The organism is Rhodococcus sp. C3V (assembly GCF_029269915.1).
In the GTDB taxonomy this organism is placed as follows: domain Bacteria; phylum Actinomycetota; class Actinomycetes; order Mycobacteriales; family Mycobacteriaceae; genus Rhodococcus_F; species Rhodococcus_F qingshengii.
Map to the genome: position 1 here is coordinate 57,120 of NZ_JARJBE010000002.1, position 57,671 is coordinate 114,790.

Sequence of the window (57,671 nt, forward strand, 5' to 3'; positions counted from 1 at the left end):
GCGTCCTGCGCCTCATTCTCGAAATCGAGGGTGAGACAGTCGTGGAAGCTCGGTGTGGAATCGGCTACCTGCACACCGGAATCGAAAAGAATCTCGAATACCGGAACTGGACGCAGGGCGTCACTTTCGTTACTCGAATGGACTACCTCTCACCGTTCTTCAACGAAACCGCGTACTGCCTCGGAGTCGAAAAACTTCTCGACATCACCGACGACATTCCCGAGCGAGCCACCGTCATTCGCGTGATGATGATGGAGCTGAATCGAATCTCGTCGCACCTTGTCGCCCTGGCAACCGGTGGAATGGAACTGGGCGCCGTGACGGCGATGCTGTTCGGATTCCGCGAACGCGAATTGATTCTGGACGTGTTCGAGACGATCACCGGACTGCGGATGAATCACGCCTACATCAGGCCTGGTGGTCTCGCTCAGGATCTACCCGACGGGTCGGTCGCGAAGGTACGAGAACTGTTGAAGGTCCTACCGAAACGGTTGCGTGACGTCGAACTGATGCTCAGCGACAACTCCATCTGGAAAGCCCGCACCCAGGGAATCGGATATCTCGATCTCACCGGCTGCATGGCGCTCGGCGTGACGGGGCCGGTCCTACGCGCCACGGGTCTCCCCCACGATCAGCGTCGAGCGCAGCCCTACTGCGGCTACGAGAACTACGAGTTCGACGTCGTGACGCACGACGGATCCGATTGCTACGGAAGGTACGTCATCCGTGTCGAGGAGATGAAGGAGTCCCTCAAGATCGTCGAGCAGTGCCTCGACAAACTGCAACCAGGGCCGGTCATGGTGGACGACAAGAAGATCGCCTGGCCTGCCGATCTCGCTGTCGGACCGGATGGCCTCGGCAATTCGCAGAAGCACATCGCCAAAATCATGGAGTCGTCCATGGAGGGTCTGATTCACCATTTCAAACTGGTCACCGAAGGAATCCGCGTGCCGCCCGGCCAGGTGTACGTCGCAGTCGAGTCCCCGCGTGGCGAGTTGGGTGTGCACATGGTCAGCGACGGGGGAACCCGGCCGTACCGCGTCCATTTCCGGGATCCGTCATTCACCAACCTTCAAGCGGTAGCGGCGATGTGCGAGGGAGGCATGGTGTCCGACGTGATCGCCTCGGTTGCCAGTATCGATCCCGTCATGGGCGGAGTGGACCGATGACCGGCCCGAACGGCTCGTCACGGGTGTTCATCGAACTCGGGCCGCGCCCGGACGAGCCCACGCAACTGGTACGCCCTGGCGCACGATCGAGTTATCCGCCTGATGTAGTCGCCCGACTCGACGCCGATGCCGAAACCGTCATCGCTCGTTACCGTGAGCCTGACGCCGCGGCGACCACCAGTCGATCAGCCCTCCTGCCGCTCCTTCATCTCGTGCAGTCCGAGGACGGGTACATCACCCCGGCCGGGATCGATTTCTGCAGTGCCAAGCTGGGTTTGACCGGCGCCGAGGTTGCCGCCGTTTCCACCTTCTACTCGATGTATCGCCGTGGTCCGACGGGTGAGTATCTGGTCGGAGTCTGCACCAACACGCTGTGCGCGATCATGGGCGGAGACGACATCCTCGCAGCACTCGAAGAGCATCTCGGGTCAGCAGGCTCCAGAGACGAAGGCGGACACTCCATCTCGACGTCCGACGGCAAGATCACCCTCGAACACATCGAGTGCAATGCGGCGTGCGACTACGCCCCCGTCATGATGATCAACTGGGAGTTCTTCGACAACCAGACTCCGGAATCGGCGCGCTCACTCGTCGATGCGCTCCGCGCCGGAGAGCGCGTGACACCCAGTCGCGGTGCCACACTGTGTTCGTTCCGACAGACCGCACGCATCTTGGCCGGGTTCCCGGATACGCGAATCGAAGCAGCCGAAGCACAAACAATCGGCGGGGCAACTCTTGCCGGACTGCGTATCAGCCGATCTCACGACGACAACCCACCCGGCTCGGCCTCAGCAGCCGACGCTCCCGGCGAAGGGAAGTGACATGACACTCGCCCCCGTCCTGAGTCGCTACTGGGATCAACCGAACTCGTGGACTCTCGACAGCTACCTTCGTCACGACGGCTACCAAGCCCTACGCAAAGCGCTAGCCATGTCCCCCGACGCCGTGATCGAAACGGTCAAGGACGCGGGCCTTCGTGGGCGCGGTGGCGCGGGTTTCCCGACGGGCCTCAAGTGGAGTTTCATCCCACAGAGCACCGAAGACAAGCCAGGAGACGGCAAGCCTCACTATCTCGTCGTCAATGCCGACGAGTCCGAACCGGGCACATGCAAGGACATGCCGTTGATGATGGCGACCCCACACACGTTGGTCGAGGGAGTCATCATCGCGGCGTATGCAATTCGAGCGGCCAAGGCGTTCATCTACGTCCGGGGCGAGGTGGTCCCGGTCCTGCGACGTCTGCAGACCGCCGTGGCCGAGGCCTACGCGGCCGGATACCTGGGCCGCAACATCCTCGGTTCGGGATTCGACTTGGATCTCGTCGTGCACGCCGGAGCAGGCGCGTACATCTGTGGTGAGGAGACAGCCCTCCTCGATTCGTTGGAGGGACGACGCGGTCAGCCTCGACTGCGGCCGCCATTCCCCGCCGTCGCCGGCCTCTACGCCTGCCCGACCGTCGTCAACAACGTCGAGTCCATCGCGAGTGTGCCGTCGATCGTCCTGGGCGGCCCGGAGTGGTTCCGGTCGATGGGAAGCGAGAAGTCGCCGGGGTTCACGTTGTACTCGCTCTCTGGTCATGTCACCACTCCCGGCCAGTACGAGGCGCCGCTCGGCATCACGTTGCGAGAACTTCTCGATTACGCGGGCGGCGTTCGCACCGGGCACACCCTCAAGTTCTGGACTCCCGGCGGATCCTCGACTCCGATCTTCACCGACGAACATCTCGATGTCCCACTCGACTACGAGGGTGTCGGCGCGGCGGGATCGATGCTCGGCACCAAGGCACTGCAGATATTCGACGACACAACCTGCATCGTGCGCGCGGTGCTGCGGTGGACCGAGTTCTACGCCCACGAATCTTGCGGTAAATGCACGCCGTGCCGCGAAGGCACGTACTGGCTGGTGCAGATCCTGCGGCGACTCGAAGGCGGAACAGGTACTGAAGCTGATCTCACCAAACTTCTCGACATCTCGGACACCATCCTCGGAAAATCCTTCTGCGCGTTGGGCGACGGAGCGACCAGCCCGATCATGTCCTCCCTGAAGTACTTCCGCGAGGAATACGTAGCGCATTTCGACGGCAACGGATGCCCGTTCGATCCTCGCCGGTCCGTTCTCGCGACAGGAGCGTTCGTCTCATGACTGCAGCCGACGCCACCACTGGAACCGATGCGGCACCGCCGATTGATCTCGTCACCCTCACCATCGACGGCCGGGAACTCCAGGTACCCAAGGGCACGTTGATCATTCGCGCTGCAGAGATGATCGGCACACAGATTCCGCGGTTCTGCGATCATCCTCTTCTGGACCCGGTCGGGGCGTGCCGACAGTGCATCGTGGAGGTCGAAGGCCAACGCAAGCCGGTGGCGTCCTGCACGACACCGGTTGCGGACGGAATGGTCGTCACCACACAGCTCACGTCACCGGTGGCGGAGAAGGCGCAGCGCGGGGTGATGGAACTCCTGCTCATCAACCACCCTCTGGACTGCCCCGTGTGTGACAAGGGCGGCGAGTGTCCGCTTCAAAACCAGGCGATGTCGACCGGTCGCACCGAATCCCGGTTCGGTGAGGAGAAAAGGACCTACCCCAAGCCCATCCCACTCTCGTCCGAAATCCTGCTCGACCGCGAGCGTTGCGTCCTCTGCGCCAGATGCACACGGTTTTCGGGCCAGATCGCCGGCGACCCGTTCATCGATCTCCTCGAGCGCGGCGCGCTTCAACAGGTCGGGATCTACGCCAACGAGCCCTTCGAGTCCTACTTCTCGGGCAACACCATCCAGGTGTGCCCGGTCGGCGCGCTTACCAGTACGGCATACCGATTCCGGGCGCGACCGTTCGATCTGGTGTCCAGCCCCAGCGTGTGTGAACACTGCGCCGACGGATGTGCTCAGCGCACGGACCACCGTCGCGGAAAGGTTCTCCGCCGTCTCGCCGGGGACGACCCCGAAGTCAACGAGGAATGGAACTGCGACAAGGGCCGTTTCGCATTCACGTACACGACCCAAGGTGATCGGATCACCACTCCCCTGATCCGCAACGCTGACGGCGAATTGATTCCGGCGTCGTGGCCCATGGCACTCGACCTCGTTGCGCGATCCTTCGCGCAGGCCCGCGGTGACGCAGGCGTACTCGTCGGCGGACGCTCTACCTTGGAGGACGCCTACGCCTACGGCAAGTTCGCGCGAGTTGCTCTCGCTACCAACAACATCGACTTCCGAATCCGTGCTCATTCTGCCGAAGAGGCAGGTTTCCTCTCAGCACACGTCGCCGGCCGCACACTCGAAGAGTCGGTGACGTACCAGGACCTCGAGTCGGCCCCGGCCGCATTGCTGGTAGCTCTCGAGCCCGAGGAGGAGTCACCGATCATCTTCCTGCGGCTGCGCAAGGCCGCACGTTTCGGCAAGACGACGGTGCTCTCCAGCGCGCCATTCGCTACGCGCGGCCTGCAGAAGATGGGCGGCTCTTTGCTTCGGACCGTACCCGGAAGTGAAGCAGCTCTGATGGATTCGTTGTCTCACCCCAGCAGTGAGGAGGGCCAGCTCCTCCGGCAGCCCGGTGCAGTGATCCTGTTGGGCGAACGACTCAGTGAGGTGGCGGGCGGCTTCGCCGCGGCGGTACGTCTCGCCGAAGCGACAGGAGCTTGTTTGGCTTGGGTCCCACGCCGCGCTGGTGATCGCGGCGCCGTCGAGGCCGGCGCACTACCGGGATTGCTTCCCGGCGGACGCCCCGTTGCGGACCCGGCAGCACGTCAGGAGGTGGAATCAGTGTGGGGGGTCTCCATCCCGGCATCCGACGGGCGCGACGCCGCGAGTCTGCTGGATCCGGGGCAGACGACTGCTGCCCTTCTTGTCGGCGGCGTCGAATTGAGTGATCTCCCGAACCCGGCGAAGGCAAGGGCCGCGATCGAAGCAGCAGGGTTCGTGGTGAGTTTGGAGATCCGTCACAGCGGAGTCACCGAACTCGCCGACGTCGTCTTCCCGGTGGCACCGGTCGCCGAGAAGCCCGGAACCTTCCTCGACTGGGAAGGCCGCGAGCGCGTGTTCGACACCGCGTTGAGAACGACAGGAGTGATGCCGGATCAGCGCGTTCTCCACGCGATCGCAGCCGAGATGGGCATCGATCTGGGCCTACCCGACGCAGATTCCGCACGCTCGGAGATACACCGCCTCGGCGCTTGGTCCGGATCGCGCCCCACCTCGCCTCAGGTCCCGTCAGGCACCATGCCCACACCGGCACTGGGCGAGGCAGTGTTGTCGAGTTGGCGAATGCTGCTCGACAACGGCCGACTGCAAGACGGCGAGCCCAACCTGGCGGGTACGGCACGGCTCCCACTCGTACGTTTGTCTGCCGAGACCGCTGCCGAGATCGGCGCCGACAACGGCGATCACGTTGCGGTGTCGACTGAATCCGGTTCCATCACATTACCGTTGGAGATCACCGAACTCCCGCCTCGAACAGTCTGGCTCCCACTCAATTCACCGGGTAGCACGATCTACGAAACGCTCTGCGTTACCGCGGGTTCCGTGGTGAAGATTGCGAAGGCGGGAGCGCAATGACCACCCACGAGTACGGGACCGTGGCAGCTCCGGTCGACCTGTCGGCGTTCGGGCACGACCCGTGGTGGTTGGTGATCGGCAAGGCTCTCGCCATTTTCGTGTTCCTCGTACTCACACCGCTGGTGGCAATTTACGCGGAACGAAAGGTCATGGCACGCATGCAGATGCGTGTCGGACCGAACCGCGTCGGCCCCCGTGGAATGCTCCAGAGTCTCGCTGACGGAATCAAGCTCGCCCTCAAGGAGGGCATCACACCGACCGGCGCCGACAAACCGATTTATCTCCTCGCGCCCGTCATCGCAGTCGTGCCCGCGTTCATGGCCTTTGCCGTCATCCCGTTCGGTCCGCAGGTGTCGATCTTCGGAACCCTTTCACCCCTGCAACTGACCGATCTGCCGGTCGGAGTTCTCTACATCCTCGCCGTGACTTCAATCGGTGTGTACGGGATCGTGCTTGCCGGCTGGTCGTCCGGATCGACGTATCCACTACTGGGCGCACTTCGATCGACCGCGCAGGTCATCTCGTACGAGGTAGCAATGGGGCTGTCCTTCGCCGCAGTCTTCCTCTACGCCGGCACGATGTCCACGTCCGGCATCGTCAGCGCCCAACAAGGTGCCTGGTACGTCTTTCTCCTCCTGCCGTCCTTCCTGATCTACGTGACAGCCATGGTCGGCGAAACCAACAGGGCTCCCTTCGACCTTCCCGAGGCCGAGGGTGAACTGGTGGGTGGGTTCCACACCGAGTACTCCTCACTCAAGTTCGCGATGTTCATGCTGGCCGAGTACGTGAACATGGTGACGGTGTCCGCTCTGGCCACGACACTGTTCCTGGGCGGGTGGCACGCACCGTTCCCATTCAACCTGTGGGACGGCGCCAATTCCGGTTGGTGGCCCGTGCTGTGGTTTGTTGCCAAGGTGTGGGGCTTCCTCTTCGTCTTCATCTGGTTGCGCAGTACCCTTCCGCGGTTGCGCTACGACCAGTTCATGAATCTCGGATGGAAGATTCTCATCCCCGCTGCCTTGGTGTGGGTGATGGTGATCGCGACTGTTCGTGCCTTCCGCAACGAGGGTTACAACACCTGGGTCGTACTTCTTTGCGTCGCACTGGTTCTCGGAGCTGCGCTCCTGATCGTGTTGGCCGGGACTTACCGCAGCCGACGCCGAACCGCCGCGTCGGTCACCGCTGCGGGGAACATGCCTTTCGATGCGATGTCGGGCGGCTTCCCGGTTCCACCCCTACCTGGTCAAACGCTGCCGACCCGAAAACTACCGGGTCAGAAGGTGCCACCGCCGCGGCGGACAGATGTTTCCGACACATCGGAGGACTCCCATGCCTGATTTCCTAGGACCTATCGCGGGTTTCGGAGTGACGCTCTCGACAATGTTCAAGAAGCCCGAGACCGAGTTCTATCCGGAGGAGAAGCGCCCCACCGCGCCCGGATACCACGGTCGCCATCAACTCAACCGGTATGCGGACGGACTCGAGAAGTGCATCGGTTGCGAACTGTGTGCCTGGGCCTGCCCCGCCGACGCGATCTATGTCGAGGGTGCTGACAACACCGAAGAAGAACGGTTCTCCCCCGGCGAGCGTTACGGGCGGGTGTATCAGATCAACTACCTGCGGTGCATCGGCTGTGGCCTCTGCGTCGAGGCTTGCCCCACTCGGGCTCTCACCATGACCAACGAGTACGAGATGACCGACGACAACCGAGCGGGATTGATCTACGAGAAGGACCGCCTTCTCGCGCCCCTGAAACCCGACATGGCAGCGCCACCACACGCGCTGCGTCCCGGCACAACTCAGGACGACTACTACCGCGGCGACATCACAGCAGCTCCCGAACAGCCAGCACCCGAGCAAGAGCCGAACCCGGAGACCGAGAAATGATCGCGTCGGTCACGACCACGATCCTGGCGGAGGGAACGATGACATCGACCTCCACCGGCGAGGCGGTGCAGTTCTGGATCCTCGGAACCCTTGCGGTGATCAGCGCTTTGGGCGTGGTCGCCGCCCCCAAGGCCGTCTACTCTGCGCTCTTCCTTGCAATGACGATGATCATCCTGGCCGTCTTCTACATCGTGCAGGGCGCACTGTTCCTGGGTGTCGTCCAGGTCGTCGTCTATACCGGCGCAGTGATGATGTTGTTCCTGTTCGTCCTGATGCTGGTCGGCGTGGATTCTTCGGACTCCTTGGTCGAAACGCTACGGGGACAACGCGTCAGTGCGATCGTGATCGGCGTCGGATTCGGGCTACTCCTTATCGGCGGCCTCGGAAATGCGTCGATCTCGGGGTTCACCGGATTCACCGGACTCGACCAGGGCAACATCGACGCTCTCGCCGATCTCATCTTCATCCGCTACGTCTGGGCCTTCGAACTGACCGGCGCACTGCTGATCACGGCGACACTTGGCGCAATGATGCTCGCGCATCGGGAGAAGATCGGAGCCACACTCAGCCAACGCGAACTCTCGCAGCAACGATTCGCGTACCTGGGCAGCGATGAGAGCAATCCCGACAAGGGCTCGGCCACTCCCCTCCCCAGTCCCGGCGTGTACGCACGTCACAACGCAGTAGACATGCCGGCGTTGTTGCCCGACGGAACGTTCTCGACCCTCTCCGTCAGCAGCGCCCTCACTCCGCGATCCCCGGATCCCGATACCGGCGAGGAAACGCAGCGATGAATCCCGAGAACTATCTGTATCTGTCGGTCCTGTTGTTCACCATCGGGGCTGCGGGAGTCCTCCTGCGACGCAACGCCATCGTGGTGTTCATGTGTATCGAATTGATGCTCAACGCCGCGAACCTGGCATTCGTGACCTTCGCGCGCATGCACGGCAATCTGGACGGCCAGATCTTCGCCTTCTTCACGATGGTGGTAGCTGCTGCCGAAGTAGTCGTCGGCTTGGCAATCATCATGATCATCTTCCGATCTCGGCGTTCTGTATCCGTCGACGACGCAGACCTGCTGAAGTACTGACATGTCAGGAGGAATCACGTCCGCCATCTGGTTGCTCCCCGCCCTGCCCCTGTGCGGCGCCGCTGTCCTGTTGCTGGCGGGTCGTCGCACGAACGCGTGGGGCCACCTATTCGCCTGCGTCATGACACTCGCGTCGTTTGTCGTCGCAGTGGTGTTTTTCATCGCCATGCTCGGCCGCGACACCGCCGACCGCACCGTCACCGAGCACCTGTTCAGTTGGGTCCCGGTCGACAGTCTTCAGGTCGAGTTCGGACTGCAGCTTGATCAACTGTCGATGTGTTTCGTCCTGCTCATCACCGGTGTAGGTTCGCTGATCCACATCTACTCGGTCGGCTACATGGCGCACGACCCCGAGCGTCGTAAGTTCTTCGCCTACCTCAATCTCTTCCTCGCTGCGATGCTGCTCCTCGTGCTCGCCGACAACTTCCTCGGGCTCTACGTCGGCTGGGAAGGCGTCGGTTTGGCGTCGTACCTGCTGATCGGTTTCTGGCAGCACAAGCCGTCGGCGGCGACCGCTGCCAAGAAGGCTTTTGTCGTCAATCGGGTGGGCGACATCGGATTGATGATCGCGATGATGTTGATGTTCACCACGTTCGGCTCGCTCTCGTTCAGCAGCGTCTTCGCAGACGCGTCTGGTGCAAGCGAAGGTGTCCTGACGGCGATCGGCCTGATGCTCCTCCTCGCTGCATGCGCGAAGTCCGCGCAGGTGCCACTGCAGTCGTGGCTCGGCGACGCGATGGAGGGCCCCACCCCCGTCTCGGCTCTGATTCACGCGGCCACGATGGTCACGGCCGGCGTCTACCTGATCGTGCGCTCCAATCCGATCTTCGATCTCGCACCCGACGCTCAACTCGTGGTTGTCATCGTCGGTGCCGTGACGCTCCTGTTCGGTGCGATCATCGGCTGCGCGAAAGACGACATCAAGAAAGCGCTCGCCGCGTCGACCATGAGTCAGATCGGATACATGGTCCTGGCAGCGGGTCTCGGACCAGCTGGATACGCCTTCGCAATCCTTCATCTGATCACCCACGGATTCTTCAAGGCAGGCCTGTTCCTCGGCGCGGGTTCGGTGATGCACGCGATGAACGACGAAACCGACATGCGGCGCTACGGCGGGCTCCGAGCGTTCATGCCACTGACTTTTGTCACGTTCGGGCTCGGATACCTTGCCATCATCGGTGTTCCGCCGTTTGCCGGGTTCTTCTCCAAGGACAAGATCATCGAGGTTGCGATCGGCGAGGGCGGCATCAAGGGTGTTGTGCTGGGCATCGTCACGCTGTTGGGTGCGGCGCTCACTGCCTTCTACATGAGCCGCGTGATGCTGATGACCTTCTTCGGGAAGGCCCGCTGGGAGAACCAGAAACCTCACGAATCTCCGGCGGTGATGACGTCTCCGATGATCATCCTGGCGGTGGGGTCCGTCGGCGCCGGGATGCTCCTGACCATCGGGTCCAGCTTGCAGAACTGGCTCGAACCGGTTGTCGGCTCACATCACGTCGAACCGCCGATACCCGCATGGTCGATCACCGCGCTGGCGCTGCTCGCAGTTGCCGCCGGCGTCGCGATTGCGTATCGCGAGTACGCCACCCGGGAGATTCCACTTGTGGCACCGACTCCGGTTTCACCGTTGACCGGTGCGGCTCGCCGCGATCTGTACGGTGACGCCTTCAACGAGACGGTGTTCATGAAGCCCGGACAACAACTCACCAAGTCGTTGGAAGTGTTCGACACCAAGGGAATAGGCGGCGTCGTGGGCAGCTTTGCGGTGGTCGTCACCGGGCTGTCCGCGCTCACGCGGAAGCTACAGACCGGGTTTGTTCGCTCGTACGCGCTGGTGATGTTTGTCGGAGCAACACTCGTGGTCGCGACAATGATGGCGGTGACACTGTGGTGATCGAAGCGGCGGTGAGCAACTCTGTGACCAATACCGGCTTCCCCGCGCTGACGGTGCTCTGGTTGCTTCCGCTCATCGGAGCGGGTGTAGTCCTCGCTCTGCCGGCGCGGTCGTACCAATTTGCGAAGTCTCTCGCATTGGCTGTGTCCGTGGCAGTCCTGGTGGTCGCCGCCGTTCTCGGAGTTGCGTTCGACCGCGGCGGCGAACAATTTCAATTTGTCGAAAGCCACAGCTGGATACCGGCTTTCGGTACCAGCTACACACTCGGACTCGACGGGATCGCACTCGTTCTGGTTCTTCTCACCGCAGTGCTGGTGCCATTACTACTGATCGCGGGCTGGAACGACGTCCCAGCAGACCCGGCATCACCCAAGAGAATGCCGCACACCTATTTCGCGCTGATCCTTGTTGTCGAGTCCATGGTGATGATTTCGTTCAGCGCCTTGGACATTCTCTTGTTCTACATTTTCTTCGAGGCAATGCTGATACCGATGTATTTCCTCATCGGCGGGTTCGGCGGAGTGGGCAGATCTCGCGCAGCCGTGAAGTTTCTGCTCTACAACCTCCTCGGCGGTCTGGTCATGCTCGCTGCAGTCATCGGCCTGTATGTGGTCACCACGCGCGACGAGAGTCCCTTCGCCAGCGGCACTTTCGACTTCCGGGCGATCGCCTCAGCGGCAAACAGCGGTGAACTCGGTGTGGGGCCCGGGGTGCTCAACGCCTTGTTCCTCGGATTCATGTTCGCGTTCGCGGTGAAAGCACCGCTCTGGCCGCTGCACAGTTGGTTGCCGGACTCCGCGGTGGAATCGACTCCGTCGACAGCAGTGTTGATGATGGCGGTCGTGGACAAGGTGGGCACGTTCGCGATGATTCGCTACTGCCTGCAACTGTTCCCGGAGTCGTCGTCGACCTTTGCACCGTGGATCATCACGCTCGCCGTTATCGGGATCGTCTACGGCGCAATACTGGCGATCGCGCAAGCAGACGTCATGAGACTGATCGCCTACACGTCGATTTCGCACTTCGGCTTCATCATTCTCGGAATCTTCGCGATGACCAGCCAGAGCCAAGCGGGTTCCGCGCTGTACATGGTCAATCACGGAGTCTCCACTGCGGCTCTGTTCTTGATTGCGGGATTCCTCGTCTCGCAGCGAGGTACTCGATCGATCGCGGCGTACGGCGGCGTCCAGAAAGTTGCACCCGTACTTGCCGGCACATTCCTCGTTGCGGGGTTGGCAACGCTGTCGCTGCCGGGTCTCGCGCCGTTCATCAGTGAGTTCCTGGTGCTGATCGGGACGTACTCGCGATACCACGTGGCCGCTATCGCGGCGACTGCCGCGCTTGTCCTGTCCGCGATCTACATACTCTGGCTCTACCAGCGCATGATGGGCGGACCTGTGAAGGAAGAGCAGGGAACGATCCGCGACCTCGCTCGACGCGAACTCGTGGTGGTCGCCCCTCTGATCGCACTCCTGTTGCTTCTCGGCATCTACCCCAAGCCTGCCTTGGACGTCATCACTCCTGCAGTGAGCCATACGGTCGTCGACGAGGCTCCGACCCCGCTCGTCGCCGACCACGAAGGAGGTGCCCACAAATGAGTTCCTTCAACGACGTGACCGTCCTCGGCTCAGCCGGCACGGCGTCACCCAGTGTCGAATACAGCTTGCTCTCGCCAATGTTGATCGTGTTCGGTGTTGCGGTTGTGGGCGTACTCATCGAGGCATTTGCACCCCGGCGTTTTCGATACCCCGTGCAACTCGTCCTCGGTGTCGCAGGCTTGGCGGCCGCATTCGTGGCAGTGCTTCTGCTCGCCGGCACGCGGTCGACGGCGATGATGGGTTCTGTAGCGGTCGACGGTCCGACCCTTTTCCTGCAGGCCACGATCCTTCTCGTGTCGATCCCCGCAGTACTGCTGATCGCCGAGCGAGGCTCGGGCAACACCGCCGAGGTGATCGCGCAACACGACGCGCTCGGCGGTTTCACCCCTCAAGCGTCGAGCGTCCCCGGAAGTGTTGCGGAACACGAAGCGGTCAAGGTCGGTATCGCCCAGACCGAGGTCTTTCCGCTCACCCTCTTCGCTGTCGGCGGCATGCTCCTCTTTCCCGCGTCCAACGATCTGCTGACGATGTTCGTTGCGCTCGAAGTGTTCTCACTGCCTCTGTATCTCCTGTGTGGTCTGGCACGCCGACGTCGCCTGCTCTCCCAGGAAGCTGCGCTCAAGTACTTTCTGCTCGGGGCATTTTCGTCGGCGTTCTTCGTTTTCGGAATCGCATTGCTGTACGGCTATGCCGGGACGGTCACGCTCTCCGGTATCGCCGACGCAGCACGCAGCGGGTCGGGTACCGATGCCTTCCTGTGGCTCGGGACAGCACTCGTGGCCGTGGGATTACTGTTCAAAGTCGGTGCCGTGCCGTTCCATTCGTGGATTCCCGATGTCTATCAAGGGGCGCCGACGCCGATCACCAGTTTCATGGCTACTGCAACCAAGATCGCCGCATTCGGTGCCATCCTTCGTGTCTTCTATGTGGCTCTGCCCAACGAGTACGTGAACTGGCGTCCACTGATGTGGGCGGTCGCGATTCTCACGATGGTTGTCGGATCGATCGTCGCTGTGACGCAAACCGATATGAAGCGGATGCTCGCGTATTCGGCCATCGCGCACACCGGATTCATTCTGACCGCTGTGGTTGCGGATTCGGACGCCGGCCTGGCCTCGGCGATGTTCTACCTTCTGGCCTACGGATTCAGCACCGTGGGCGCGTTCGCCGTCGTGAGTCTGGTTCGGGACGCAGACGGTGAGGTCGCGACGCTCTCGCGCTGGGCCGGGTTGGGCCGGCGCTCACCATTGGTCGGAGTTGTCTTTGCACTGTTCCTGCTGGCTTTCGCCGGGATCCCGTTGACCAGTGGGTTCATCGGAAAGTTCGCGGTGTTCAGCGCGGCAGCCGAGGGCGGGGCCGCACCTCTCGTGATCGTCGGCGTCCTGTGCAGCGCGATCGCCGCGTACTTCTACGTGCGAGTGATCGTGTTGATGTTCTTCACCGAATCGGCCGCAGACGCTCCGACCGTCGTGGTGCCGAGTGCACTGACCAGCAGTGTGATCGGCCTCGGCGCCGGTGTCACGCTCATCCTCGGCATACTCCCCCAGCCGGTGCTCGACCTCGCCGAGCGTGCAGCGGACTTCCTGCACTGAGCCGATGGGTGAATCTGATTGCGACGCCGGACTGCCGAGCACCATCCGGTCGCCATGGTTTGTCGGGTTTTCAGCGGTAGCGATTGTCCATCTGATCCTCAATGCCGCTGATGCTGCGCCCTGGGACGGGATCACCAAGGTCATGCTCGCGCCGATTCTGGCTGCCTGGGTTGTCGCCCGACGCGGACCTCGACTTGTGGCTGCGGCACTGATTGCCTGTGCTTTCGGAGACCTGTTCCTGATCTGGGACTCCACGTTTGTCATCGGCATGGCAGCCTTCGCGATCGGTCACCTCTGCTTCATCCGATTCTTTCTCTCACACGGCGCTCTTCGGGAGATGCGAAGGCGGCCATGGTTTCTGTGCGCTTACACCATCGCTGGAATCGCTCTTGTGTCGTACACCTGGACCGGTCTCGAACCTGAACTTCGAATTGCCGTCCCCGTGTACGCCGCAATACTGGTGGGAACCGCATCAACCGCACTGACGTACAACTCGATCACCGGTATCGGCGGCGCGCTGTTCCTCACCTCTGACGCCCTCATCCTGCTCGGCCAGGCGAACAAGTGGCAGCCCGCCGCTGCGGGCATCTGGATCATGACGCTGTACATCCTCGCTCTGTTGCTTCTGACAGTGGGAGTTCTCGGCCGGAGTAAGACGCCAAACCGTCCATCAGCTCAGAGGCTGTAAGGATCAGCAACCAGCCGGACATCTCTTCATATGACCCCGAAATCCGAGGAACAACCGCCGCCGAGCGGCGAAGAGCGGTTCACCGCCCTGTGGGACGCCTACGCCGGTCGGGTGTTCGCGTATACCTGTCGCCACGTTGATCATCACAGCGCGCAGGAGGTTGTCTCCGAGACGTTCCTCGTTGCCTGGCGACGCTTGGACGAAGTGCCCGAGCAGGCACTTCCATGGCTGTTGGTGGTGGCTCGAAACACCGTGAACAACAACCGTCGCAGCGTTCGGCGCCTTGACGCGCTCACCGAGAAGATGGGACGCATCGAGCAGATTGCGGCATCGACGCCGGGCGCCGACGTCACTGTCACCGAACGCACGGAACTGCTCGAAGCACTGGCAACACTCACCGTCACCGAACGTGAAGCCCTGCTCCTGACTGCCTGGGACGGGTTGACCGCCACCGAAGCCGCGCGGGTCGCTGGGTGTTCGGTTCCGGCCATGCATGTTCGTCTCTTTCGCGCTCGGCGTCGATTGCGCGCCGGGTTGACTTCAGAATCCGACACCGTAATCCCGATGAACACCGCCCGACCTTGCGCTGCCGCCGAACACGGGAGTACCCCATGACCAAAGATCCGCTCACCACGCTCGAGAAGCTGCGGCCGAGCGATACGGTTTCCGCCGAACTCTGGCCCGAGAACGTCCAAGATGCCGCACGCACCCGAATCATGGCTACCGAAAACAACATTGGGGCAACCAAAGCTCCACGCCGTCGCGTCGGTGCCATCGTTCTCGTCGCGGCGATCTGCGCAGCAGTGGTGGTGGGCTGCGCCGCTGCCACGGGGATGATGCCGAAAGCGTTCACCGACATGTACTCGGGTTGGCAGACGATGCCGGGAACCAACGGCGGAATAGATCCGTCCACCGCCGAGCGGGTCGGGTCCATTCCCGGACCTGACGGAACCTTGTTCAGCGTCTTTGTCGCCCACGGCGCCAATGGCTGGAGGTGCGTCGCCCCGGTTTTCGAGGCGTCAGCCGACATCGACAAGGTTGGTCCGTCGAAATTCATCGGCCTCGGACACGGCTGCAGATCAATTGACTTGTACGGCGCGGATTCATTCGGGGGCGGCGCCGGGTACGAGGCCGGTCCGCACGAGGCGACCTACGACGCAGGGGCGGGAGGTGCTGTCCGAGCCGAACTTCACACCGCAGACGGCCATATCTATCCGACAATTCTTGCCGAAGACCGCTTCTACGGATGGATTCCCCTGTCGCTCACGTCCCCTCGTCCAACCCTCGTCGGATATGCCGCAGACGGGACGGTCGTCGGCACCCGGTGAGCTGTCGGTACCCTCGAAAGATGACTGCACACGCCCCGAACGAGCGCATCCCCAGCCAGTGGGAAGAGATCACTGCAGCCGACTCGACGCATTCCACACGATATGTCGAGCGTTTCCGTTCCATGAGAGCGGACGGCAAGGACATTGTCGGGGAAGCACGTTTGATCGACGCGATGCTCGGACGCGGTGGCCGGGTTCTCGATGCAGGGTGCGGGCCTGGCCGACTCGGCGGTTATCTGCACGACGTCGGGCATGTGGTTGTCGGAGTCGATGTCGACCCGGTTCTCATCGCTGCCGCAGAAGAAGACCACCCCGGACCGACGTGGCTTGTCGGCGATCTCGCCGAACTCGATCTGCCGGCCCGCGGTGTCGAGGCAGATTTCGACGTCATCGTGTCGGCAGGCAACGTGGTGGCGTTTCTCGCTCCGTCCACCAGGCAAGCAGTATTTTCAGGATTTGCTCGTCATCTCGCTCCGAGCGGCCGAGTGGTCATCGGATTCGGTGCCGGCCGTGGCTACGAGTTCCCCGAGTTTCTCGCCGACGCGACCGTGAGTGGCCTCGAGGCTGATCTGCTGCTCTCCACGTGGGATCTTCGCCCGTTCAAGGAGGATTCCGAATTCCTGGTCGCGGTGTTCTCCCGCGCCTGACCCGGCACTTCCCCCGCACTCCCTGCGATCCGTCACACGGCGATCAACTCACCCTGATCACAATGGTGGCGACTGTTGTTCACTACGAACATAATTGGATCAATGCGGGTGTGGCCGAGCGGCAAGGCAGCGGTCTGCAAAACCGTCCACGCAGGTTCGACTCCTGCCATCCGCTCCCCTTGCGAACCAGCGACTCATGTCGCAACCCCCACCTAGGAATGACATTCGGTGCACGCAGCCTGCATCGCTCCGCTCCGTCTCCGCGCACATGGCTCCGGACAGTTACCCTCGATCGATGCACCCTCTCCCCGAGACAGGACAGTTACCTCCCGGACCGATGGCTTTGCAAGTGGAACACCTCTGCATGGCGTTCGGCGCGAAAGTTGCTGTGAACGACCTTTCTCTTGCGGTGCCCTCAGGTTCGTTGTTCGGACTGGTTGGCCCGAATGGTGCGGGAAAAACGACCACATTGTCGATGGCTGTCGGATTGCTTCGCCCGCACTACGGTCGCAGCCTGGTGTACGGCTACGACGTGTGGAACGACCCTGTGGCAGCGAAGAGTCTGCTCGGCGTCCTACCCGACGGTTTGGCGCTACCCGCCCAGTTCACCGGTCATGAACTACTCACCTATTTCGGGCGACTGCGCGGTATGCCAGAGGACGTCATCGCGTCACGACGCGACGAACTGTTGGCCGCGCTCGATCTCGCCGATGCAGGTGGAACGGTCATCGCCGATTATTCAGCGGGCATGACGAAGAAAATCGGGTTGGCCTCGGCCTTGTTGCACGGCCCTCGCTTACTGGTACTGGATGAGCCGTTCGAAGCTGTCGACCCCATTTCTTCGGCCGGAATTCGGAGCATTCTGCTCTCGTTCGTCCACTCAGGTGGCTCGGTCATTCTTTCCAGTCACGTGATGGCCCTTGTCGAACAACTGTGTACTCACATCGGCGTCATCGCAGACGGTCGCGTCGTGGCTTCAGGAACGGTCGACGAGGTGCGCGCAGGCAACACTCTCGACGAGGCATTCGTTCGCCTTGTCGGTAGCCGCAGTCCCAGTCCCGACGGACTGTCATGGATGCGCGCATGACCACCACCAGCTTTTCACCGACACACTGGAACCCGTCGGTCTCTGTGTGGCGCACTGTTCTCCGCATGCGCATGACCCTCTACAAACGTCAGTTCACCGGTGGAAGAGCTGTAATCAAGGTCATTGCAGCGTTGTTCGGGGTTCTGGGGGCAGCGCTACTGTGCCTACGAGCTTCGGGAAAGAACGGTGTTTCCCCCGATCTCGTCAGCGGCACAACCAGTCTCGCACTTTCGGCTATCGGCCTGATGTGGATCTTGATGCCGATCATGTCTGGTCTGTCAGATGACAATCTTCACCCCAGACATTTCCAACTACTCCCCCTGGAACCCGTCCGACTCGCCAGAGCACTGTTCTCGACGTCGCTGGTCGGTATGACCGTGCCGATTACCGCGTTGGCTGCAGCAGCGATTCCAATTTATGCCGCTACACACCACCCTGCCGCACTGCCATTGGCCATTATCGCTTGGCCCGCAACGGTCCTGCTCATTGTCGGCACCTCACGGGTCGCGATGCTGGCGATGTCGCAGCTCCTGCGGAGTCGTCGCAGCCGCGAACTGGGACTGTTGGCATTCGGCACGTTCTTCGGCGGACTGTATCTGCTGCAATTTCCGCTGCAGAGTCGCCTCGGCACGGTCGTGGACGGCGACGTCACGTGGCCGCTCACGGTCGCGCATTCGATCCCGTTCGCGTGGGGAATCACCAGTGTCGACGCAGCAGCAGGAGGCGCCTGGCTCCTCGCCGCCGGAGCAGTCCTCGCCCTGGTGCTGGTCGATCTCGCACTGCTGTGGTCATGGCAACGCCTGGTCGTTCGCTACTTCAACGGGAAGGTCGCAGAATCAGCGGGCGCCACTTCCGTGCAATTGAAGAACCAGGGCCGCGACATTCGAACCGGTTGGCGCGCATCCCGACTGGGCACCGTCATCTCTCGCGAGCTTTCGCTCTGGCACGGAGACATGCGCCGACGAACACAACTGCTCTCCGTTGCCATCATGACCTTGGTCTCCGGCTTCGGACCGCTGATCTCGTCATCGATCCCCTTCTCCGCCGCATGGGGTGCCTGGTTCCTGATCTACCTGGCAATGGCAGCCGGATCGAATCTGTACGGATTCGACGGCGCATCGATCTGGCATCTGGTGATGATCCCCGAAGCCGCTGCCGCTGACGTCCGGGGCCGACAAATCGCGTGGGCGATCGTGATGACACCCTTCGTGGTCGTCGCAACAGCTGCTGTACGGATCTTCGGGGACCTCGGGACCGACCGACTGGCCGTGCCGCTCGCCGTCGGCATTTCGATGATGGGAGTCGGTGCAGGACTGGCAGTAGCGATATCCGCCAAAGCCCCCTACCCGGTCCCGGAGATGAAGAAGACGTTCTCCCTCAACACCCGCGGATCCTTCAATGGCTCGTCCTTCGGACTGATCATCCTCGCCATCGTCATCTTCGCCGCGACAACGGCGCCCGGCGTTCTACTCGGGGCGCTGCTACCGAACCCGGTGAATTATTTCGCCATCCCTGTCGCTGTTGCGATTGGTGCACTTGGTGCTTGGATCGGGGGCCGCGTCGCGATCACCCGTATGCAACGCGAGCCGGATCGGATTCTGTTCGCGGTTACCACCGCATGATCGTTGCCCAGATAGTCCGAGAATTTCTGGGCGTCAGCGCAGTAGCCGCAACTTGCACCAAAAAACTCAGTCTGGGCAATCGGATTATCAGGGATCCAGGTGGCGCAGCTCAACGGGTTCGGTCCTCGCATATCGCCGCCGGGCTTTCGTGACATAGCTTCCGCTCGAGCCGAACCATTGCCCTGGAAACATCGCACCACCAAGATGTTTGGCATGTCCCCGGAGCACTACGGTTCCGTACGTGTCGCCGAACGTCCCGGCCGATGCGGGAACTGCGCGCACCCCGCCCCTTCGCTGGAGCGTGGGTGGATCGAGCGCTGCCTCAGGTTCGCTCCGCAGCCCGCTCGGTGTGCAGAAATCCTGGTGATGGACCACTACACCGGAGCGATGGAATTCTGCCGGTGCCGACATCCGTTCCACGGGTCCTGATCGCGCCGGATCCTCGAGATCCGCTGTCGAGCCGAGTCCCTCGGCGCCCCGGCTCGACAGTGAAATCACACCTGAATCAGCTCAGCGAGCTCAGCAGCGGCTCGAGAAGCTTGTAGAGCTCGAAGATTCCGATGATCGTTGAAATAGAACCCATGATGATCCTCCGTGATTCGTGAACTTTCCGTGACGTCGCGTCACAGGCAGAAAGCTAACAAACCCGGCATTCAAACGGGGACCTTGGATGTGTCCGGCAGATGAACTCCCTGCTCGGAGAAGCATTTTGGTGACCAGCGTCATGCTCATCGAGAAATGAGCCCCATCGTCACATCACCTGACACCGACTGACGGTGGCAGCAAAAGTCTGCCCGTTGCGATCTGGCGATACATGACACCATTTCCACCCCATCCGACTCTTGCTTTGTGCGCTGAATCCGATTACATTTCTCCACAATAACGGTACGCGTAACGAAATAAAGAGACGGTCTACTTCACAGCCCGATATATCCAGTGCCACAACCCTTCCGGGCTCTTGGAGGGGCGGCGTTTCGTCGCGTCCATAAGCTCCTCACTCCCCGATCGAAAGAGAGCACGATGACCACAGAGAGCGTCTCCGGCAATCAGCCGCGACCGGTAGCAACTATCGCAAGCCTGACCCTGCTGATCGCTGCCGTGGCCGCGCTCGAAAGCATCATCGTCCCCGCACTCCCCCTGATACAGAGAGACTTCGGAGTGACGGCCGACGTCGGAGCGCTCGCATCCGTCGCTCTGACGTTGAGCACTGTCCTCGTCACGCCGATGGCCGGGCGAATAGCCGACGTGTACGGCGCCCGCCCCACCTTGCTCGCGATCACGACAATCGTTGTCCTGGGCGGCAGCGTGTCCGCTCTCGCAACGATCTTCCCGCTGTTCGTCCTCGGCCAATTTCTCCAGGGATTCGGGCTCGGGTTGCTTCCCGTGAGCTTCGTGGTCCTACGACGCACTTTGTCCTCGGACCGACTGAAGACGGCCACGGGTTTACTCGGGGCTGTCGTAGTGGCCGGCGGCGCTCTGGGAGTCGTATTGGCCGGGCCCGTCGCGGAAAACGTCTCACGCACCGCGATGTATGCAGTTCCGACCGCGTTCGTTTTGCTCGGCGCAATTGCTTTTGCCGTGAGCACACCACGAGATCACATGTCGAACGTCGGCGGCCGACTCGATTGGCCGGGAGCGGGCGGATTGGCTCTGGGATTGTTGACGCTGACGGCGTGGCTGGCGAGCGCATCGAGCAACGGGTGGGGCGCACCGACGTCGATGCTGCTGCTTCTCGCTTCCGCTGCCGTGTTCGCGATCTGGGCCAAGTATCAGAGCCGGACAACCGAGCCGATGGTCGACCTGACGATGATGCGGCATCGTTCGATGTGGAGCGCCGTGGTCGTCGGCGTGGTTTTCGGGTTCACTTACGGCGCTGTTGTCTATCTACTTCCGCAACAACTCGCCGTGCCGGCAGAGAGCGGATTCGGCCGCGGTGCATCGACAAGTGCCATCGGAATCCTGCTGTGCATCGGTTACGGCGCAGCGGTGATCGCGTCGGTGATTTCCGGAAAGCTCGCACAACGGGTCGGCACGAAAGCCATTGCGGTAGCGGGAGTTGCCTTCCTCGGCCTGAGCGGCGCCGTCGGGGTCTTTGCAACCACGATGTGGCAGATCGTTGTGGTGCTGATCCTTGCGGGTACCGGCGTTGCCGCCGCGTCGACGGCAGTGTTCGTCATCTCCGCCGACAGCGCACCGGCAGACCGCGTAGGTGTCACGACGGCAATAGTCACGATCGCCAGATCGCTGGGTTCTGCTGTGGGAACCCAAATTGCCGCCGGGATCATCGCGAGCGCGACTTCATCCGGCGGCCTTCCCCAGCACTCGGCATTCGCCACAGCTTTCGGAGTGGCGGCAATCGTTGCGATTGTCGGACTCGTTGTCGCGGTGACGATGCCGAAACCGGCATCAACCGATGTTCAGCGGTCGTCGTCGTCCTCGTCGAAGTCTGCGACTCCGCGCTTCCAGTAGCCCGTGATCAGGTGGTCGCCCGAACTCAGGCCGAGTTCGTCGCGCACGAATCTGCGAATCGGCTTGAGACTGGTGGCCTCACCGGAGATCCAGGCGTAGACACGCTCGCCCTCGGGCACGGTGACCGTCCGTACTGCCTGCTCGAGCAGATCCGAGTGACCGGCTGGGACGTCACCGCGGTGCAGCCATCGCACCTCGACGCCTTCCGGAACAGTGAGTTCGATTTCCTGTGAAGGGTCGGTGATCTCGACGAACACCCACCCGGCGGCAGCAGCGGGCATCATCTCGAGCCAACGAGCAATGGCAGGAAGGGCGGTGATGTCACCGGCCAGCAGATAGCGGTCGTACGTCCACGGAACCACGACGCCACCGGGCGGACCTGCCACGTGCACCCGAGTGCCGACGGTCGCCGCCTGAGCCCAATCAGAGGCGTACCCACCTTCGTGGAGCGCGAAATCGAGGTCCAGCTCCCCCGCCTCGGCGTCGTATCGACGGACGGTGTACTCACGCGAGATCGGCAATGGACGAGGCCACTTCAGGCTGAATCCGTCGCGTTCGGGTAGACGTAAAGTTCCGTCTGCATCCGGGTAGACCAGGCGAACATGCTCGTCGGGAGCGTGCGATTCGAAGCCCGCCAACTCAGGTCCACCCAAGGTCAGACGCAACAGTCCGGTCCCGACCATTTCGCTGCGAACAACTTCGAGTTCGCGAATGCCGATGGGGTACGGCACTTTTGCGCCGGTGGTTCCCGCCAGAACTTCGGCGATGGTCGCGAGGTGGTCTCCTCGGTTCATGAACTACCTTCCTTTTCCGGCGGAGCATTCCCCACCGGCACAGTGTTTTCGGAGAGATCGACTTCGTTGATCTCCGAAGTTACCCGGCGCACCGAACCCAATGCTGCCAGGAGCACCAGGCCCAGTGTCACACCGGCGAGCCCCAAGACCAGTAGCGCGGCGCCAGGCTCGAGCCACTGCCCGAGGAACCCGGCTGCCATCGAACCGATCGCCGTACCCGTGACGGCTTGCACCATCCACAGACTGGACACGCGTCCGCGCAATTCGTCCGGCGTGTTCTGTTGAAGGACTGCAAATCTCAGAATGTCGTTGAGTGCGCGGCCGAGGCCGAATCCGGCCAGGCCCAGGAACGCGACAATCGCTGCTCCCGACGCACCCAGTACCACCAGGCCGAGAGGCATCAGCGCAACAGAGATCAACATCGCGGCGCCGTTGCGGTGGACTCGTCCGGTCCAACCGCTGGTGAGGGAACCGACCACAGCGCCGACAGCGGGGGCGCCGTAGAGCAGACCGAGCATGGTGGGTCCGCCGCCGAGAACCTGGTCGACGAAGGCAGGCAGCAACACCATCGGCCCGCTGACGAACATGACCAACAGACCGCTGATCAGGATGCCGCGAATGACTGTGTGCGTGCCGGCGAATTTCACGCCGGTCACCAGCGCGCGCATCGGGCTTTCGTGATTCGTGCCCGGTGCAGGGGAAGGGCCGATGGCTTGGAACAACGTGACAGTTGCTGCGGTGGCCACCGCAGCAACAAAGTATGTCGCGGGAATGCCGCCGGAGGCGATGATCACGCCGGCGATTGCCGGCGAGATCATCGTCCCGATGTCGGTGGTCAGCGCTACCAAAGCGCCGGCCGCAGCCATCTTGTTGCGCGGCAACAACGTCGGCATCAAAGCCATCAAGGCCGAGCTGCTGACACCGCCGGCCAAGCCGTCGACAGCTGCCGCGACGTAGATGACCCACATCGACGGGTGTGGCAAGAGCGCGTTGCACCCGAGAATGACAAAGCCGAGACCCGCAGCACTGCGGGCCAACTGGATGGTGCGTCGCCGATCGTAACGGTCAGCGAGCACGCCGCCGAACAGGCTGCCGAAGAACATGGCGATGGCCATCGCCGTGGACACTCCGGCAACCTGCAAGGTCGAGCCGGTGAGCTGGTACGTCTGCGCGGGGACGGCTACGACGAGCAGTCCGATCCCGAGCAGCGAGATCAATCGCCCGGAAAAGGCGTACCTGAAGGGACGGCTGGTCCGCAAGGGTGAAACATCGATCACCAGCCCACCGAATCGAGTCATGCGAAGGTCTGGCCGATCAGGTCGAGGGTAGCCATTGCGCCGTCGTAGTCAGGACGGTAGCTGCTGGCGGGGAGCTCGAACGTCGTGCCTGCCTTGAAGGACGGCAACTGCGAGTAAAGCGGATCGGTGGCAAGTTCGGCCATCGGGCGACCGGACACCGGAATCACAAAGGCGACAGGAGCATCGGCGACCTGCGAGAGCAGTTCCGGGCTGACCTCGAACGAGTCACCCGAGCCGAAGAGCTGCGGGTTGCCGGCCTTGGCCATGACGTCGTCGGCCTTGAAACCGAGCTCGGCGAGCATCGCGGGCAGCGCGGCCGTCGGCGGAACGAGGTACGGCTTGTTGCTCGAGACCGAGAGGAAGTAGACGACGTTGCCCTCGGGAACCTTGATCTTGCCCTTGACCTCTTTGACCTTGTCCTCGTATGCGCTCATCAGCGCCGGAACCTGGTCGGAACGGCCCGCCGCGTCGGCGACGATTTCGAGCTGCTTGTCCCACGCGGCGACCGTCTTGGGGACCAAGACGGTGGGTGCGATAGCAGTGAGCTGATCGTAGAGTTCCTCGGACTGAACGGAGGTGATTCCCTGGCCACCGCCGATGATCAGGTCGGGCTCAGCCGCCGCGACGGCTTCGATGTTGAGCTGCTCGCCGGCCGGCAATTCCTTGGTGCCCTGCGCCTTTGCGGCGTCCGCCCAAGCCGGCGGGAATCCACCGTCGAGGTTCGTGACACCGAGGACGCGGGTATCGGTGGCAACCACCGGTGCGTCCAGGGCGTACAGGTATCCGGCGAGACCGCCGCTCAGAACCACGATGCGCTCCGCCGACGCGGGCACGGTGACCGAGCCCTTCTCGGTCTCGATCACGCGGGTCGTGGGCTCTGCAGCCTTGGTCGGTTCGTCGTTCGAATCGCTACTGCAACCGATCATCGCCACGAGTGCGACGATCAGCAACCCTGCGATGGCGACGAATCGTCGCCAACTCCGTATCGCGAGGGGCGGTGTGGACTTCATCATTGAGCTCCCATTGTGTTTCAACTGTGTGGTTTTCGAACTATGTGGCCGTGCGTTTCGACAAATGGCTGTCGAGCAGCGGGGCAATTGCCGCCCACCCGGCTGGGGTCACCAATCCGGCGTGGTCGTACGGCAGATGGTGTACTGCCATGTCCCGGTCCCCGCGGACTCTGCGCCAGCGATCGGCCAGCAGCTGTCCGGACGCCTCGGCGTCGGCGGTGATCAGAGTAACCGGTCCGTCGTAGGTTGTGTCGGTCGAGCGGGCCACGAGCAAACGAGTGGCATCAAAACCCGCCCGAACAGCCTCGACTAGTCCCGGTGCCTGAGTGAGGATCTCGGGTGGCAGGGCGGCGGCCAGATCTCGGTCGTCGGCATCGTCGCGACCGCGATCGTCACGATCTCCCAGTGGATGAGTATCGATCAGACCGGCGAACTCCACTGTCTCGCCGATATCGACCAGCTGAGCCGCCATCGCGGCAACGACGTTGCCACCGAACGAGTAGCCGAGCAGGTGGTACGGCCCGCTCGGTTGCACGCCGCGAATCGTGTCGACGTACATCGCTGCCAGTTGGTCCACGTTCGTCGGTTCGAGTGGCTCACCGGCAACTGTGGGCAGTTGCAGGCCGAACAGTGGACGGTCGGCCTCGAGAACACCGGTCAAAGGCGCAAAGGGCCAAGCGAATCCACCGGCCGGATGCACGCAGAACAGTGGCTCTCCGCTGCCTTCGGCTCGCAGTGTCAGGAGGCGATCGCGACTCAGATCGATTTCGGACGCCGACTCGTCAAGGTGTGCTGCGAGCTCGGCGACTGTCGGACGGGCCATCAGCGTTGCCACACCGACGCTCACCGACAGGTCGTGCTCCATCTCCCCCACCAGTCGCATTGCTCGAAGCGAGTCGCCGCCGAGATCGAAGAAACTCTCTTCGGGATCGACTGCCTCGACGCCGAGTACCCGCGCAAAGACCTGGCACAGTTGCCTTTCCATCTCGGTTCGCGGTGCTCGGGCCGCTACTCGGGCGGGGGGTGCCGGCAACGCACCGCGGTCCAGTTTTCCGTTGGGCGTCAGCGGAATCGAATCCACGACGACGATGTCCGACGGAACCAGGTGTGCCGGTACGCGTTCCCGCAACGCAGCTCGCAGATCGGTTGAATCGGCACCGGGTTCTTCGATGACGTAGCCGACCAGTCTCGGCGGCGCACCGCCTTCGCTACGGACTGACGCTGCCGCTCGCAACACTCCTGGCAACGACGCCAGTGCGGATTCGACTTCACCCAATTCGATCCGAATGCCTCGGATCTTGACCTGATGGTCTGCGCGACCCAGATATTCGAGTTCGCCGTCGCGGCGACGCAGTACAACGTCACCCGTGCGGTACATGCGCTTGCCGACGGAGTAGGGATCAGCAACGAACACAGCGGAGGTCAACGCGGTCCGGTGAAGGTAACCAATCGCCGTTCCGTCTCCGGACATGTACAGCTCGCCCGCCGCTCCGATCGGTACCTCCCGCAGACCCGAATCGAGTACCCGCGCAGACGCGTTCAGAATCGGCCGACCCAAGCAGGGTGTCTCGCTCCCCTGAACCGGGGATCCCATCGCGTTGATCGTGAACTCCGTCGGCCCGTAAAGGTCGTACCCGTCGACACCGTCCTGATCGCGCAATCGCGACCACAACTCGGCAGGTACAGCTTCTCCGCCGAGCATCACCAACACCGGCGTCCGCTCACCGTCGAGGAGACCGGCGGCCATCAGTTCCCGTGCATACGAGGGGGTTACATTCACGACGTCGATACCGACTTCGCGGTAATGCTTCACCAGAGACGCGGGGTCCAGTCGCGCCTGCTCGTCGATCACGTGAACTTCGTGCCCCGCGAGCAACCAGAACAGTTCCTCCCACGACATGTCGAACGAGAACGAGACTGTATGCGCGATGCGCAGACGTCGGCCACCCACACTGTTTTCGGTCGGAGTGAATATCTCGGCCTTGTGATTGTGATACATCGTCGTCAACCCACGGTGACCCACCACGACGCCCTTGGGTTTTCCGGTACTGCCCGAGGTGTAGATGACGTAGGCAGGCTGGTCCGGTGAGGTCGGCCCGCAGACCGCAGCCTCGTCGACAACTGGTGCCGAAGACTGCCCGTCGAGTACCCCGGCCACGTCCGGGTCGTCGAGGACCAGACATGGCTGTCCATCGGGAACAACGAGGTCACGCGTCCGAGTCGTGGTGACTACCAGCGCCGCATCGCTGTCGAGGATGAGTTCGCGCAGGCGTGCCGGTGGGTGAGCCAGATCCAAGGGAAGGTAGGCCGCTCCGGTTCTCATGACGGCGAAGATCGCGACGACGTGATCGGCAGTACGCGGAAGCGCGAGCGCGACAACACGGGTCGGTCCCCCGCCTGGTACCGACTGCCCCAGCGCCGAAGCGAGTATCCGTGCCAGTCTGTCCACCCGAGAGTTCATCTCGGCTGCGCTCAGTGTGACGTCTCCGAAGACCAGCGCCGTCTCGTCCGGAGTTGCCGCTGCCCTTTCGCGCAGTAGTGCGTCCACGCTACCGCCGGCCTGGTCCGGCCGTGGCATCACGACGTACTCCGAAGCGAATTCCGCGGGGGTGCGCGAAAGCGGAACCGCCGTGTCCGCCACCGTGGCGGTATCGGAATTCGCCATCACTTCGAGAATCGTGATGGTGCGGGACAGGATGTCCTGAGCCACGTCGTGCGGAATCAGGTCAGGACGGTTTTCGAGTGTGAGCGCCATCGCCGCGTCCCCGACACCCGGATCCACGTCGAGCGTGAGCGCATAGTGCGTGCCGTCCACCGCATCGAACCCGACGATTCCACTGCGACCGAACGTGTCTCGACGTGCCTGTTCGTCGCGAGGGGTGTTGCGGAAAACGTAGAGCGTGTCGAAGAGCGTGGCGAACCCTGCACTTCGCTGCACGTCGCCGAGCCCGAGATGGTGATGCCCCAGCAGCGAACCTTGTTCACGGAACAGGCGTCCGAGCAACGCCGAGATCTCCTCGCCTGGCCGGACCCGGACACGCACGGGAATGGTGTTGAGCGCCAATCCCACCATGCGGTCGGCGCCCTCGACCTCGGGTGAACGTCCCGAAACCGTCGATCCGAAGACCACGTCGTCACGGCCCGTCACGGCGCGCAATGCCAGGCCCCACGCCGCAGAAACCACGGTGGACAGCGTCACTCCGCTACGTCTGGCCAGCTCGCGTACGTGCTCGGTGATGCTCTGTTCGAGCTGAACCCGGGTGAACACCGGCAACGGAGCGCGCCCGCCTGATCCCGTACCACCCACGAGTGTGGGTTGCTCGAGATCCGCGAGGTAGTCCTTCCAGGACGAGATGGCGTCCGTGCGATCCGCTTCGGCGATCCATCGCAGGTGATCACGGAAGTCCGCAGGCTTGTCGAGCGCGCCGTCGAGTCCAACCGGGTCCGTGCCGTGTGTGCGAGCAAACTCGTAGAGCGCAAACAACTCCGCGTACATCAAGGTCTGCGACCAACCGTCGGTCAGCAGGTGGTGCTGAGTGAAGACGAGGTGCGCTCCCCCACCTGGCAACCAGACCAACACCATTCGAATGAGTGGCGGCGCACTCAAGTCGAACAGCCTGCCGAATTCAGCCTCGTCGACGGCGCGGACCTCGATATCCAAGTCGTCGGGTGCGACTGCGCTCAGATCGATTTCGCGGAAAGGCATTTCGGCTGCCCTGGGCACGAACTGCACCGGAGCGTCGAAACCGGCGTGTGTGAAGCCGGCCCGCAGGTTCGGATAGCGCCGCAAGAGCGCATCCCCTGCTGCGCGGAGTGAGCGAACGTCGACGGCGGCATCGGCGGAGAACTCGAATCGCGGCTGCATGTGATAGACATCCGTGCCGCCGGCGCCGTCGAGAACCGACTGGAAGTACATGCCTTCCTGCAAGGGACCGAGTGGCAGCACGTCCTGCCAGCCCGGGCTCAGCGACTCGAGCCGTGCCCGACGATCCGCATCGACGGCCACGAGCGGACTCGGCACGCGATCCGGCGCGGTGTCGGGCAATGCCTTCCGGTCCACCTTCCCGTTGAGGGTGAGTGGTAGTGCCTCGAGCACCGTGATGGTCTGCGGCACCATGTGTTCGGGTAGGAGCCGCGCAATCTCCTTGCGCACCAGTACCGAATCGAGCGTGGTTGCACCTTCGGGAACCACATACCCGTGCAAACTTCCGGTACCCGCCGCATCGACGCGAACGGTGGCTGCCGCGCGGAACACACCTGCCACCGATCCGAGCGCGCCTTCGACTTCGCCGAGCTCGATGCGGAAACCGCGAACCTTCACCTGATCGTCCGCACGACGAAGGAAGTGCAAAACCCCTCGCCGGCGTCGGACCAGATCGCCGGTGCGGTAGAGGCGTGCCCCCGGCAGAGAAGGATCGGCGACGAACCGAGCGACGGTCAGATCGGGGCGGTTCAGGTATCCGCGGACCACCTGCGCACCGCCCAGATACAGCTCGCCCGCAACGCCTTCCGGAACCTCACGCAGGTCGTCGTCGAGGATTCGCACGTGCACATCGGTCCAGGGCTGACCGATCGTGACTCGGTCGCCGGTCGTGATGACCGAAGATGTCGCCCACACCGTGGCCTCGGTGGGTCCATAGACATTCCGGACCGAAGCAGCGTTGGCCACCAGATCGTCGGCCAGATCCTGCGGGAGGGCTTCCCCTCCCACCAGGGCTCGCACCATGGCGAGTCCGACTGCGTTCTCGTGTTCGGTGACCACTCGCCACAGCGCCGGCGTTGCCTGCATCACTGTCGCATCGCTTGCGATGATCAACGCCGACAACGCATCCGGATCGCGAACCGTCCTGCGGTCTGCGATCACGACAGTCGCGCCCGCCGCGAGCGGGCACAGCAACTCGAGTGCCGCGATGTCGAACGACACCGTTGTCACCGCGACGATGCGATCGCCCGGCCTGATCCAGCAATCCTCGAGTACCGTGTCCGCGAAGGCTGCGAGGTTGCCCGTCGAGACCATCACGCCCTTGGGGCGACCCGTCGAACCGGAGGTGTGGATCATGTAGGCGAGGTGATCACCCGCCGCGGGCGGCGGAGGAAGCACGACACCCGAGTTGGTGAACTCACCGTCCACGAAGACACTCGTGGCGACCGTCAACGGAAGTTGCCCGGCGCTGTCGATACTGGTCAGGACACACACCGGAGCCGCGTCCTCGATCATGAACTCGAGCCGCTCAGTCGGGTAATGGACGTCGAGTGGCAGGTACGCAGCGCCGATGCGCAGTACCGCGAGCAGTCCGGCCACCAGATCCGCATTTCGATCCAGCGCGACGGCGACTACCTTCTCGGGTCCGGCGCCGACCGCGAGAAGTTCGCGGGCCAGCTCGTCGACGCGCGCCGACAGTTCCCCGTAGGTAATTCCGACCTCGCCGGAGATCACCGCGATGTCGTCGGGGTGGCGGCTGACGTGTCGAGCGAACAACTGCGAGATCCCCGACGGCGGCGTCGCGCGTCGGCCCGGGTCGCGATCCGGCTTGTTTTCCGCCAGTCGCAGATCCGCGACGACAGTGCTGATTTCGTGACCGAGGACCGCGATCACACCGTCGAGCAATGCGTCCGCAGTCGCGGCGTCGAACAGCCCGGCATCAACCGTCAATCGAAGTTCTGTTGCGGTTCGGACGAATTCGAGGTCGACGCTCTTTCCGGGCGAGTGACCGACACGGGCAGCGAACAGGCTGCTCGTCGGACGCCCGAGTAGATCGGCGATTCGGTCGAGGCTGACATCGGAATGCGCAAGTGCCTCGGAGACAGCGTTTTCGACTCGCCGAACGACATCGGCAATTCTAGGCCGACCGGACAGGTCGACCCGAATCAGGGTGTCAGTCCCTTCCGAGACCAGTCCGACCGCAAGGTCCCGACCACCGCCGAAGCTGTTCAGCGTCGCCGCCACGGCGGCCAACAGCACCGCGTCGAATCCTGGTTCGTCACCGAACCGGGCATCGCGTAGCTGACGGAGGTAGGTGTGCGGGCGGTACTCTTCGCCGCGCGGGCGGTCATACGGAAGGTCCGTTTCGAGGGGCAGGTCCGCGAGCGTGCGAACCCAGTACCGCTCGTGATCAGGATTTCCCGCCACCGCCGGGGCGCGGAACGTCGCCACGGTCACGACGGGTCGATCGACGCCAACGACCGAATCCGGCGAGAACTTCGTCCGATCGACGCGTGCGGCCACGGCAAGACCGAGGGGGGTCGGGGTGTCGAAGACATCCGAGACGACGACGCGAATTCCCAGCTTGCGCAGGCTTCCCACCAACCGCATCGCAGTGAGCGAGTGACCGCCGAGAGTGAAGAAATTGTCGCCCGGATCGACGTCGGGAATCTCCAACACCGTTGCGACACAGGCGCACACTGCATCCACGACCGCGGGATCGACATCGATCGCAGGATCGGACGCGGCCACCTTTTTCGTGACAGCGACATTTTTCGCGGCAGACACCGCATCGGCAACGGACGCTGCCTGTCGGACTACCGTGAGCACCGCGGATGCGGGAGCTGTCGGCTCGGTCAGCAACCCACGCAGGATCTCCGCGAGCCGTGTGACCATTCGCTGCGCCGTGGCGTCGGAGACAACTGCCGGATCGTGGTACAGAACCAGATCCAGACCGGTGCTCGGCGGCGCCATCAACGTCATCGGATAGTGCGTGACTCCGCGGTTGGTGAATCCCTCGACCCGCAGTGTGTGCGATGCAGGCTGTCCTGCACCGGAGTTCGGGAAGTTCTCGAACACCAGGAGCGTGTCGAACAGTTGCCCGATTCCGGCGATGCGTTCGATCTCGGCCAAACTGGTGTGTTCGACGTCCACGATGTCGAATTGGGCGTTCTGGAGATCGACGAACTGATCGAGCAAAGGCCGGTCCGCGACGATGTCGAGGCGGGCCGGAATCGTGTTGCTGAACAACCCGACCATTCCCTCCACCCCCGAGAGTTCGGCAGGTCGGCCGGACACCGTGGCCCCGAACACGACGTCCCACTGTCCTGTCGCTTCGGCGAGCGCTGCTGCCCACGCACCCTGAACCAGGGTGTTGACCGTCAGCGCTCGCGCACGGCCGAGTTCGATCAGCGCTTCGGCGTCCGATGTCGCGAGAGGAACCTCGAGCGCGACGGGCACACTTCGCGGCGCTCCGGCATCGGCAACGAGAGTCGGCGCGGTGAGCCCACGCAAACGCTCGCTCCACGCTGCGCGGGCAGAGTCCTGATCACGGCCGGCGATCCATGCCAAGTAGTCGCGATACGGCGTCGGCGCAGGGAGGCGGCTGTCGCCGTCGTGGTAGACGTTCATCAGCTCGCGCAGGACGATCGGAGTCGACCAACCGTCGGTGAGCAGGTGGTGCGCGTTGAGGACCAAACGGTGCACCCCGCCGGGCAGCCGAACCAGTAGTGCACGCAGCAGAGGCGGTGTACTGACGTCGAAGACATGCTTGGCGGCCTCGTCCTCGAGCTGATCTGCAGAGCGGAATGCAGTGTCAGCTGGAACGGAGGTCAGATCGACCGAACGCCACTCGACTTTTGCGCCGCGCGGAATGATCTGAACGGGCCGTTCGAACTGCTCGTAGTGAAAAGCTGCGCGAAGGTTCGGGTGCCTGTCGATCACGGTCTCGAACGCGTCGGCCAACTTCGCCTCGTCCAGTGGCCCGGAGAGGTCGAAGCGTGCAGTGAGCGTGTAGACGTCTGCGGCTCCGTCACGGACCGCATGGAACAGGAGACCTTCTTGTAGCGGCGAGAGCGGAAGGACGTCGGCAAGCGGTCCGTGGACGGCTTCGAGTTCGTTGATCCCGGCCTGATCGACCACCGCGCCCTGGCCGAAGATCGTCGCCGAGCAATCGGAAGGCGTCAAACCACCCTCGAAGAGCGCGGCATGCGCGGTCAGGGCAGCGAGCGCACGTTCCCAATGCTCTTGCAGCTCGACGATCGTCGCGGCGTCGAGCACTGAACCCGCCGCAGTCCATTCGACTGCCAGCGTCGGTGATCCGTCCTCTCGGACAAATGCGTTGAGCGCCAGCACTTCCGACATAATCTTCGTCGCCGGCTCGATGACCGCGAATGGATCCTGCTCCGGCAATCGCCATCCGGTTCCGGGCAAGGACGGGAAGCGGCCCAGATAGTTGAGCAGCAGTTCGGGTGTAGCGCACGCGGAAAGGTCAGGTGCGGTGTCGGGATCCAGATGCCGCAGAACTCCATAGCCGACTCCGCCTCCGGGTACGGCGCGTTTTGCCTCCTTCACCGCACGAAGGAGATGCCCCGCAGCTGCTCCGCCGCTCAGTGCGTCGGCAAGATCGTCTGCGGTGAGCAGTGCATCGGTGGGAACCCGGACGGGGAACTCACTGGTGAACCACCCGATGGTTCCGGCGAAGTCGGTGTCGCTGGTGAGCGCGTCGCGGCCATGACCTTCGACGGTAACTGTCTGCGCGGGCAGCCCGATGAGGCCGCGGCCGTGCTGCCATGAGCGCAAGGCAAGCATCAAACCCGAGAGAAGCACTTCGTCGGCCTTGGCTCGATACGCCGCCGGAAGCGTGGTCAACAGCGCGTCGGTGACGGCCGGGGGCGCAATGGTTGTCGTGCGAGAGGCGGTTGCGGTCACGTCGATCTTCGGGTCGAGACGACGACTGCCGATCGGCTCGTCGTCCGCCTGTACCGACGCGGACTTCCAGTACTCGAGCTCTGACGCCCTGCTGCCAGAGGCCCCGAATTCCGCGAGCAACCCTGCGTATCGACGCCACGAACTTCCGCCTGCAGCCAACCGGGCCGACCTACGCTCGCGTGCAGCATCGGTGGCTTCGTGGAGGTCTGGAAGCAGAATTCGCCAGGACACACCGTCGACGATCAAATGGTGAGCCACGACGATCAATTGGTCGGGTCGACCGGCCTCGGTATTGACCAGTACGACTCGCAGGAGTTCACCGGCGCGTGGGTCGAGACTCGCCGCCGACGCCTCCGCGAGCTCTCTGATCCGGGACGGCTCGGAGGTGTCGGACACCTCGCGAACGAGTCCCTCGCTGCGCACTGCACCGGCGTCCCGGACGATCAATTCGGCAGTGCCGCTGTCGTTGTCACGGCGCAGGAGCAGGCGTAGAGCGTCATGGTGATCGAGGATCGTCTGCACGCCGGACTGCAGGTCACCCAGTGAAAGGCTGTCGTCGATGCGCACTGCGGTCCATTGCGCGTAGCCCGCGATTGCCTCGTCTGTCGGATTCTTGTCGATCAGTGCTCGAACGATCGGCGGGGCGATCACGGTGCCGGTCGCCACGTCCGCAACCGAGGCTACGGCGTCGGCGTCATCGGCAATCTCACGCGCCGCAGCGGCGATGGTTCCCAGATCTCGCTGTGCCAGTAGTTCTTTGGGAGCAACGATCAGACCACGCACCCGCAGTCGACTGCTGACACTGATTGCCGTGATGCTGTCACCACCGAGGCCGAAGAAATCCTCGTCCACGCCGACGCGTTCGCGGCCGAGCACCTCGGCCACCACGTCACAGAGGATTTCCTCGTGTGGTGTGGATGCAGCGCGACCTTCCGATTCGGCAGCCGGGGCAGGTAGTGCCGCACGATCGAGCTTTCCGTTCACCGTGACGGGCAGTTCGTCCAGAACGACGATTGCGGCGGGAACGAGATGATCCGGTACGCGACCGGCGAGGTCACGGCGCAATTCTTCCTGCGGCGGAAGCGTCGCGCCGGCGGCGGCTACAACGTAGCCGACGAGGCTGGGCCGTCCCCCATCCGTACGGATCAGCGCGGCAGCGGCGCCGATTCCGGGTACCGATCCGAGAACAGCCTCGACCTCGCTCAACTCGACTCGATGTCCGCGAATCTTCACCTGCTTGTCGCTGCGACCGATGAAGTCGTAGCCCCGCCCCGGCACCCACCGCGCCACGTCCCCGGCGCGGTACATCAGATCTCCCGGAGCCCCGAAAGGATCTGCGACAAAACGCTCGGAGGTCGCGCCGGCGCGGCCGAGGTAGCCCCTGGCCAATTGCGGTCCGGCCAGGTAGAGCTCACCTCGTTCACCGTCGGCGACCGGCTCGAGCGCGCTGTCGAGCAGGTACGCACGGGTACCCGCGAGGGGGTACCCGATACGCGGTCCGGCACCTTCGACCGTGGTCGCGATCGCGTCGACCGTCGTTTCTGTGGGGCCGTACAGGTTTCGAGCCGGAACACCGGATTCGATGATCGCGTCCCACAGTGCGGGCGGTGCCGCCTCGCCACCCACGACGAGGAGCTGCAACCGCTGCGTACGCAGCAACCCGTTGTCCACCATCGCTGCCGCCATCGACGGCGTCGTGTCGACCACGTCGACGCAATCTCGCTCGAACGCCGCGACCAGAGCAACCGCGTCCTTCTGCAGTTCCTCGTCGTATACGTGCACACGATGACCACACAGCAGCCACAACAGTTGATCGAGAGACGCATCGAAGGCGAACGACGCTGTGTGCGCGGTGTGCAGTTGACGGTTCCCGACGCGCTCGGCGGTGTCCCGGTAGATGGTGGCGCGATGGTGGTGAAGCAGGTGCGCCAATCCACCGCCTCTGACCAGCACACCCTTGGGCTTGCCTGTCGATCCCGAGGTGTAGATGACATACGCCAGGTGATCACCATGCCGTGCTGTCGCCAGTTCACCGAGTTCGAGTGGAAGCTCGGAATTAGCACGGAGTTCTTCGCGGACTGCGTCGGAATCGATGACGAGGGGGTCGGGCCGAGAACCTCCGACGAGTTGCTCGGCCAGAGTGGAAGTGGTGATCACGACCTTCGGCTGCGCGTCGTCGATCAGATCTCGCAACCGCTCGGCCGGGTGCTGCGGATCCAGGGCCACGTACGCTGCGCCCGCGTTCAATGTCGCGAGCAGAGCCACCACCATCTCGGAAGTACGCGGAAGCGCAAGTCCGACAATGTCGTCCGGGCCGACATCGCGGGCCCGAAGCAACCGGGCGAGCTTGTGGACGCGGCCACCGAGTTCTGCGCCTGTCAAACGTTCGTCACCGCATACGAGGACTGTGTCATCCGCGTGCTCGACGACGATGCGGTCGAACACGTCGGGAACGAGTTCGACCGAGCCGGGCAGCGGTGCAGTTTCGCGGCCGGCGAGAATCCGCGAGGCTTCGGCCGCAGGCATCATCTCCACCTGACCGACGGCAGGATCTCCCTCCCCGACCATCGCGTTGACGATGCTGACGAAACCGGCGAGGCGACGCTGAACCGATTCCCGAGTATTGGTACGCGCGTCCACTTCGAATCCGAGTAGAACTTCGCCGTCCGCAATGGGCGTCACCGTCAAACCCAGGTCCTCCGGCGGTCCCCCGGCGACGTTTCGCAGTACACCCACAGCGCCGGCGAAATCGAGGGCGAAGTCGAAAGCCTTGAGATTGATTCCGATCCCGTGAAGCAGTGCGCCGGTTCCGGCGACGCCCAGGTCCCGAGCAAGATTCTCACCGCGGTAGCGCTGGTGTGCGCGCAGGCTTTTCATCGTGGCGGCCACCTGCTTGCTCAGGTCACCGAGTCGATCGTGGCTGCGAATCGTCAACCGGAGAGGCAGAACGTTGACTGCCATGGCCGGCGTCTTGAGTGCCGTGCGGCCTACGCGCGCCATGAGTGGCATCGCGATGACAACATCCGTCTCGCCGAGCAGTCGGTGGAGAAACGCGCCGTAGCAGGCGATCAGTGCCTCGGCCCACGTTGTTCCCGTCGCGTCTGCCACCTCTTTGAGGCAGCTGAGGGCGTCGGCGGTAATGACCTCGCGAACCTGGATCGTTCGTTCCGCCGGACCGGTGACCTGCTGGCCGCGTCCGTCCAACGCGGGCAACGGCGTCAGGACATCACGCCAGTAGTCACGATCTTCCGCGAACTGCTCGCCAGCCCGGTACGCCTCGTCCTCGCTGACCAGATCTGTCATAGAACCGAATCGCGTTGGCGCGACCTCGGTTCCCTTCTTCGCGGCCGTGTAGTGCGCGGCGACTCGGCGCGAAATCATTGCTGCGCTGTATCCGTCGACGATCAGGTGGTGATAGAGCTGAATGCACCAGATCTCGCGATCGGAGAGCCTGATCAGCGAGTAGGTGTACAGCGGACGCTCCACCATCAGGCGGCAGTACTCGGACGCCCGGCTGCGCTCGGCGTCGACCAGTGCGTGCGCCACGGCTACGGGATCGCGCTCGTCACGGACGTCGGTGATCGGGATGATGCCAACCGGCTCGTCGGAGATGTACTGACGCGGGCCGTCCGCCGTCTCGATCATCCGCAGCCGCATGGTTTCGGCTTCACCGATCGTCGCCGTGATGGCGGCTGTCAGCAGTTCGGTGTCGATCGGTTCGTCGCCCGAGATTTCGAGCACCTCACCGACGAGGTAGCTCCGAGATTCGGGATCAAGCCTCTGTGCGTTCCAAATCCCGAGTTGAGCTCCTGTGAGAGCAAACGTAGCTTCGCTCGCCGCTCCGGAGTTCGAACCTGGAAGAACGCTCACACTGATCCCCTCGTCTGTGGACACACGTCACCCAAGGGTGACCTAACGTCGTTTTGGGTAGCCTAAACTAAATGTCAATGAATCGGGGAATCCGCCTCGCCGGTGACCCGAGAACCGACGGCTCCCGACGCGTCAATCAGAGGACACGCGCTTCTACAACCGCTTGCGGGACAGTCTCTTTCGTGAATCGAAACGAGAAAGTGAAGGCTAGTCCATCAGCGTTGCCGCGACGGTTCCGCCCAGTTCATAACAACCATCGCGGACAGATTTGTCCACGCTCACAGTCACTTCGAGCGGATCCGCCACCGCGACCAATCCGAGCCCGGTGGCGAGTTTGCGCACCGAGGACACTGCACCGGCAGTGTCGTTGTTGCCGTGAACCCACAGGCCGTACGGTCGATCCGAAACCGCGCCGAGGCATTGGTAGTACGTGGTGTCGAAGAAGTATTTCAGCGCGCCCGACATGTAACCGAAATTGGCGGTGGTTCCGAAAAGATAGCCGTCAGCAGCGAGGACGTCGGGCACCGTCGCCGCCAACGCCGGCATCACCTTCACCTCGACGCCCTCGATCTCGGGATCGCGAGCCCCGGCCAGGACCGCATCCAACAATTCGTGGGTTGTCGGCGAGGGCGAGTGGTGAACCACCAACAGAGTCTTCACACACCTGACAATACGGCGACGGGTGGCGCACCCGTCGCCGTTCACGCCTACGCCGAAACCGTTTCCGCGCTCATCGCCTTGACCAGGTCGTCGGTTCGGGTGACCGAGGCGCAGCGCCCGGCCGCGTACTCGAGCGCGCCGACATGCTCGTCCAGGGAGAAGTCGGCTACCGCGTCGCCCACGAAGAAGATCTGCACGTCTTGCATGAACCCGTCCAAAGCGGTAGTCAGGCAACCGATGTGGGCATAGATTCCGGTGATGATCAGCTGGTCACGCCCACTCTCGCGCAGCCGCTCACGCAGATCTGTCTTGATGAAAGCGCTGTAGCGCCATTTTGTGAGCATCACGTCGTCCGGATGCGGAGCCAACTCGGCGATCACGTCGGTGTGAGCGGGATCTGCCTTCAGACCCGGTCCCCAGAAATCCGACAGCAACGCGCGCTCCTCGGGATCCTGATCACCGGGTTGTGCGGTGTAGACGATCGGGATTCCGGCAGCTCGCGCCGACGAACGAAGCCGGTCGATGTTCGGAACCACGGTTTGGAGCGGGTCGACGCTTCGGTCGTACGCGTTCACGAAATATTCCTGCATGTCGTGCAGAAGCAGCACCGCTCGGGAAGGATCGAGAGTCCAGTCGACCCGATTCTGCGGAAACTCGGTGGGCATCTCGTATCGCACTGCTGTGGGTAGCGCCATGATGAATCTCCTCGAAAATGTGGGGGTGGGAACCGATCAACTCGACAGAGTCTGTGCAGCAATCGATTCGCTGAGAACACGGCGCAAGGCCGCCTTGCTGGTCTTTCCGACGCCGGTGACGGGGAACTCGGTCACGAACTCCACTCGATCCGGAACCTTGTACGCCGCAACGCCTCGGCCTCGTATGTATCGCTTGATCTCGCCGACGGTCGGGGCATCTCCGAAAATCACCAGAACGGCGCAGGTTCGCTCGCCCAGGTACTCGTCGGGAACAGCGACGACGGCCGCATCGTGGACAGCAGGATGCGAGAGCAGGTGGTTCTCGATCTCCTCGGCGGCCACCTTCTCGCCGCCGCGGTTGATCTGGTCCTTTGCGCGGCCCTCGACAATCAGGTGTCCCGTATCGGTGACGCTGACCAGATCGCCGGTGCGATAGAAACCTTCGGCGTCGAAGACCTCGGCATTGTGCGCATCCGCCCGGTAATAGCCACGGATCGTATACGGACCCCGAGTCAGTAAGTGCCCCGTGGTTCCGGGCGCGACGAGCGCGCCTTCGTCGTCGACCACACGAACCTCGTCGTCGGGTGAAATGGGCCGGCCCTGAGTGCTGACGATCAATTCTTGCGTGTCGTCGAGGCGGGTGTAGTTGACCAGCCCCTCGGCCATCCCGAACACCTGCTGGAGGGTGCAGCCCAGCTCCGTGGGTACGCGTGCAGCGGCTTCGGCGCTGAACTTCGCTCCGCCGACGCCGAGAACCCGCAAGCTCGACAGATCGTGATCTGCCTTACTGGGGGCGGCCATCCAGGCCAACGCGATCGGTGGGACCAAGGAAGCGTGCGTGACTCGCTCTGATTCGATCAGACCGAAAGCTGTGGAGGGCATGGTGTCCGGCGCCAGAACCACGGAGCCGCCCGCGTGGAGAACACCCAGGATGCCCGGCGAACTCATCGGAAAATTATGTGCTGCAGGGAGAACCACCAACATGCGCGTCGAGTCGTCGACGCCGCAGATCGGGTTGGACGCTCGCACCGAGTAGAGGTAGTCGGCGTGCGTTCGCGGAATCAGCTTCGGAACACCGGTCGTGCCACCGGAAAGCTGAAGAAAGGCGACCGACAACGGATCGACGTCGGCAAGAACGGGAACCTCGTATCCGCGCAGCGAATCGAAACCGACAAACTCTTCGGGGTCACCGGCCACGATCACAACAGGCGGAGTCTCGAGGCCTTCGTTCACCTCACGCGCCAGCGCGCGGTAGTCGAACCCGCCATGACGGTCAGCGACGATATAGGCAGCGACATCAGCGAACTGGCAGAAGTATCCGATTTCGGTTCGGCGATGCGCCGGCAACCCGAATACCGGCAGGGCGCCGAGCTTCAACACACCGAACAATGCTTCGACGTATTCCACGATGTTCGGCAGCTGCAGAAGCACCCGGTCACCGGCGCGAACACCCAAGCCGGACAGGCCTCCGGCCACGGCCGAGCTGCGACGATCGAGGTCGGAATATGTCAGCCGTGTCTGTGTGCCAGAGGCATCGCTGCCGACCACCGCTTCGTTGTCGGGATGCCGTGCGGCCGCGGCCGTGACGAATCCGGCCAGCGTCTCGTCAGTCCAATAGCCTCGTTCCCGATAATGCGTCACCAAATCGGGTGGATACTGTGCGACGGGTGCCAAGGGCTCGCGAGCGATCCTCGAGGTCATGCAAGTGACTCCTGTTCGAAAGTACTGTCAGCAAATACGTCTCACGCTTTGAGCGTCGCTCCACCGTCGACGTACAGCGCCTGCATGGTGATGTGGGCCGCCCGGTCGGACAGCAGGAAGTGCACCGAGTCCGCGATATCGTCTGCGGTGGCCAGTTTTCCGAGCGGAATACCCAGGCGATAGCTCGCCAGATTGCCTTCGATGACCGCGTCGGCACCCGAATCGTCGGAAGGGTCCGACCACAGTGACCGCTGCATCGCTGTGTCGGTGGATCCCGGAGCGACCACGTTGACACGAATGCCGTCAGTAGCCAGCTCCAGTCCAGCGGTTCGAACCAACATGGTGGCAGCAGCTTTGGACGAACCGTAAGCACCCATCCCGATACGTGGGACACCGGCCGCGTTCGACGAGACGACCACGATCGCCCCGGCCCGACGGCGACGCATTTCCAGTCCCACGCTTTGCAGCACGTTCAGCAATCCGAAGACGTTGACGCCGAATATCTTCCGCCACTGGTCCGGATCGGAGTCCAGCACCGATCCGGTGTCGAGAATTCCGGCGACGTGCGCGAGCGCGTCGATCCGGCCGAACGTGTCCATCGTCGAGGCCACTGCAGCGTCGACTGCCTGCCGATCGGTCACGTCCACGACGTGACTCTCGATATCGGCGCCTTCGACGATTGTTTCTGCCAATTCCGCAGTTACCCGCTTCAATTCGACGTCGTCGCGATCGAGCAACGCCAGCGAATACCCGTCGCGCGCAAGCGTACGGGCCACTGCGGCGCCGATCCCCGCCGCAGCACCGGTGACCACGGCGATTCGGCGCTCGCTCACTGCGGGCACAGGACCTGAACCCAGGCATTGATCGTGGGCTCTTCTGCCAACTCCGCGAAGTCGGCATCCGCGCCCGCTCCCCGCCACCGTTCGACGAGCGTCATCAAGCGAACCGAGTCAAGGCCTTCGTCACCCAGGTCCGCGTCGTCGCCGAGTTGTTCTGCCCTCATCGACAGAACCTCGGCGACGTCGCGCACGATCTGGTCACGGTCCACGGTGTTGCTCATCGGTCTCCTCGAGTAGTGGTCGACGCGCTCAGATCGAGCCAACCCAACCTCGTGTCGACCCCGTCCGCACGCCTTGACTTTAGGCCAGCCTAACCATAACGGTACGGAAGTACACAACCCGGACGCTCGCAACACAAATTCACCCAAACTAAGGCTAGCCTCAACATAACAAGCAATCTGTCGAACTGGAAGGGTGTCCATGTCAGCACTCGCCGAAGTCTCCGAATTCCCGTTGCGCAACAACCGGACTGACGATGAAACGGACTCCGTTTTCCTGCTCTCACGTAGGCAAACGTCGATCCGCACTTCGGGAGTAGTCGAAGAATTCGACTCGGCCTTCGACGCTGCCGAAGCCCTCAAGACCGGGCGCATCGACTCGGTCGTCGGCGCCCTGCCGTTCTCCCCGGAGACGCCGTCCGCCCTCACCGCGCCACTGAGTTTCACACGAGTCCGCGGTGATCTATATCACTCGAACATCCCGTCATTACCCACTTCGCGGGTAGCCGGATTCGAACCCAGCCCGCAGATCCACACCGACAGGGTCCGCGGAGCCATCGAACGACTTCGAGCAGGCGAACTCGACAAAGTTGTCCTCGCACGCTCCCTGACCATCGAGGCCGAGTCCACGATCTTCCCCGCCGCTCTGGCCGAGAAACTGATTGCACTCGATCACGCGCACAACGGTTTCTGCGTCGACCTGTCCCCCGCCGGAGGAAAGTACCGCGGGCGTTCGCTGGTCGGTTCGACGCCCGAGGTTCTGATCGAAAGGCGAGGCGGCGTCGTCACCTGCCACCCGCTGGCGGGCTCGATTGCACGCCATCCGAATTCGGATCAGGACGAGGCGAATGCCGAGCAACTCCGCGCGTCGACCAAAGATCTGGCCGAACACGCGTTTGTCGTCGACTCCATCAGCGCGATACTCGGACCACTGTGCACGTCCTTCAATGCACCCAGCGCACCGGAAATCCTTCGGACACCGCAACTGTGGCATCTCGGGACCAAGATCGAAGGTGTCCTGATCGACCCGAGCCTGACCTCGCTCGAACTCGCAATGGCGCTGCATCCGACTCCCGCTGTCTGCGGCACACCGACGGTCGCCGCACGCGAGCACATCACCGCAACCGAAGCCGATCGTGGGTTCTATGCCGGTGCCGTGGGCTGGTGCGACCGGACTGGAGACGGCGAGTGGATGGTAGCTATTCGTTGCGCCGAGATCGCAGCAGACGGCCTCTCGGCGCGGGCCTACGCCGGCGGCGGCATCGTCGCTACTTCCGACCCGGAAATCGAATTGAGAGAGACCAGTACAAAATTCCGCACGCTACTCAGTGCGTTCGACCTCGCTGAACATCATCTCTGACAGGGCGTCACTTCTTCGAGGTGTTCAGGGCAATCGCGGCGTGAACGAGTGCCTTGAACGCCTTTTCGTCGACGGCTTGGCCCTCGTGGAAATCGATCGCCCGTCGCGTATTGCCCTCGAGGCTGGAGTTGAAGAGTCCTGAAGCGTCGTCGAGTGATGCGCCTTTGGCAAAGGTCACCTTCACTGCGCTCTTGTAAGTCTCACCGGTACAGATCATTCCGGCGTGGTACCACACGGGAACACCTCGCCACTTCCATTCCTCCACCACATCCGGATCCACTTCTTTGATCAGAGTTCGTATCCGGGCGAGCATCTCGCCCCGCCAGTCTCCGAGTTCCTCGATTCGCTTGTCGATCAACCGAGACGGGGAATCTGCGCCTTGCTTGTCGGACTCACTCTTCGCCATCGCTTCGTCACTTCCTGCTCGTCGCCGCCGATCTCCGGTGAGTCGAGTATCCCCTCCTGCACGCGGATTCACTCGGTGAATCACTGACGCATCACGGCGTCTCGGCAGATGCGATTTCTTGCAGTTTCGGTCAAAGTGAGACGGACGTCCAGTATTCTCTGGGTACTAAGTCCCGATTCTTCGGCCTGGAGGACTGCATCGTGATCTGGAATCGACCGCTCACCCACTCAGTCGCTTGGGCTGCCGGATCGGTTGTTCTCGCCGCCGCGATTGTCGGCGTTCACACCGTTCCTGCGGCGGCGCAACAGGCCCGCGTCTTCGACGTACTGTGCACACCCACCGATGCAGGCCTTTCCGAGCTGTCCGGACTCACCGTCACCGCGGCCGGGATGTACGCAATCGGCGACAGCGGCTCCGACGATCGGGTCGCCGAACTCGATTCGAACTGCCACGTGCAGCGCTGGATCAGCGTGGGCACCCCTCGTGTCGACGTCGAGGATCTGTCGTCGACTCCCGACGGCCATCTGTGGCTGGCAGACATCGGCGACAACAACGCGGTACGAACGTCGGTCGGGCTGATCGAACTCGATCCGGCTTCAGGTGCGGCGACCTCCTACCCCCTGGTCTATCCCGACGGCGCGCACGACGCCGAGACACTACTGATCCAGAGCGACGGGGTTCCCGTCATCGTCACCAAGGACTACCTAGGTGCAAGCGTGGTCTACACAACCGCTGAGCGACAGCAGGTTCAGGATCTGAGTACGGGCTCGCCGACCATGTTGGCCAAAGTAGGTCAGCTCAGATTTACTCCCACCCTCACACCCGGTGGGCCCGTTCCCCACGCCGGAACGATGGCTGTCACCGGCGGCGCCGTGAGCAAGGACGGCACGGTGGTAGCGCTCCGCACGTATACCGACGCTTACCTGTACGCAGCTCCCGACGGCGATATCGTGAAAGCGTTGAACACCAACCCGATTCGCGTCCCCCTTCCCGACGAGCCACAAGGTGAGGCGATCGCGTTCGACGCTGCCGGTGATCTGATCAGTGGCTCCGAGGCATACCGAGGGCCATTACCACCAATCCGAATTCTTCGCGGCGCCAGCGACATCGCACTGTCGGGCGGAGCGAGCGGCTCTCTCGGGTCGTAGTCGATTCGCGTCCCCGGGAAAGCGGACAGGCGCCGCTATCATGGCCGAGTGAACAAACAACTTCGAGCGACAGTGGTGGTCTCGGCAGTTCTCGCACTGGCTTCGTGTGCGAATTCCCTCGAAGGATCACCGCGCCCGGATGCGTTTGTTCCGAGCATCGACAACCCGGATCCGTCCGAAGCCATCGACGGAGTTGTCACGGTCGACTACCCAGCAGCCCAACACGTACGCCCGAACGAACGCGTGGCGTACACATATTCACCGCCCTTCGGAGGCCGTCATGACTCGGTCTGGGCAAACTGCACCGGAGTTGTTTATCCACAAGCGATTCGGACCGAGAATGCGGTCCATTCTCTCGAGCACGGGGCCGTGTGGATCACGTACAACCCCGACCTCGTCTCGAGCGAGGATCAGGCTCGCTTGGCACAGCGAGTCGAGGGCATGAGCTACACGTTGATGTCGCCGTATCCGACCCTGGATTCGCCGATCTCGCTGCAGTCGTGGGGCCGTCAGCTCAAGCTCGACAACGCCGCGGACGCGCGCATCGATCAGTTCGTCTCGGCTCTGCGCGTCAACCCGAACACGTATCCCGAAGTGGGCGCGACCTGTTCGGTGCCGGTGACGAGCTTCGACCCGAACAACCCGCCGCCATTCGACCCCACCACTCCGGATCCGTCATCTCCCACAACCGTTCCGGAGCGGTAGCGTCTCAGCAGGCCCCGCTTCGCGGCGTAGACACCTACTTGCCTCGTGAACGGCGTTCCAGTTCGACTGCCCGTCGCATGGTTTCCCGAGCCCGGCTTCGGTCACCGGCATAGTCGTAGGCGCGAGCGAGTCGGAAGTTCTGCTTCCAGTTGTCCGGGTCTGCTTCCCAGTCGACCTTGATCTGGGCGAACAACTCGTCGGCGGCCGCTCGCTCGATCCGGCCCGAAGGCAATTTCGGAAGCGCAGACGCATCGACAGCGAGGCCCTCGTCGTGAATCTGCTGCGCGAGGCGCTGGTGCGTGAAGCCGGCACGGAGCGTGGCGATGACGAGCCACAGCCCCAGGAACGGCAGGATCAGCACGCCGATCCCGAGACCGATCGCGGCGCCGCCACCGTCCTGGATGAGCTGGATTCCGCGCTGGCCGAGCAGCACGAAGTACACCGCGAGCGCGATGCAAATCGCGACGATCAGTGCGACGGTGCGGGTGGTCTTGTTCATAGATCGAGAAAGGAATCGATACCGACCGTCAGACCCGGACGCGAGCCGATCTGGCGGACACCGAGCAGAACGCCCGGCGCGAACGAATTCCGGTCGATCGAGTCGTGGCGAATGGTCAGTGTCTCGCCCTGAGTTCCGAGAATCACTTCCTGATGCGCGACCAGTCCGGCCATCCGCACGGAGTGAACCCGGACGCCGTCGACGTCGGCTCCGCGCGCACCCTCGAGCTCGGTCGTGGTGGCGTCAGGGCTGCGTCCGACGCCTGCTTCCGCGCGAGCCTCGGCGATCATGGCGGCCGTTCGGTATGCGGTGCCCGAGGGAGCATCTGCCTTGTTGGGGTGATGGAGTTCGATGACCTCGACGGAATCGAAGAAGCGCGCCGCGGCAGCCGAGAAGCGCATCAACAGCACAGCACCGATGGCGAAGTTCGGGGCGATCAGAACACCCGTTGCCGGCTGGGCGTCGAGCCAGGACTGAACAGTCGCAAGCCTGGACTCGTCGAAACCGGTGGTGCCGATCACTGCATGAATTCCGTTGGCCACGAGGAATTCCAGATTTCCCATGACGACGTCGGGGTGCGTGAAATCGACCACTACCTGAGTGCGGGTGTCGACAAACGTCTCGATGCGATCACCGGTGTCGACCTGAGCGACGAGTTCCAGATCGGGAGCAGCTTCCACTGCCTCGCAGATCGCTCGACCGACCTTGCCCTTGGCTCCCAGAACCCCGACCCTGATGGGTGCTGCACTCACGTCTTCCACGCTCCGTCCGATGCATTGTTTGAGGTGAAGCCTACGCAATCACCCCGATGCGCTCACCATCAGTCGGGCGGGAGTTATGTCACCACTGGCACACTGGACGTAGTGAGCAACCGTCCGCAAGTCCGCGAAACCGGCAACCTTCGACCACTCGAGTTGGCAACGGGTGCCGTCATGGCCGGATTCACGGTCGCGTTGTCCGTCATTGCCACGGTCATCCCCATGGCCAGCGCCCTCAACCTCGTGGCCGCCGTTCCGATGGGAATTGTTGCCCAGCGCTTCCGAGTCCGCGCCGTGACGACGGCCGGTATCTCGGCCACGGCAGTCGCCTTTGTCGCGGCGGGTTCGGGATCTGCGGCGGCGGTCGCATTGAGCGCTCTCCTCGGCGGAATCATCGGTACGGTCAAGCGGCGCGGTCTCGGCTTCGTCTCCGCATTGCTGTCGTCATTGGTCATCGGGCCCGCGCTGGCGTTGTTCTCCATAGTCCTGTTGCTTGTTCTCGCTCCGCTGCGCACCTTGTTGTTGACCTCGCTCGAGAACACCGCGTTGGGCGTGGCCGAGATCTTGAAGCGTGCCCCCACACTGGTCGGCGCAGCCGAATGGATCGAGAACAGCATCGGCTCGATCATCGACTACTGGTGGTTGTGGATCGGCGTGTCCATCATCTCCGGAATCGTCCTCAGTACCGTCGTCTCCTATTTCGTCCTCGGCGCCGTCCTCGACCGATTGGCTGCACTCCCTTCGGCCGACCCGCTCCAGACAGCACCCGACGACCGTCCGATCGATCCTCTGCCGGTCACTTTCGATCACGTGGGCTTCACCTATCCGGGTGCAACGACACCGGCCCTCGTCGACGTCAACTTCACCGTGCGACGAGGAGAGTTCGTCACCGTCGTCGGCCACAACGGCTCGGGCAAGTCCACACTCACCCGGTTGCTCGCCGGTCGCGCGCCGACTGTCGGGACGCTGACGAGACCCGGGTCCGCCGGTCTCGGCCGACACGGCGGAACCGCCGTCGTCCTCCAACGACCCGAAAGCCAGATCCTCGGAACCCGCGTCGCGGACGACGTCGTCTGGGGGCTCCCCCCCGAGTCGCATCCCGACGTCGATGCACTGCTGGCCGAGGTGGGACTCGCGGGCATGGGTATGCGTGAGACCTCCGGGCTGTCCGGTGGCGAGATGCAACGTCTGGCTGTTGCAGCCGCGCTGGCGCGGCGCCCCGCTCTGCTGATCGCGGACGAAGCCACCGCGATGGTCGATCAGGCCGGCCGGGAGGAATTGGTCTCGCTCCTTGCCGAACTTCCGCGACGCCACCCGATGGCCGTGGTACTGGTCACCCATCACCACGCCGACACCCGCAACGCAGATCGGGTGATTCAACTACAACGCGGACGGCAGATCGATCACCAACCCGGCTGGATGACGTCGACGTTCGGGGGTCCGCCGTCTGCGCCGTGGCCGGTCAGCACTCGAGCTGTCCTCCAACTCACCGATGTCACCCACACGTACAACGACCGGACTCCGTGGTCGCGGCGCGGACTGTCGGACGTAAATCTCACAATCGGCGACGGCGACGGGCTGCTGGTTCTGGGCGGCAACGGTTCCGGTAAATCGACTCTGGCCTGGATCATGGCGGGCTTGATCGCACCGAGCAAGGGAACCGCAGTCTTCGACGGCAAACCCGTCTCACGCCAACTCGGCACCGTCGGTCTCACGTTCCAGCATTCGCGACTGCAGCTGCAACGCCGAACCGTCGCCGAAGACATCGAGGCCGCCGGAGGTCCGGAGATCGGATCGGTGCAAGTCTCGTGGGCGCTCGACGCCGTCGGACTCGACCGTCACATCGCCGGCCGCAGCATCGACGAGTTGAGCGGCGGACAGATGCGACGCGTCGTCCTGGCCGGTCTCCTCGTGCGCCAACCGCGGGTACTCATCCTCGACGAACCGTTGGCCGGTCTCGATCCACCCGGTCGACACGAAATCCTGAACGTACTCAGGTGGATTCGTCGGAACGGAACCGCAGTAGTCGTCATCTCCCACGATGTCGACGGCATGGACGCCGTGTGCAGCAGAACAATTCGACTGTCGGAGGGTCGCATCCTCGACCCTGCCGCCAGCAGCGCCTTGGAAGGATCGACGACGTGACAACACTTCTGCGCGAAGTCCCGACTTCATCGCCGATCCACCGATTGTGGGCCGGAACGAAGATCGTTGCCGTCGTTCTCGTCAGCATCGTGGTCGTGACCGCTCCGTCCTGGCCGGCGATCGGCGTCGTACTCGGATTGTTGTTGCTGACCGCGGTGATCGGACGCATCCCCCCGACTGCAGTTCCGCGACCTCCGTGGTGGTTGTGGGCGCTGATCCTGCTCGGCGCGTTGATCAATCTTCCGATCGGCCTCGACGCAGTCTTCATCTACCTGCAAGCTGTGACGTTCGGTCTTGTATTGCTCTGCGTCTCACTGATGTTGGCATGGACCACGTCGATGAGCGATGTGGCGCCGGCACTGGCAACGCTCGGTAGACCGCTGCGATTCCTCAAGATCCCGGTCGACGAGTGGGCGATCGCGACGGCCCTCTGCATTCGTTCACTTCCGCTCTTGATCGACGAGATGCTCACCCTGGTGGCGGCGCGACGACTACGCCCGAAAGCTGTGGTGAACAGCGCTGCCGACAATTCGATAGTCGATCTGATCACCACGACCATGTCGGTGGCAATTCGGCGCTCTGCCGAGATGGGTGAAGCGATCTCCGCTCGCGGGGGCACCGGTTTGATCGCGGCGTACCCCAAGCGCCCTCAGCTCGCCGACCTGTTCGCGCTGATCGTCGTCATCGCCGCGTGCGTCAGCGCGGTTGTTTTGACTCTGGTTCTGCGCTGATCGGATCACCGCTGACAGAATTTCCCTGGGCGATGATCGCAGAACCCATCCAGCGCCGTAGGTATCGCCGCAGTTCCTCGTCGCTCCGCTTCGGGTCGCCGGGCGCGAGGAAAAACGACTGCATCGTCCGCAGGACGTATTCGACCAGTTCCTGAAGTGATGCGTCGTCGTATCCGAAACGCACCCAGTCCACGTCGAAGCGGGTGATCATCGCCATTCCGAAGGCCTGCGCCTCCTGAGAGGTCAGACCTTCGGGATGAAGACTCGAATTCGTGCTGGTGAGCAGAATGCCGAGATGCGGCGTTCGGTGGACCTGGGTCAGGGTGTAGACGACACCCTCGGTCATCGCCTCGACGGGATCTTCGATGCCGCTCACGTGTGTGGTGAGCCGATCGAGGTAGCCGTCGACCGACGCGATTGCAGCTGCCCGCATCAGAGCGTCAGCGCTGGGGAAGTATCGATACACGGTCTGCCGGATCACGCCCAGTGACTCGGCGACGTCGCCGATGCTGATTTCCGAACTCGTCCGTCCGATCAACTCGACCGCGGCCTCGACAATGCGACGAGACGCATCTTCGTCACTGTCCGGTGGATTGCCGCCCCACCCACGCCTTCGTGCCACTGCCCACTTCCTCGCTCGAACGAGGCTCGAACCATGTCTTTGCGCTCGAAGTCCAAGAGCCACAGGCTAACACAGGCAGGTTTTGCATCTGCGCCCCTCGAATTCACTCCCCTCGCCGAAAGTGAACATACAACTGCACACCAATATGTATGATTACCGCCACACGTGGCTTCGAGTGCCAGAGCGGCCACCTGACCAGCCCCTCCGAAAGACGAGGTTCGACAAGTGACCAACCTTCAACCCCGAAAAATGGACTTCGGATTCGAGGATCAGGACGTTCCCTTCCTGTGGAACCCGGAGAATCCGGCCTGGTCGAGCATGTCCAACGCGGTCTCGTTCCTGGCCATCGGTTTCGAGAAGATGATCGTGAAGATGATCATGCAGACCAAGTCGCGGATCAGCGATCCTGAAGTGGCCGAGGAAGCCGTGGCGTTCATGCGTCAGGAAGGCCATCACTCGACCGCGCACCGCCAGCATGTGAAGGCTCTGATCAGGCGCTACCCCGGACTACAGAACACGCTCGACGCTGTGATCGGTGAATTCGATCTACTGACCGAGGCGACCTCGCTGAACTACCGGCTTGCATACACCGCGGACCTGGAGGCGACCTTCACTCCGGTGTTCAAGCTGATGCTCGACAACGAGGCGACCTTGTTCCGCCCGGGAGACGACCGCGTCGCGTCGCTGTTCATCTGGCACTTCGTCGAGGAGGTCGAGCATCGCAGCTCGGCTCTGATCATCTTCAATTCCGTTGTCGGAAGCGAGCTTTACCGGATGCGGATGGCACCGTCGATCTTCGCGCACGTGATGAAGGTGATTCGTATCGCCTGCGCAGGCTTCAACCAGCACGTTCCGCTCTCCGAGCGGCAAGTCGACTCACTGTCGATGTTCGCCACCCACCGCACCAAGCAGAAGATTCTGACGTCGTTCGCTCCGTATCTGACCAAGGGCACGATGCCTCGCGCCTTCGATCACCTTCAACTCGGAGAACAACTCGTTGCACTCGGCGGTGTCTTCCGCAGCCAGATGCCCAATCACAACCCGGACCACGAGAAACTCCCCGCACTCGCCGACCAGTGGTTCAAGCGTTACGACGACGGCTACGACTGCACACGCTGGTACACCGCCGAATCTCAGGCACAAGCCGAGTCGATCACGTCAGGGGCCAACTGATGGCAGAACACTGCTCCCCCACGTTTTCCCAGCTCGCAACAGAACTCGGTTTCTCCTGTCAGGAAGCAGGTGGACTCGTCGAGTTCCGTAACCCGGCGGCGCTGGAGAACTGGACCCTGCCCGTCCTCGAATGGACCATCATCGTCGGCTCGGTGCTCGCACTGGTCCTGGCGATCGTGCGGTTGCGCCGCAACGGCGACCCCACCAATCTGGTTCTCTGGTTCGGCGCCACCGCCTACCTGTTCATCATCGAGCCTCCGCTGTACTTCCCGGCGGCGTTCGGCATCGAAGAACAAGTGGACACGATGTTCGCGCACAACGTGTTCACCGTCGACTTCATGTGGGGTCGACTGCCGCTGTACATCGTTGCCATCTATCCACTGATGGCGACGTTGGCCTTCGAAATAGTCAGAATGCTCGGCGTTTTCCGCAGATACGGTCCACTACTGGGCGCTGTCTGCGTCGGCTTCGTCCACCATGCGTTCTACGAAATCTTCGACCACCTGGGGCCCCAGTTGCGGTGGTGGGAGTGGTCGACGTCGAACCCGATCAACCAACCCATGTTCGACGCGGTTCCACTTCCCAGCGTGGTCGTCTTCGCCGCGCTGTGGCCGATGTCGTTGGCATTCTGCGTCCAGTACTTCGTCGGACGGCACGTCGATGCCGGCAAGCACTTCTCCGGACTTCAATTGGTATGGCGCACCATCGTGATCGGCCTGCTGGCCTCGCTGGGTACGTTCATTCTCCCGCTCCCGGCGACGGTCTTCGGTATAGGAAGCGACACTGTCCGCGGGTTCCTCTACGCCGCTGAACTTGCAGTCCTCACAGTGGTCGCGATCGTGGTTCTCGTCCGCCAATGGACGCACCTGCGCTCGGCAGAATCGAACACTCCTGCACACACCAACAGGTTCGTGCAGATCTACAGCGTGGTGTACCTGGTTGTCATGGCCGTCCTGTGGGCGAGTGCGCTTCCCGACTTCTTCGACGCGGTCGACGGTTCCACCAGCGCTGGAGATCCCATCGGGAACCTCTGGTACACAGTGGCGTGCTTCGTCATCGCAATCCTGTGCGTGAGCGCAACTTTCACCATTCCGAAGCGGAACTCCGGGACGGCCGACGCCGAGCTCCTCGGGGCAAACTCAGCGACTCCGGCTACCTAGGCGACCGGGACGAGACCGCTCGGGTCTCGTCCCGGTTTCTCGGTTTCACGGGACGCGGTGAGTCCACTCTTCGGTTCTGAACTTCGTGTCCACCAGCTTGCGCGCCTGCTCCAACTCCGAGTCCGTGTAATCGCTGTCGTGGGTGTCGTATTGACCTCGAAAGTGCTGCGCAAACGACTCCAGGATTGCTGCACGCGTCATTCCGGTCTGCGAACGCAGCGGATCGACGCGCTTGGCCGCACTCTTGGTTCCCTTGTCCGACATCTTCTCTCGTCCGATTCGCAACACCTGCGTCATCTTCTCAGCGTCGATGTCGTAGGCCATGGTCACGTGATGGAGCACAGTGCCGGACGCGAATCGCTTCTGAGCGGCGCCGGCGATCTTGCCCTTGTCCGAGGCGATATCGTTGAGCGGCACATACCGAGCGTTGATACCGACCTCGGCAAGCGCTCCCATGACCCACTGATCGAGAAACGCGTAGGACTGCTCGAAACTCAAACCCTCGACCAATGACGCCGGTACTGCCAACGAGTACGTGATGCAGTTGCCCGGTTCCATGAACATCGCGCCGCCACCGGAGATTCGGCGCACCACCCCGATGCCGTACCGCGCAGCCGCCTCGGAGTCGACCTCGTTACGCACGGACTGGAACGATCCGATCACGACCAAGGGCGAGTCCCAGTCCCAGAAACGCAATGTCGGCGGACGCTCACCCGATGCGACCTCACGCGCGATGACCTCGTCCAGCGCGACGTGCATCGCGGGATCGAGAACCACCGGCGGGATGAGGTCGAAGGTGTGATCCGCCCAGCTCGTGGCGTGGCCGAGTGCGCGCCGGATCGCGATGCCGACCGACTGCGGCGTGAAGCCGATCATCGAGACGGACTCGTCGAGCGCAGTGGAGATGGCATGCGCCAACTGTTCTGCATCCGAGTCGGCGGGCATTCCGCGCAACGCCGCGTTGATGTCGTCGAGCGCGCTGTCGGGCTCGAGGAAGAAGTCCCCCGAGACTGCGACTTCGGACAGCCGACCGTCCGCCACCTCGACGTCGACCGCGACCAGTTTTCCACCAGGAACCTTGTACTCTCCACGCATCCGTCCAGCCTATCCCTGCGGGATTCTCTGCGGTGAGCGCCGTCGAAGATCACACCCCGCGCGCAGTGCGCATCTGTTCGGAAGGCAGGGCGATCAAGTAACCACACCTGTAAGTCGCTGCGGGGCTGCACAATCGCGCGGACTGGACCGCACGTGTCGACCCCTGGCAATTTGGCCGAGCAACGGCCCTGCTTCTGCCGACAGGCGAGATGATCTCTGTGGTGGGAGGATTGCCGCAACGAGCCAACTCCCTGGCGAGCCACAACGGAGGTAGACATGAAGGTCCCGGCGTTCCACTCGACGGTTCCTTCGGATCTCGACGTCTATCACGACAACGAAAGCTGCATTTTGGCCGCGCGCATCGCAGTGTCCCATCGTGCCCACGGAGTCGACGGCCGACCGTGGTGCACTGCGTGTGCGTCTTTGGACTGACGAGCGACCACCAGCTCACTCACACCCACGTCGCCGATTCGGGGGCAACCCCGTTGGCCCGAGCATTCGCATCGATGACAGCGCGGAGCCACACTGTCAGACCGGTCTCGACCTGCTCGTAGAACGCGGTGAATCCCGGATCGGCCACGTACATCCGTCCCAGACACACCTGCATCGAATGTGTGCAGTCGAAGTAAACCCCGATCGACGCTCGGTGCCGTTCTGCCAGCAAATTCGCCTCGCCGCTTCCCGGTTCGACACCGGATCGGCAGGCCAGCGCCAGATCTTCGTTGAGCGTCTCGACGCAGTCGGCGATCTTCTGCCAATCCTCAGCGGTCCTACCCGCCGACCGTTCCGCGTGCTGCGCCCACTGCGCACTGTCACCCCAACGCTCGTGCGCCTCAGGTCCCCATGACGGCTGCCAGTGTCGGCCGAAGATCGAGACCTGCTCGTGTGCCGGCAACAGCACACCCGACTTCCTGGCATCGATGATGCGATCCAAGGACTCGCCCAGTTCCTCCAAGTCGGCTATCCGTTGCCGCAACTCGGCGCGCTGCCCACGCAGCGTCTCGTCCACGTGGGCTGCGGGCGCATCGAGCAATATCCCGATCTCGTCGAGCGACAAACCCACGTCACGGTAGACAAGCACCCGGCCGATGCGACCGAGGTCCGCGTCGGTGTACAGCCGGTAGCCCCCGTCACTGCGCCCGGACGGACGCACCAAACCGATTGCGTCCCAATGATGGAGGGTACGTACGGTTATGCCTAGTCGTGATGCGGCAGCACCGACAGTGAGAGCACTGTCTGCCTCGTCTCCGAAGAGTTGGTCCGTCACGTGATCCAGTCTGACAGACGCGGTTCGGGAGGCCACAGCGTCAGACCTCGGTTCAGTCGTCGGGTCCGTCAATTCCCATGCCTCGCAGATGCTCGGCCTCGGCACTGTTCGGGTCGTACGGACGAGCGGCCGTCATGATCACGCGCGCGTTCTCCGGTGTCACAATCTCCAACTCCAGTGAATTCCACGGCTTCAGATGTGGACCGCTGGTGCATCCGGGCCGCAATTCCTCACACGCCTGTGCTATCTGGTCCATCTGACTCAGCACACACGCAAAGCTCACACTGACGGACGGTGGTGAATCTGCACATTCGCCGGGCACGAGCAGAACGTCTTGAAATGCCCAGCGTCGCAGGTGCGTCAGTCGATCCGGTACCGAAAAGAGGTCGAAGAAACCGAGCCCACGGATCCAGAAGTCGGCAGATTCGGCCAGATCCGATGTCGGAACCGCCACGAACATGGGCATTCCGTAGAGACCTCGGAACTGTTCCGGAGGCACGGCGTCTGTAGCGGGGACAGGGACGGGGCTGATGTCGAATGCCGGGTAAGTATCGGTCATGAAGCCATCGTGAGCCCTCACGCTACGTCAGGGTCAAATCGTGTGAAATCCGATCGAACCAGATTGCGCGATCACACCGTGCGTGCGAATGCGCCGTCGTCTGCGAATACCCGTTGGGCAAAGCGTTCGCCGATGAGACGGTGCGTCGCAGCGTCCGGATGGAGCTGATCGGGAAGCGGCAACTCTTCGTTCTCGGCCGCACCATAGAGATCGCACCCGTCGACGTAATGCAGATTGGGATCATCCGCCGATCGCTGGGTTACGATGCGCGCCAACTCTTCCCGAATAGAGCGCAGCGTCAGCTTTCCGGCTGCGCGCTCGGCGGGATCGCCGGTAGCAACGAATCGCATTTCGCCTCTGGCAAGCGCGTCGAAATCGAATGCACCAGGTCCAGGCGTGTCTTCGTGAATCGGGCAATAGACAGGCGAGACGACCAGCAGTGGAGCCACTGGATGACCGTCGCGGACCGTGTCGAGGAAGCCGTGCATTGCCGACGTGAAGGCCCGCAGGCGCATCACGTCGGAGTTGACCAGATTGATGCCCATCTTGATGCTGATGAGGTCGGCAGGAGTGTCTCGCATAGCGCGGGCGACGTACTGGTCCAGCAGAGCGCTGCCGCTGAACCCGAGGTTGATCAGATCCACGCCGCCGAGGGAGGCTGCGAGAGCAGGCCAAGTGCGGGAGGGACTTTCAGCGCCGGAGCCTTGACTGATCGAGCTTCCGTGATGGAGCCACACATCACGCTTCGTGCCGACTGCGAGTTCGAGCGGGGCGTCGGTTCGCAATGCGACAAGTTCGGTGGTTTCGTTGTGCGGCAACCAGATCTCGACGGTCTTGGATCGCGCGGGCAAGTCCGCGAAGCGGATGGTGCTGACGGGTCCGGATTGTCTCTGAGCGGTACCGGTCGCCATGTCGATCGTCACCGTGTTGCCACCCTCAGCGATTGCGTGCCCGGTTGGTTCGCCGTCGACGATCAGGTCGTACACCCCTTGCGGCCTCGGCGGAGCACCGATGTAGATCATTTTCGTGGGCAGAGTGTCGAGTTCGATGGCCGTAGCGCTGGTTCGGAACACCAGCCGCACTCCGGACGGTTGTGATTGCGCCATTGCCATCTGCCCGTCAGCGAATTGCGTGCGAGCTCTGGCAGGCAGACGGTGTGTCAGCACACCGCGTTCGGTCCGCTCGAGCTCGAGGGCTCCGCGCACGATGTCCTCGGAAATTACGGTAGTAATCCAGCTGCTCTGGCTGTTCATCTCATTCACCTGTAGATAAGTTGCGAAGGTTTTAACTACAGCACACAGTAATTTGCCTATACTATTTAGGCAAGCGGTTTCACTTCTCGACGAACAGGACCAACGGACATGCCTCGCGCAGGACTGACACCCGAACGCCTCGCCGTGGCGGGCGCCGAATTGGCCGACGAGGTGGGCTTCGAGCAGGTGACCGTATCGGCGGTCGCCAGAGCGTTCGACGTCAAGGTCGCAAGCCTGTACTCGCACGTGAAAAGTTCGAACGACCTCAAAACCAGAATCGCGCTGCTTGCCTTGGAAGAGATGGCCGACCAGGCTGCCGACGCCGTGGCCGGTCGGTCCGGCCGCGACGCCTTGACCGCCTTCGCGAACGTGTACCGCAACTACGCGAGGTCACACCCTGGTCGGTACGCCGCGTCACAGATGCGCCTCACCCCGGAGGCCGCGGCCGCGAGCGCGGGTTTCAGACACTCGCAGATGATGCGATCGATTCTGCGCGGGTACAACCTCACCGATCTCGATCAGACCCACGCAGTTCGGTTGCTCGGCAGCGTTTTTCATGGGTACGCCAGCCTCGAGCTGGGTGGATCGTTCAGCCACAGTGCACCGGACAGCGCCGAAAGCTGGGCAAGAATCCTCGAGGCTCTCGATTCGATGCTGACCAATTGGCCAGCGTCGAGTCCATGACCAGTCGTGATTCTTGCGCGCCAAGTTCTTGCGCCACTTGGTGATCGCACACGGCCAAGAAACCTCGGGCCCACCCCAGGAGCGGCGCCACACAATCGCGCGCTCCCGCAACCACAGGTCGCACTGGGACAGAAGAAGGTCCGAGTAGGCAAGAAGCCGGGCGTGGAGCTCCGCTTAGAGGAGAAGCTTGGCGCGCAGAGAGTCGACAGTGCCCTGGTCGACGCCGAGGCCCTCCCGTACGTAAGTATCCATACCGCCGTAGAGCCGGTCCACCTGTGCATACGCCGCATCGAGCCACGACAGGTCCACCGCGTCGTCCCGGCCCAGGTACGTGTTCGACGCCATGAAATCGGCACTGATGAACTCACGCGGGACACCCAGAATGGTCAGCAGGATCGCGGTACCCCAACCGGTGCGGTCCTTCCCTGCACTGCAGTGGTAGACGGTTGCGCCGTCGGAGTTGTTCGCGATCGCAGTCAGCAGGTCACGGAAGGCGACATCGGAACCACGGTAGTTGACCATGAACGGGTAGCCGATGCTCTGGCCGATGTTCGAGGTTCCCTTGACTGCGCCGTCGATCAACGCGCGACCGAGGGTCAGGGGAACGAACTCGTGGAACGCGATGCCGTGTTCGATACTGACGACGTCGGCGACCTGGTAGGTGACCCCGGCGGGGATCCGATCGGGATCCTCCGCACGTTCGGAGGCGTTGCGCAGGTCGACGTCGAGGGTCAGGTTCGCGGCGGTGAGTTTTGCCAGATC

46 protein-coding genes and 1 tRNA gene (2 of these 47 cut by a window edge) are annotated in these 57,671 nt (G+C 62.8%); 29 read left to right on the plus strand and 18 right to left on the minus strand.

The annotated features are described in order from the left end of the window. The 20 genes from nuoD to P3G66_RS05385 all read left to right on the plus strand — a co-directional run. Nucleotides 1–1,169 carry the 3' portion of an NADH dehydrogenase (quinone) subunit D gene (nuoD, locus tag P3G66_RS05290; RefSeq protein ID WP_003942229.1) on the plus strand. The gene continues 163 nt to the left of window position 1, outside the view, so 1,169 of the gene's 1,332 nt are visible here — the last part of the coding sequence; its start codon lies off the left edge, out of view; it ends in the stop codon at nucleotides 1,167–1,169. After that, nucleotides 1,166–1,990, plus strand: coding sequence for an NADH-quinone oxidoreductase subunit NuoE (nuoE, locus tag P3G66_RS05295; RefSeq protein WP_276116285.1), 825 nt, complete (start codon nucleotides 1,166–1,168; stop codon nucleotides 1,988–1,990). Before nuoD ends, nuoE begins: the two co-directional genes overlap by 4 nt. 1 nt (nucleotide 1,991) lies before the next feature. Continuing rightward, a complete protein-coding gene (nuoF, locus tag P3G66_RS05300; protein ID WP_007735149.1) occupies nucleotides 1,992–3,311 on the plus strand; it encodes an NADH-quinone oxidoreductase subunit NuoF in 1,320 nt (439 codons plus the stop codon). Continuing rightward, the gene (locus P3G66_RS05305; protein WP_276116286.1) at nucleotides 3,308–5,725 is read left to right on the plus strand and encodes an NADH-quinone oxidoreductase subunit G; all 2,418 of its coding nucleotides are present in this window, start codon (nucleotides 3,308–3,310) and stop codon (nucleotides 5,723–5,725) included. Before nuoF ends, P3G66_RS05305 begins: the two co-directional genes overlap by 4 nt. Further along, complete coding sequence (nuoH, locus tag P3G66_RS05310) at nucleotides 5,722–7,062, plus strand: NADH-quinone oxidoreductase subunit NuoH (protein ID WP_058226274.1); 1,341 nt, start codon at nucleotides 5,722–5,724, stop codon at nucleotides 7,060–7,062. The genes P3G66_RS05305 and nuoH overlap by 4 nt, the downstream gene beginning before the upstream one ends. Further along, nucleotides 7,055–7,612: an NADH-quinone oxidoreductase subunit NuoI gene (gene nuoI, locus P3G66_RS05315; RefSeq protein WP_007735146.1), complete on the plus strand. Its 558-nt coding sequence runs from the start codon at nucleotides 7,055–7,057 to the stop codon at nucleotides 7,610–7,612. The genes nuoH and nuoI overlap by 8 nt, the downstream gene beginning before the upstream one ends. Beyond that, nucleotides 7,609–8,406, plus strand: a complete 798-nt coding sequence (locus P3G66_RS05320; protein WP_276116287.1) for an NADH-quinone oxidoreductase subunit J — start codon at nucleotides 7,609–7,611, stop codon at nucleotides 8,404–8,406. Before nuoI ends, P3G66_RS05320 begins: the two co-directional genes overlap by 4 nt. Then, entirely contained in the window at nucleotides 8,403–8,702 is a 300-nt protein-coding gene (nuoK, locus tag P3G66_RS05325; RefSeq protein WP_003942238.1) for an NADH-quinone oxidoreductase subunit NuoK, read from the plus strand. Before P3G66_RS05320 ends, nuoK begins: the two co-directional genes overlap by 4 nt. A 1-nt stretch (nucleotide 8,703) precedes the next feature. Then, entirely contained in the window at nucleotides 8,704–10,596 is a 1,893-nt protein-coding gene (gene nuoL / locus P3G66_RS05330; RefSeq protein ID WP_276116288.1) for an NADH-quinone oxidoreductase subunit L, read from the plus strand. Further along, a complete protein-coding gene (locus tag P3G66_RS05335) occupies nucleotides 10,590–12,194 on the plus strand; it encodes an NADH-quinone oxidoreductase subunit M (protein WP_276116289.1) in 1,605 nt (534 codons plus the stop codon). Before nuoL ends, P3G66_RS05335 begins: the two co-directional genes overlap by 7 nt. Continuing rightward, nucleotides 12,191–13,786, plus strand: a complete 1,596-nt coding sequence (nuoN, locus tag P3G66_RS05340; protein WP_276116290.1) for an NADH-quinone oxidoreductase subunit NuoN — start codon at nucleotides 12,191–12,193, stop codon at nucleotides 13,784–13,786. The genes P3G66_RS05335 and nuoN overlap by 4 nt, the downstream gene beginning before the upstream one ends. 4 nt (nucleotides 13,787–13,790) lie before the next feature. Beyond that, the gene (locus tag P3G66_RS05345) at nucleotides 13,791–14,474 is read left to right on the plus strand and encodes a lysoplasmalogenase (RefSeq protein ID WP_276116292.1); all 684 of its coding nucleotides are present in this window, start codon (nucleotides 13,791–13,793) and stop codon (nucleotides 14,472–14,474) included. Between the two features lie 30 nt (nucleotides 14,475–14,504). Beyond that, entirely contained in the window at nucleotides 14,505–15,089 is a 585-nt protein-coding gene (locus P3G66_RS05350; RefSeq protein WP_054188542.1) for a sigma-70 family RNA polymerase sigma factor, read from the plus strand. Then, entirely contained in the window at nucleotides 15,086–15,802 is a 717-nt protein-coding gene (locus P3G66_RS05355) for a hypothetical protein (protein WP_276116293.1), read from the plus strand. The genes P3G66_RS05350 and P3G66_RS05355 overlap by 4 nt, the downstream gene beginning before the upstream one ends. 20 nt (nucleotides 15,803–15,822) lie before the next feature. Further along, complete coding sequence (locus P3G66_RS05360; protein ID WP_276116295.1) at nucleotides 15,823–16,449, plus strand: class I SAM-dependent methyltransferase; 627 nt, start codon at nucleotides 15,823–15,825, stop codon at nucleotides 16,447–16,449. Between the two features lie 104 nt (nucleotides 16,450–16,553). After that, nucleotides 16,554–16,624 (plus strand) — tRNA-Cys (locus tag P3G66_RS05365). A gap of 120 nt (nucleotides 16,625–16,744) precedes the next feature. Then, nucleotides 16,745–17,536 (plus strand): ABC transporter ATP-binding protein, encoded by a 792-nt coding sequence (locus P3G66_RS05370; protein ID WP_051649609.1) that lies wholly within the window; start codon nucleotides 16,745–16,747, stop codon nucleotides 17,534–17,536. Continuing rightward, a complete protein-coding gene (locus P3G66_RS05375) occupies nucleotides 17,533–19,158 on the plus strand; it encodes an ABC transporter permease (protein WP_256520631.1) in 1,626 nt (541 codons plus the stop codon). The genes P3G66_RS05370 and P3G66_RS05375 overlap by 4 nt, the downstream gene beginning before the upstream one ends. 241 nt (nucleotides 19,159–19,399) lie before the next feature. Continuing rightward, entirely contained in the window at nucleotides 19,400–19,525 is a 126-nt protein-coding gene (locus tag P3G66_RS05380; protein WP_257217054.1) for a hypothetical protein, read from the plus strand. 653 nt (nucleotides 19,526–20,178) lie between these two features. Next, a complete protein-coding gene (locus P3G66_RS05385) occupies nucleotides 20,179–21,627 on the plus strand; it encodes an MFS transporter (RefSeq protein ID WP_276116296.1) in 1,449 nt (482 codons plus the stop codon). Here P3G66_RS05385 and P3G66_RS05390 read toward each other — a convergent pair. The 9 genes from P3G66_RS05390 to P3G66_RS05430 all read right to left on the minus strand — a co-directional run bounded on the left by P3G66_RS05390 (nucleotide 21,576) and on the right by P3G66_RS05430 (nucleotide 41,347). After that, nucleotides 21,576–22,421: a siderophore-interacting protein gene (locus tag P3G66_RS05390; RefSeq protein WP_276116297.1), complete on the minus strand. Its 846-nt coding sequence runs from the start codon at nucleotides 22,419–22,421 to the stop codon at nucleotides 21,576–21,578. The genes P3G66_RS05385 and P3G66_RS05390 overlap by 52 nt on opposite strands. Continuing rightward, complete coding sequence (entS, locus tag P3G66_RS05395; RefSeq protein ID WP_256718088.1) at nucleotides 22,418–23,698, minus strand: enterobactin transporter EntS; 1,281 nt, start codon at nucleotides 23,696–23,698, stop codon at nucleotides 22,418–22,420. Before entS ends, P3G66_RS05390 begins: the two co-directional genes overlap by 4 nt. Nucleotides 23,699–23,715: 17 nt before the next feature. Next, nucleotides 23,716–24,729: an ABC transporter substrate-binding protein gene (locus P3G66_RS05400; protein ID WP_003942170.1), complete on the minus strand. Its 1,014-nt coding sequence runs from the start codon at nucleotides 24,727–24,729 to the stop codon at nucleotides 23,716–23,718. A 40-nt stretch (nucleotides 24,730–24,769) separates the two neighbouring features. Next, on the minus strand, nucleotides 24,770–37,231 hold the full coding sequence (locus tag P3G66_RS05405; protein ID WP_276116298.1) for a non-ribosomal peptide synthetase: 12,462 nt from the start codon (nucleotides 37,229–37,231) through the stop codon (nucleotides 24,770–24,772). Between the two features lie 207 nt (nucleotides 37,232–37,438). Next, nucleotides 37,439–37,891, minus strand: coding sequence for a flavodoxin family protein (locus P3G66_RS05410; RefSeq protein WP_003942217.1), 453 nt, complete (start codon nucleotides 37,889–37,891; stop codon nucleotides 37,439–37,441). A 47-nt stretch (nucleotides 37,892–37,938) separates the two neighbouring features. Further along, nucleotides 37,939–38,586 (minus strand): isochorismatase family protein, encoded by a 648-nt coding sequence (locus P3G66_RS05415; RefSeq protein ID WP_007735125.1) that lies wholly within the window; start codon nucleotides 38,584–38,586, stop codon nucleotides 37,939–37,941. A gap of 36 nt (nucleotides 38,587–38,622) precedes the next feature. Continuing rightward, a complete protein-coding gene (locus tag P3G66_RS05420) occupies nucleotides 38,623–40,287 on the minus strand; it encodes an AMP-binding protein (protein ID WP_208689582.1) in 1,665 nt (554 codons plus the stop codon). A gap of 41 nt (nucleotides 40,288–40,328) precedes the next feature. After that, the gene (locus tag P3G66_RS05425; RefSeq protein WP_003942103.1) at nucleotides 40,329–41,129 is read right to left on the minus strand and encodes a 2,3-dihydro-2,3-dihydroxybenzoate dehydrogenase; all 801 of its coding nucleotides are present in this window, start codon (nucleotides 41,127–41,129) and stop codon (nucleotides 40,329–40,331) included. Next, on the minus strand, nucleotides 41,117–41,347 hold the full coding sequence (locus P3G66_RS05430; protein ID WP_003942230.1) for a phosphopantetheine-binding protein: 231 nt from the start codon (nucleotides 41,345–41,347) through the stop codon (nucleotides 41,117–41,119). Before P3G66_RS05430 ends, P3G66_RS05425 begins: the two co-directional genes overlap by 13 nt. Before the next feature lie 199 nt (nucleotides 41,348–41,546). On the opposite strand from P3G66_RS05430, the gene P3G66_RS05435 reads away from it, so the two are divergent. Next, entirely contained in the window at nucleotides 41,547–42,704 is a 1,158-nt protein-coding gene (locus tag P3G66_RS05435; RefSeq protein WP_020969440.1) for an isochorismate synthase, read from the plus strand. Nucleotides 42,705–42,711: 7 nt separating this feature from the next. On the opposite strand, the gene P3G66_RS05440 is transcribed toward P3G66_RS05435, so the two are convergent. Further along, nucleotides 42,712–43,110: a DUF1801 domain-containing protein gene (locus P3G66_RS05440; protein WP_007735116.1), complete on the minus strand. Its 399-nt coding sequence runs from the start codon at nucleotides 43,108–43,110 to the stop codon at nucleotides 42,712–42,714. Nucleotides 43,111–43,310: 200 nt separating this feature from the next. Here P3G66_RS05440 and P3G66_RS05445 point away from each other — a divergent pair, with 200 nt between their 5' ends. Beyond that, on the plus strand, nucleotides 43,311–44,258 hold the full coding sequence (locus P3G66_RS05445) for a hypothetical protein (RefSeq protein ID WP_058038678.1): 948 nt from the start codon (nucleotides 43,311–43,313) through the stop codon (nucleotides 44,256–44,258). Between the two features lie 96 nt (nucleotides 44,259–44,354). Continuing rightward, nucleotides 44,355–44,963, plus strand: a complete 609-nt coding sequence (locus P3G66_RS05450; protein ID WP_202427056.1) for a DUF3105 domain-containing protein — start codon at nucleotides 44,355–44,357, stop codon at nucleotides 44,961–44,963. A gap of 34 nt (nucleotides 44,964–44,997) precedes the next feature. On the opposite strand, the gene P3G66_RS05455 is transcribed toward P3G66_RS05450, so the two are convergent. Continuing rightward, entirely contained in the window at nucleotides 44,998–45,462 is a 465-nt protein-coding gene (locus P3G66_RS05455) for a hypothetical protein (protein ID WP_003942246.1), read from the minus strand. Further along, a complete protein-coding gene (gene dapB / locus P3G66_RS05460) occupies nucleotides 45,459–46,223 on the minus strand; it encodes a 4-hydroxy-tetrahydrodipicolinate reductase (RefSeq protein ID WP_003942179.1) in 765 nt (254 codons plus the stop codon). The genes P3G66_RS05455 and dapB overlap by 4 nt, the downstream gene beginning before the upstream one ends. 102 nt (nucleotides 46,224–46,325) lie before the next feature. Between dapB and P3G66_RS05465 the strand changes: the two genes are divergently transcribed. Continuing rightward, nucleotides 46,326–48,365: an ATP-binding cassette domain-containing protein gene (locus tag P3G66_RS05465; protein ID WP_276116299.1), complete on the plus strand. Its 2,040-nt coding sequence runs from the start codon at nucleotides 46,326–46,328 to the stop codon at nucleotides 48,363–48,365. Next, a complete protein-coding gene (locus tag P3G66_RS05470) occupies nucleotides 48,362–49,096 on the plus strand; it encodes an energy-coupling factor transporter transmembrane protein EcfT (RefSeq protein WP_042450697.1) in 735 nt (244 codons plus the stop codon). The genes P3G66_RS05465 and P3G66_RS05470 overlap by 4 nt, the downstream gene beginning before the upstream one ends. Here P3G66_RS05470 and P3G66_RS05475 read toward each other — a convergent pair. Further along, a complete protein-coding gene (locus P3G66_RS05475; protein ID WP_007735111.1) occupies nucleotides 49,062–49,718 on the minus strand; it encodes a TetR/AcrR family transcriptional regulator in 657 nt (218 codons plus the stop codon). The genes P3G66_RS05470 and P3G66_RS05475 overlap by 35 nt on opposite strands. A gap of 225 nt (nucleotides 49,719–49,943) precedes the next feature. On the opposite strand from P3G66_RS05475, the gene P3G66_RS05480 reads away from it, so the two are divergent. Both P3G66_RS05480 and P3G66_RS05485 read left to right on the plus strand, forming a co-directional pair. Next, on the plus strand, nucleotides 49,944–50,891 hold the full coding sequence (locus tag P3G66_RS05480) for a metal-dependent hydrolase (RefSeq protein ID WP_030535581.1): 948 nt from the start codon (nucleotides 49,944–49,946) through the stop codon (nucleotides 50,889–50,891). Continuing rightward, nucleotides 50,891–52,051 carry a hypothetical protein gene (locus tag P3G66_RS05485; RefSeq protein ID WP_042450699.1) on the plus strand — a complete coding sequence of 387 codons (1,161 nt, stop codon included), beginning with the start codon at nucleotides 50,891–50,893 and terminating at the stop codon, nucleotides 52,049–52,051. The genes P3G66_RS05480 and P3G66_RS05485 overlap by 1 nt, the downstream gene beginning before the upstream one ends. Nucleotides 52,052–52,096: 45 nt before the next feature. Here P3G66_RS05485 and P3G66_RS05490 read toward each other — a convergent pair whose 3' ends face one another. After that, the gene (locus tag P3G66_RS05490; protein WP_003942269.1) at nucleotides 52,097–53,146 is read right to left on the minus strand and encodes a biotin/lipoate A/B protein ligase family protein; all 1,050 of its coding nucleotides are present in this window, start codon (nucleotides 53,144–53,146) and stop codon (nucleotides 52,097–52,099) included. A gap of 276 nt (nucleotides 53,147–53,422) precedes the next feature. Here P3G66_RS05490 and P3G66_RS05495 point away from each other — a divergent pair, with 276 nt between their 5' ends. Continuing rightward, on the plus strand, nucleotides 53,423–53,578 hold the full coding sequence (locus P3G66_RS05495; protein ID WP_165638325.1) for a hypothetical protein: 156 nt from the start codon (nucleotides 53,423–53,425) through the stop codon (nucleotides 53,576–53,578). Nucleotides 53,579–53,597: 19 nt separating this feature from the next. On the opposite strand, the gene P3G66_RS05500 is transcribed toward P3G66_RS05495, so the two are convergent. The 3 genes from P3G66_RS05500 to P3G66_RS05510 all read right to left on the minus strand — a co-directional run bounded on the left by P3G66_RS05500 (nucleotide 53,598) and on the right by P3G66_RS05510 (nucleotide 56,225). Further along, nucleotides 53,598–54,413, minus strand: coding sequence for a MerR family transcriptional regulator (locus P3G66_RS05500; protein WP_047271490.1), 816 nt, complete (start codon nucleotides 54,411–54,413; stop codon nucleotides 53,598–53,600). A 52-nt stretch (nucleotides 54,414–54,465) separates the two neighbouring features. Beyond that, nucleotides 54,466–54,972 carry a glyoxalase/bleomycin resistance/dioxygenase family protein gene (locus P3G66_RS05505; protein ID WP_047271412.1) on the minus strand — a complete coding sequence of 169 codons (507 nt, stop codon included), beginning with the start codon at nucleotides 54,970–54,972 and terminating at the stop codon, nucleotides 54,466–54,468. Between the two features lie 71 nt (nucleotides 54,973–55,043). Beyond that, nucleotides 55,044–56,225, minus strand: a complete 1,182-nt coding sequence (locus P3G66_RS05510) for a GDSL-type esterase/lipase family protein (protein ID WP_030535585.1) — start codon at nucleotides 56,223–56,225, stop codon at nucleotides 55,044–55,046. 108 nt (nucleotides 56,226–56,333) lie between these two features. On the opposite strand from P3G66_RS05510, the gene P3G66_RS05515 reads away from it, so the two are divergent. Next, complete coding sequence (locus P3G66_RS05515) at nucleotides 56,334–56,909, plus strand: TetR/AcrR family transcriptional regulator (protein ID WP_030535586.1); 576 nt, start codon at nucleotides 56,334–56,336, stop codon at nucleotides 56,907–56,909. A gap of 174 nt (nucleotides 56,910–57,083) precedes the next feature. On the opposite strand, the gene P3G66_RS05520 is transcribed toward P3G66_RS05515, so the two are convergent. Continuing rightward, a protein-coding gene (locus P3G66_RS05520) for a tyrosine-protein phosphatase (RefSeq protein ID WP_007735104.1) crosses the window boundary here: on the minus strand, nucleotides 57,084–57,671 show its 3' portion. 327 nt of this gene lie beyond the right edge of the window; 588 of the gene's 915 nt are visible here — the last part of the coding sequence; the start codon falls outside the window, past its right edge; the stop codon is at nucleotides 57,084–57,086.

Excerpts from the sequence above, each read along its gene's own strand:
- P3G66_RS05435 (WP_020969440.1), top strand. The coding sequence starts at position 41,547 with ATGTCAGCACTCGCCGAAGTCTCCGAATTCCCGTTGCGCAACAACCGG.
- P3G66_RS05400 (WP_003942170.1), bottom strand. The coding sequence starts at position 24,729 with ATGAAGTCCACACCGCCCCTCGCGATACGGAGTTGGCGACGATTCGTC.
- P3G66_RS05485 (WP_042450699.1), top strand. The coding sequence starts at position 50,891 with ATGGCAGAACACTGCTCCCCCACGTTTTCCCAGCTCGCAACAGAACTC.
- P3G66_RS05385 (WP_276116296.1), top strand. The coding sequence starts at position 20,179 with ATGACCACAGAGAGCGTCTCCGGCAATCAGCCGCGACCGGTAGCAACT.
- P3G66_RS05505 (WP_047271412.1), bottom strand. The coding sequence starts at position 54,972 with ATGACCGATACTTACCCGGCATTCGACATCAGCCCCGTCCCTGTCCCC.
- P3G66_RS05350 (WP_054188542.1), top strand. The coding sequence starts at position 14,505 with ATGACCCCGAAATCCGAGGAACAACCGCCGCCGAGCGGCGAAGAGCGG.
- P3G66_RS05370 (WP_051649609.1), top strand. The coding sequence starts at position 16,745 with ATGCACCCTCTCCCCGAGACAGGACAGTTACCTCCCGGACCGATGGCT.
- P3G66_RS05320 (WP_276116287.1), top strand. The coding sequence starts at position 7,609 with ATGATCGCGTCGGTCACGACCACGATCCTGGCGGAGGGAACGATGACA.
- P3G66_RS05345 (WP_276116292.1), top strand. The coding sequence starts at position 13,791 with ATGGGTGAATCTGATTGCGACGCCGGACTGCCGAGCACCATCCGGTCG.
- nuoE (WP_276116285.1), top strand. The coding sequence starts at position 1,166 with ATGACCGGCCCGAACGGCTCGTCACGGGTGTTCATCGAACTCGGGCCG.
- P3G66_RS05455 (WP_003942246.1), bottom strand. The coding sequence starts at position 45,462 with ATGAACAAGACCACCCGCACCGTCGCACTGATCGTCGCGATTTGCATC.
- nuoK (WP_003942238.1), top strand. The coding sequence starts at position 8,403 with ATGAATCCCGAGAACTATCTGTATCTGTCGGTCCTGTTGTTCACCATC.
- nuoI (WP_007735146.1), top strand. The coding sequence starts at position 7,055 with ATGCCTGATTTCCTAGGACCTATCGCGGGTTTCGGAGTGACGCTCTCG.
- nuoL (WP_276116288.1), top strand. The coding sequence starts at position 8,704 with ATGTCAGGAGGAATCACGTCCGCCATCTGGTTGCTCCCCGCCCTGCCC.
- P3G66_RS05375 (WP_256520631.1), top strand. The coding sequence starts at position 17,533 with ATGACCACCACCAGCTTTTCACCGACACACTGGAACCCGTCGGTCTCT.
- P3G66_RS05415 (WP_007735125.1), bottom strand. The coding sequence starts at position 38,586 with ATGGCGCTACCCACAGCAGTGCGATACGAGATGCCCACCGAGTTTCCG.
- P3G66_RS05355 (WP_276116293.1), top strand. The coding sequence starts at position 15,086 with ATGACCAAAGATCCGCTCACCACGCTCGAGAAGCTGCGGCCGAGCGAT.
- P3G66_RS05515 (WP_030535586.1), top strand. The coding sequence starts at position 56,334 with ATGCCTCGCGCAGGACTGACACCCGAACGCCTCGCCGTGGCGGGCGCC.
- P3G66_RS05440 (WP_007735116.1), bottom strand. The coding sequence starts at position 43,110 with ATGGCGAAGAGTGAGTCCGACAAGCAAGGCGCAGATTCCCCGTCTCGG.
- P3G66_RS05495 (WP_165638325.1), top strand. The coding sequence starts at position 53,423 with ATGAAGGTCCCGGCGTTCCACTCGACGGTTCCTTCGGATCTCGACGTC.
- nuoN (WP_276116290.1), top strand. The coding sequence starts at position 12,191 with ATGAGTTCCTTCAACGACGTGACCGTCCTCGGCTCAGCCGGCACGGCG.
- P3G66_RS05390 (WP_276116297.1), bottom strand. The coding sequence starts at position 22,421 with ATGAACCGAGGAGACCACCTCGCGACCATCGCCGAAGTTCTGGCGGGA.
- nuoH (WP_058226274.1), top strand. The coding sequence starts at position 5,722 with ATGACCACCCACGAGTACGGGACCGTGGCAGCTCCGGTCGACCTGTCG.
- P3G66_RS05420 (WP_208689582.1), bottom strand. The coding sequence starts at position 40,287 with ATGACCTCGAGGATCGCTCGCGAGCCCTTGGCACCCGTCGCACAGTAT.
- P3G66_RS05510 (WP_030535585.1), bottom strand. The coding sequence starts at position 56,225 with ATGAACAGCCAGAGCAGCTGGATTACTACCGTAATTTCCGAGGACATC.
- P3G66_RS05430 (WP_003942230.1), bottom strand. The coding sequence starts at position 41,347 with ATGAGCAACACCGTGGACCGTGACCAGATCGTGCGCGACGTCGCCGAG.
- P3G66_RS05490 (WP_003942269.1), bottom strand. The coding sequence starts at position 53,146 with ATGCGTGGAGAGTACAAGGTTCCTGGTGGAAAACTGGTCGCGGTCGAC.
- nuoF (WP_007735149.1), top strand. The coding sequence starts at position 1,992 with ATGACACTCGCCCCCGTCCTGAGTCGCTACTGGGATCAACCGAACTCG.
- P3G66_RS05305 (WP_276116286.1), top strand. The coding sequence starts at position 3,308 with ATGACTGCAGCCGACGCCACCACTGGAACCGATGCGGCACCGCCGATT.
- P3G66_RS05360 (WP_276116295.1), top strand. The coding sequence starts at position 15,823 with ATGACTGCACACGCCCCGAACGAGCGCATCCCCAGCCAGTGGGAAGAG.